This is a genomic window from Bacillus sp. 37MA (assembly GCF_000372765.1).
GTDB classification, from domain to species: domain Bacteria; phylum Bacillota; class Bacilli; order Bacillales; family Domibacillaceae; genus Domibacillus; species Domibacillus aminovorans.
In genome coordinates this window covers 9,942-67,612 of the sequence record NZ_KB889752.1, presented here as the reverse complement: position 1 = coordinate 67,612, position 57,671 = coordinate 9,942, and the positions used below count along the sequence as shown (strand labels likewise).

56 protein-coding genes, 5 tRNA genes and 1 riboswitch (1 of these 62 only partly in view) are annotated in these 57,671 nt (G+C 41.8%); of the genes, 18 read left to right on the top strand and 43 right to left on the bottom strand.

Features of this window, described 5'->3' with window-relative positions; genetic code table 11:
- The 4 genes from addA to A3M5_RS0100345 form a co-directional block, all read right to left on the bottom strand.
- Positions 1 to 1,709: the 5' end (the start) of a helicase-exonuclease AddAB subunit AddA gene (addA, locus tag A3M5_RS0100360; RefSeq protein WP_018391762.1), read on the bottom strand. 1,969 nt of this gene lie to the left of the window's left edge; 1,709 of the gene's 3,678 nt are visible here — the first part of the coding sequence; the start codon lies at positions 1,707 to 1,709; the stop codon falls past the left edge of the window.
- Positions 1,693 to 5,169, bottom strand: a complete 3,477-nt coding sequence (gene addB, locus A3M5_RS0100355) for a helicase-exonuclease AddAB subunit AddB (protein WP_018391761.1) — start codon at positions 5,167 to 5,169, stop codon at positions 1,693 to 1,695. The genes addA and addB overlap by 17 nt, the downstream gene beginning before the upstream one ends.
- Before the next feature lie 91 nt (positions 5,170 to 5,260).
- Positions 5,261 to 5,842, bottom strand: coding sequence for a TVP38/TMEM64 family protein (locus tag A3M5_RS0100350; RefSeq protein ID WP_018391760.1), 582 nt, complete (start codon positions 5,840 to 5,842; stop codon positions 5,261 to 5,263).
- 23 nt (positions 5,843 to 5,865) lie between these two features.
- Positions 5,866 to 6,462 carry a competence protein ComK gene (locus A3M5_RS0100345; protein WP_018391759.1) on the bottom strand — a complete coding sequence of 199 codons (597 nt, stop codon included), beginning with the start codon at positions 6,460 to 6,462 and terminating at the stop codon, positions 5,866 to 5,868.
- Positions 6,463 to 6,630: 168 nt separating this feature from the next.
- Between A3M5_RS0100345 and A3M5_RS0100340 the strand changes: the two genes are divergently transcribed.
- The gene (locus tag A3M5_RS0100340; protein WP_018391758.1) at positions 6,631 to 6,864 is read left to right on the top strand and encodes an IDEAL domain-containing protein; all 234 of its coding nucleotides are present in this window, start codon (positions 6,631 to 6,633) and stop codon (positions 6,862 to 6,864) included.
- Positions 6,865 to 6,959: 95 nt separating this feature from the next.
- Here A3M5_RS0100340 and A3M5_RS21850 read toward each other — a convergent pair whose 3' ends face one another.
- The 3 genes from A3M5_RS21850 to A3M5_RS0100325 all read right to left on the bottom strand — a co-directional run bounded on the left by A3M5_RS21850 (position 6,960) and on the right by A3M5_RS0100325 (position 8,074).
- A complete protein-coding gene (locus A3M5_RS21850; RefSeq protein ID WP_018391757.1) occupies positions 6,960 to 7,142 on the bottom strand; it encodes a hypothetical protein in 183 nt (60 codons plus the stop codon).
- Positions 7,126 to 7,257 (bottom strand): hypothetical protein, encoded by a 132-nt coding sequence (locus A3M5_RS26325; RefSeq protein ID WP_018391756.1) that lies wholly within the window; start codon positions 7,255 to 7,257, stop codon positions 7,126 to 7,128. The genes A3M5_RS21850 and A3M5_RS26325 overlap by 17 nt, the downstream gene beginning before the upstream one ends.
- 82 nt (positions 7,258 to 7,339) lie before the next feature.
- Entirely contained in the window at positions 7,340 to 8,074 is a 735-nt protein-coding gene (locus A3M5_RS0100325; RefSeq protein ID WP_026221525.1) for an MBL fold metallo-hydrolase, read from the bottom strand.
- 219 nt (positions 8,075 to 8,293) lie between these two features.
- Here A3M5_RS0100325 and yhfH point away from each other — a divergent pair, with 219 nt between their 5' ends.
- The gene (yhfH, locus tag A3M5_RS24145) at positions 8,294 to 8,428 is read left to right on the top strand and encodes a protein YhfH (protein ID WP_073712355.1); all 135 of its coding nucleotides are present in this window, start codon (positions 8,294 to 8,296) and stop codon (positions 8,426 to 8,428) included.
- 172 nt (positions 8,429 to 8,600) lie between these two features.
- Here yhfH and A3M5_RS0100320 read toward each other — a convergent pair whose 3' ends face one another.
- The 4 genes from A3M5_RS0100320 to hemE all read right to left on the bottom strand — a co-directional run bounded on the left by A3M5_RS0100320 (position 8,601) and on the right by hemE (position 13,886).
- Positions 8,601 to 10,883, bottom strand: coding sequence for a YhgE/Pip domain-containing protein (locus A3M5_RS0100320; protein ID WP_018391754.1), 2,283 nt, complete (start codon positions 10,881 to 10,883; stop codon positions 8,601 to 8,603).
- 75 nt (positions 10,884 to 10,958) lie between these two features.
- Positions 10,959 to 11,531 (bottom strand): TetR/AcrR family transcriptional regulator, encoded by a 573-nt coding sequence (locus A3M5_RS0100315; protein WP_018391753.1) that lies wholly within the window; start codon positions 11,529 to 11,531, stop codon positions 10,959 to 10,961.
- A gap of 273 nt (positions 11,532 to 11,804) precedes the next feature.
- Entirely contained in the window at positions 11,805 to 12,749 is a 945-nt protein-coding gene (hemH, locus tag A3M5_RS0100310; protein ID WP_018391752.1) for a ferrochelatase, read from the bottom strand.
- 72 nt (positions 12,750 to 12,821) lie between these two features.
- Positions 12,822 to 13,886: a uroporphyrinogen decarboxylase gene (gene hemE, locus A3M5_RS0100305; protein ID WP_502685406.1), complete on the bottom strand. Its 1,065-nt coding sequence runs from the start codon at positions 13,884 to 13,886 to the stop codon at positions 12,822 to 12,824.
- Between the two features lie 146 nt (positions 13,887 to 14,032).
- Here hemE and A3M5_RS0100300 point away from each other — a divergent pair, with 146 nt between their 5' ends.
- On the top strand, positions 14,033 to 14,542 hold the full coding sequence (locus A3M5_RS0100300) for an antibiotic biosynthesis monooxygenase family protein (RefSeq protein ID WP_018391750.1): 510 nt from the start codon (positions 14,033 to 14,035) through the stop codon (positions 14,540 to 14,542).
- Between the two features lie 21 nt (positions 14,543 to 14,563).
- Here the strand turns inward: A3M5_RS0100300 and A3M5_RS21845 are convergent, their stop codons facing one another.
- From A3M5_RS21845 to A3M5_RS0100285, 3 genes are read right to left on the bottom strand one after another with little or no spacing between them, the layout of a single operon-like run.
- The gene (locus A3M5_RS21845; RefSeq protein ID WP_018391749.1) at positions 14,564 to 15,142 is read right to left on the bottom strand and encodes a phosphatase PAP2 family protein; all 579 of its coding nucleotides are present in this window, start codon (positions 15,140 to 15,142) and stop codon (positions 14,564 to 14,566) included.
- Complete coding sequence (locus A3M5_RS0100290; RefSeq protein ID WP_018391748.1) at positions 15,139 to 16,353, bottom strand: ABC transporter permease; 1,215 nt, start codon at positions 16,351 to 16,353, stop codon at positions 15,139 to 15,141. Before A3M5_RS0100290 ends, A3M5_RS21845 begins: the two co-directional genes overlap by 4 nt.
- Entirely contained in the window at positions 16,350 to 17,087 is a 738-nt protein-coding gene (locus tag A3M5_RS0100285) for an ABC transporter ATP-binding protein (RefSeq protein WP_018391747.1), read from the bottom strand. The genes A3M5_RS0100290 and A3M5_RS0100285 overlap by 4 nt, the downstream gene beginning before the upstream one ends.
- Positions 17,088 to 17,213: 126 nt before the next feature.
- Here A3M5_RS0100285 and A3M5_RS0100280 point away from each other — a divergent pair, with 126 nt between their 5' ends.
- From A3M5_RS0100280 to A3M5_RS0100255, 6 genes are all read left to right on the top strand, one after another.
- Positions 17,214 to 17,624 (top strand): HIT family protein, encoded by a 411-nt coding sequence (locus A3M5_RS0100280; RefSeq protein WP_018391746.1) that lies wholly within the window; start codon positions 17,214 to 17,216, stop codon positions 17,622 to 17,624.
- A 99-nt stretch (positions 17,625 to 17,723) separates the two neighbouring features.
- Positions 17,724 to 18,092: a YtxH domain-containing protein gene (locus A3M5_RS21840; RefSeq protein WP_018391745.1), complete on the top strand. Its 369-nt coding sequence runs from the start codon at positions 17,724 to 17,726 to the stop codon at positions 18,090 to 18,092.
- 173 nt (positions 18,093 to 18,265) lie between these two features.
- Entirely contained in the window at positions 18,266 to 18,838 is a 573-nt protein-coding gene (locus tag A3M5_RS0100270) for an HTH-type transcriptional regulator Hpr (RefSeq protein WP_018391744.1), read from the top strand.
- A gap of 105 nt (positions 18,839 to 18,943) precedes the next feature.
- A complete protein-coding gene (locus A3M5_RS0100265) occupies positions 18,944 to 19,492 on the top strand; it encodes a DUF3267 domain-containing protein (protein ID WP_018391743.1) in 549 nt (182 codons plus the stop codon).
- A gap of 79 nt (positions 19,493 to 19,571) precedes the next feature.
- The gene (locus A3M5_RS0100260) at positions 19,572 to 19,760 is read left to right on the top strand and encodes a hypothetical protein (protein WP_018391742.1); all 189 of its coding nucleotides are present in this window, start codon (positions 19,572 to 19,574) and stop codon (positions 19,758 to 19,760) included.
- 110 nt (positions 19,761 to 19,870) lie between these two features.
- A complete protein-coding gene (locus A3M5_RS0100255) occupies positions 19,871 to 20,764 on the top strand; it encodes a peptidylprolyl isomerase (protein ID WP_018391741.1) in 894 nt (297 codons plus the stop codon).
- 24 nt (positions 20,765 to 20,788) lie between these two features.
- On the opposite strand, the gene yhaM is transcribed toward A3M5_RS0100255, so the two are convergent.
- Positions 20,789 to 21,733 carry a 3'-5' exoribonuclease YhaM gene (gene yhaM / locus A3M5_RS0100250; protein WP_018391740.1) on the bottom strand — a complete coding sequence of 315 codons (945 nt, stop codon included), beginning with the start codon at positions 21,731 to 21,733 and terminating at the stop codon, positions 20,789 to 20,791.
- 132 nt (positions 21,734 to 21,865) lie between these two features.
- Between yhaM and A3M5_RS0100245 the strand changes: the two genes are divergently transcribed.
- A complete protein-coding gene (locus tag A3M5_RS0100245; protein ID WP_018391739.1) occupies positions 21,866 to 22,045 on the top strand; it encodes a YhzD family protein in 180 nt (59 codons plus the stop codon).
- Between the two features lie 34 nt (positions 22,046 to 22,079).
- Here A3M5_RS0100245 and A3M5_RS0100240 read toward each other — a convergent pair whose 3' ends face one another.
- Positions 22,080 to 22,856, bottom strand: a complete 777-nt coding sequence (locus A3M5_RS0100240) for an enoyl-CoA hydratase (RefSeq protein ID WP_018391738.1) — start codon at positions 22,854 to 22,856, stop codon at positions 22,080 to 22,082.
- Between the two features lie 140 nt (positions 22,857 to 22,996).
- The gene (locus tag A3M5_RS0100235) at positions 22,997 to 24,220 is read right to left on the bottom strand and encodes a DUF445 family protein (protein WP_018391737.1); all 1,224 of its coding nucleotides are present in this window, start codon (positions 24,218 to 24,220) and stop codon (positions 22,997 to 22,999) included.
- Between the two features lie 279 nt (positions 24,221 to 24,499).
- Here A3M5_RS0100235 and A3M5_RS0100230 point away from each other — a divergent pair, with 279 nt between their 5' ends.
- Positions 24,500 to 24,709, top strand: a complete 210-nt coding sequence (locus A3M5_RS0100230) for an alpha/beta-type small acid-soluble spore protein (protein WP_018391736.1) — start codon at positions 24,500 to 24,502, stop codon at positions 24,707 to 24,709.
- A 52-nt stretch (positions 24,710 to 24,761) separates the two neighbouring features.
- Here the strand turns inward: A3M5_RS0100230 and fumC are convergent, their stop codons facing one another.
- From fumC to A3M5_RS0100175, 11 genes are all read right to left on the bottom strand, one after another.
- Positions 24,762 to 26,150: a class II fumarate hydratase gene (gene fumC, locus A3M5_RS0100225; protein WP_018391735.1), complete on the bottom strand. Its 1,389-nt coding sequence runs from the start codon at positions 26,148 to 26,150 to the stop codon at positions 24,762 to 24,764.
- 307 nt (positions 26,151 to 26,457) lie between these two features.
- A complete protein-coding gene (gene leuD, locus A3M5_RS0100220; RefSeq protein WP_018391734.1) occupies positions 26,458 to 27,057 on the bottom strand; it encodes a 3-isopropylmalate dehydratase small subunit in 600 nt (199 codons plus the stop codon).
- 23 nt (positions 27,058 to 27,080) lie between these two features.
- A complete protein-coding gene (gene leuC, locus A3M5_RS0100215; RefSeq protein ID WP_018391733.1) occupies positions 27,081 to 28,490 on the bottom strand; it encodes a 3-isopropylmalate dehydratase large subunit in 1,410 nt (469 codons plus the stop codon).
- 106 nt (positions 28,491 to 28,596) lie between these two features.
- Entirely contained in the window at positions 28,597 to 29,706 is a 1,110-nt protein-coding gene (leuB, locus tag A3M5_RS0100210) for a 3-isopropylmalate dehydrogenase (protein ID WP_018391732.1), read from the bottom strand.
- Between the two features lie 18 nt (positions 29,707 to 29,724).
- Positions 29,725 to 31,272: a 2-isopropylmalate synthase gene (locus tag A3M5_RS0100205; protein WP_018391731.1), complete on the bottom strand. Its 1,548-nt coding sequence runs from the start codon at positions 31,270 to 31,272 to the stop codon at positions 29,725 to 29,727.
- Positions 31,259 to 32,281 (bottom strand): ketol-acid reductoisomerase, encoded by a 1,023-nt coding sequence (gene ilvC / locus A3M5_RS0100200; protein ID WP_018391730.1) that lies wholly within the window; start codon positions 32,279 to 32,281, stop codon positions 31,259 to 31,261. The genes A3M5_RS0100205 and ilvC overlap by 14 nt, the downstream gene beginning before the upstream one ends.
- A 38-nt stretch (positions 32,282 to 32,319) precedes the next feature.
- Positions 32,320 to 32,841, bottom strand: a complete 522-nt coding sequence (ilvN, locus tag A3M5_RS0100195) for an acetolactate synthase small subunit (RefSeq protein WP_018391729.1) — start codon at positions 32,839 to 32,841, stop codon at positions 32,320 to 32,322.
- Complete coding sequence (ilvB, locus tag A3M5_RS0100190) at positions 32,838 to 34,574, bottom strand: acetolactate synthase large subunit (protein ID WP_018391728.1); 1,737 nt, start codon at positions 34,572 to 34,574, stop codon at positions 32,838 to 32,840. The genes ilvN and ilvB overlap by 4 nt, the downstream gene beginning before the upstream one ends.
- Before the next feature lie 482 nt (positions 34,575 to 35,056).
- Positions 35,057 to 36,724 carry a dihydroxy-acid dehydratase gene (gene ilvD / locus A3M5_RS0100185; protein WP_018391727.1) on the bottom strand — a complete coding sequence of 556 codons (1,668 nt, stop codon included), beginning with the start codon at positions 36,722 to 36,724 and terminating at the stop codon, positions 35,057 to 35,059.
- 249 nt (positions 36,725 to 36,973) lie between these two features.
- Positions 36,974 to 38,875: a transglycosylase domain-containing protein gene (locus tag A3M5_RS21835; RefSeq protein WP_231373209.1), complete on the bottom strand. Its 1,902-nt coding sequence runs from the start codon at positions 38,873 to 38,875 to the stop codon at positions 36,974 to 36,976.
- Between the two features lie 225 nt (positions 38,876 to 39,100).
- Positions 39,101 to 39,277 carry a twin-arginine translocase TatA/TatE family subunit gene (locus tag A3M5_RS0100175; protein ID WP_018391725.1) on the bottom strand — a complete coding sequence of 59 codons (177 nt, stop codon included), beginning with the start codon at positions 39,275 to 39,277 and terminating at the stop codon, positions 39,101 to 39,103.
- Positions 39,278 to 39,695: 418 nt separating this feature from the next.
- On the opposite strand from A3M5_RS0100175, the gene A3M5_RS0100170 reads away from it, so the two are divergent.
- Positions 39,696 to 40,133, top strand: a complete 438-nt coding sequence (locus A3M5_RS0100170; protein WP_018391724.1) for a low molecular weight phosphatase family protein — start codon at positions 39,696 to 39,698, stop codon at positions 40,131 to 40,133.
- A gap of 82 nt (positions 40,134 to 40,215) precedes the next feature.
- Positions 40,216 to 41,040, top strand: a complete 825-nt coding sequence (locus A3M5_RS0100165) for an EcsC family protein (protein WP_018391723.1) — start codon at positions 40,216 to 40,218, stop codon at positions 41,038 to 41,040.
- A 209-nt stretch (positions 41,041 to 41,249) separates the two neighbouring features.
- On the opposite strand, the gene A3M5_RS0100155 is transcribed toward A3M5_RS0100165, so the two are convergent.
- Complete coding sequence (locus A3M5_RS0100155; protein WP_018391721.1) at positions 41,250 to 42,575, bottom strand: SpoVR family protein; 1,326 nt, start codon at positions 42,573 to 42,575, stop codon at positions 41,250 to 41,252.
- Positions 42,576 to 42,658: 83 nt separating this feature from the next.
- Entirely contained in the window at positions 42,659 to 44,392 is a 1,734-nt protein-coding gene (locus A3M5_RS0100150; RefSeq protein ID WP_018391720.1) for a phospho-sugar mutase, read from the bottom strand.
- Between the two features lie 150 nt (positions 44,393 to 44,542).
- Between A3M5_RS0100150 and A3M5_RS0100145 the strand changes: the two genes are divergently transcribed.
- Positions 44,543 to 44,962, top strand: coding sequence for a disulfide oxidoreductase (locus tag A3M5_RS0100145; RefSeq protein ID WP_026221521.1), 420 nt, complete (start codon positions 44,543 to 44,545; stop codon positions 44,960 to 44,962).
- A 3-nt stretch (positions 44,963 to 44,965) separates the two neighbouring features.
- Positions 44,966 to 45,436, top strand: a complete 471-nt coding sequence (locus A3M5_RS0100140) for a thioredoxin family protein (protein WP_018391718.1) — start codon at positions 44,966 to 44,968, stop codon at positions 45,434 to 45,436.
- 49 nt (positions 45,437 to 45,485) lie between these two features.
- On the opposite strand, the gene A3M5_RS0100135 is transcribed toward A3M5_RS0100140, so the two are convergent.
- The gene (locus A3M5_RS0100135; protein ID WP_018391717.1) at positions 45,486 to 45,842 is read right to left on the bottom strand and encodes a DUF5365 family protein; all 357 of its coding nucleotides are present in this window, start codon (positions 45,840 to 45,842) and stop codon (positions 45,486 to 45,488) included.
- Positions 45,843 to 45,932: 90 nt separating this feature from the next.
- On the opposite strand from A3M5_RS0100135, the gene A3M5_RS0100130 reads away from it, so the two are divergent.
- Together A3M5_RS0100130 and A3M5_RS0100125 are read left to right on the top strand one after the other, a co-directional pair.
- The gene (locus A3M5_RS0100130) at positions 45,933 to 46,841 is read left to right on the top strand and encodes an RluA family pseudouridine synthase (RefSeq protein WP_018391716.1); all 909 of its coding nucleotides are present in this window, start codon (positions 45,933 to 45,935) and stop codon (positions 46,839 to 46,841) included.
- 163 nt (positions 46,842 to 47,004) lie between these two features.
- The gene (locus A3M5_RS0100125) at positions 47,005 to 48,306 is read left to right on the top strand and encodes an NCS2 family permease (protein ID WP_026221520.1); all 1,302 of its coding nucleotides are present in this window, start codon (positions 47,005 to 47,007) and stop codon (positions 48,304 to 48,306) included.
- 76 nt (positions 48,307 to 48,382) lie between these two features.
- On the opposite strand, the gene yhbH is transcribed toward A3M5_RS0100125, so the two are convergent.
- A complete protein-coding gene (yhbH, locus tag A3M5_RS0100120; RefSeq protein WP_018391714.1) occupies positions 48,383 to 49,513 on the bottom strand; it encodes a sporulation protein YhbH in 1,131 nt (376 codons plus the stop codon).
- 73 nt (positions 49,514 to 49,586) lie between these two features.
- On the opposite strand from yhbH, the gene A3M5_RS25650 reads away from it, so the two are divergent.
- Positions 49,587 to 49,760, top strand: coding sequence for a hypothetical protein (locus tag A3M5_RS25650; protein ID WP_018391713.1), 174 nt, complete (start codon positions 49,587 to 49,589; stop codon positions 49,758 to 49,760).
- A 29-nt stretch (positions 49,761 to 49,789) separates the two neighbouring features.
- Here A3M5_RS25650 and A3M5_RS0100110 read toward each other — a convergent pair whose 3' ends face one another.
- From A3M5_RS0100110 to A3M5_RS0100055, 11 genes are all read right to left on the bottom strand, one after another.
- Positions 49,790 to 51,673 carry a PrkA family serine protein kinase gene (locus A3M5_RS0100110; RefSeq protein ID WP_018391712.1) on the bottom strand — a complete coding sequence of 628 codons (1,884 nt, stop codon included), beginning with the start codon at positions 51,671 to 51,673 and terminating at the stop codon, positions 49,790 to 49,792.
- Between the two features lie 310 nt (positions 51,674 to 51,983).
- Positions 51,984 to 52,457, bottom strand: coding sequence for a tRNA (uridine(34)/cytosine(34)/5-carboxymethylaminomethyluridine(34)-2'-O)-methyltransferase TrmL (gene trmL / locus A3M5_RS0100100; RefSeq protein WP_018391710.1), 474 nt, complete (start codon positions 52,455 to 52,457; stop codon positions 51,984 to 51,986).
- 27 nt (positions 52,458 to 52,484) lie between these two features.
- On the bottom strand, positions 52,485 to 53,621 hold the full coding sequence (queG, locus tag A3M5_RS0100095) for a tRNA epoxyqueuosine(34) reductase QueG (protein WP_018391709.1): 1,137 nt from the start codon (positions 53,619 to 53,621) through the stop codon (positions 52,485 to 52,487).
- Positions 53,622 to 53,668: 47 nt separating this feature from the next.
- Positions 53,669 to 54,172: a DinB family protein gene (locus A3M5_RS0100090; RefSeq protein ID WP_018391708.1), complete on the bottom strand. Its 504-nt coding sequence runs from the start codon at positions 54,170 to 54,172 to the stop codon at positions 53,669 to 53,671.
- 88 nt (positions 54,173 to 54,260) lie between these two features.
- Positions 54,261 to 56,012, bottom strand: a complete 1,752-nt coding sequence (thiC, locus tag A3M5_RS0100085; RefSeq protein WP_018391707.1) for a phosphomethylpyrimidine synthase ThiC — start codon at positions 56,010 to 56,012, stop codon at positions 54,261 to 54,263.
- Positions 56,013 to 56,132: 120 nt separating this feature from the next.
- Positions 56,133 to 56,247, bottom strand: a riboswitch (TPP riboswitch).
- Between the two features lie 115 nt (positions 56,248 to 56,362).
- Complete coding sequence (locus tag A3M5_RS0100080) at positions 56,363 to 57,079, bottom strand: metallophosphoesterase family protein (RefSeq protein WP_018391706.1); 717 nt, start codon at positions 57,077 to 57,079, stop codon at positions 56,363 to 56,365.
- A gap of 135 nt (positions 57,080 to 57,214) precedes the next feature.
- Positions 57,215 to 57,298: transfer RNA gene (locus A3M5_RS0100075), tRNA-Leu, on the bottom strand.
- A gap of 9 nt (positions 57,299 to 57,307) precedes the next feature.
- Positions 57,308 to 57,381: transfer RNA gene (locus tag A3M5_RS0100070), tRNA-Cys, on the bottom strand.
- 13 nt (positions 57,382 to 57,394) lie between these two features.
- A tRNA-Gly gene (locus A3M5_RS0100065) sits at positions 57,395 to 57,469 on the bottom strand.
- A gap of 9 nt (positions 57,470 to 57,478) precedes the next feature.
- Positions 57,479 to 57,553: transfer RNA gene (locus tag A3M5_RS0100060), tRNA-Gln, on the bottom strand.
- Positions 57,554 to 57,569: 16 nt separating this feature from the next.
- Positions 57,570 to 57,645 (bottom strand) — tRNA-His (locus tag A3M5_RS0100055).
- Positions 57,646 to 57,671: the final 26 nt, after the last annotated feature.

The window sequence follows — 57,671 nt, the reverse complement described above, 5'->3', positions numbered from 1 at the left end:
TAAACAGGTTGTCCCGATTCAATTAACTCTTTTATTTTGGACGCAATATACCGCGATTCAATCTGTGACTGTTCCGCATCTTCACGATCGACGTCTTCTTCTGCTATTTCATCTGGTCCATCGCTGCTAATTAACGCGATTTCAACAGGATAAGAGCCGTCTGGGTAATCTGCACCCGGTACGAGCGCTTCTTCTGGGCCATATTCAATTTCGCCGACATCTGTCCCCATAATTTGCTGGAACAAATAATTTGTCCCGTCGAGCACTTCACTGCGGCTTCTATAATTGCGCGACAACCCTATTTTAAGTCCAGAAGCAAGGCCATCTGTGCTGAAACGCTTATATTTTCCGAGAAACAACCCCGGTTCCGCAAGTCGAAATCGATAGATGGATTGTTTCACATCACCCACCATAAACAAGTTGCCTTTTTGTTCATCATTCGCCGACACAAGGCTTACAATTTTCTCCTGAACCATATTAACATCCTGATATTCATCAACGAGCACTTCCTTGAAGCGGCGTTTATACGAATCGGCCGCTTTTGAAGGCTCTCCATCTGTCATTAAAATCGACAACGCGTAATGCTCCAGATCACTGAAATCAGTAATGGCACGTTCTCTTTTTACGGCTTCATACCGCTTTGAAAAAGCAAGAACGAGCTCAGCAAGCCGTTCTACAATGGGCTTCATTTCAGCTATATCACGCAGCCAATTTTCAGGCTTACGGGCAAAAAAAGTATCCTTTAACTCATTGATCAACTTTTTCGCATTGTCCCGAACTGTTTTCGACCGCTCCTTTAGCCCCTCATCATAGTCGTCCCCTTTACACATTTTTAGTGTCGGAAATCGAACCGTTTGAAACGCATTGTACATCTGTTCCCACGTTTCACATTCCAAAATGGCTTTTACCGCCCGGGTATCTACTAAAAAATTTTCTGCTCTCGGCACAGGTCCCCCTGGTAATTCCGTCATCATTAAGCCTTCATCCAAAAGCGCCAGCGCACTTTCAAGCTGGAAGCGGATATCTTTTTTTAACGGATGAATAAAAGAAAGATCATCAATAGATTCTGCTGTTTCATATACTGATGAGAGTTGATGAAGCCATTCGTCCGGATCCGGGTGTGACCTGGAAAAATCAAAAAGACGAATAACCGCTTTTTGCAGTTCGACATCGCTCCGATCACCAGAAAATGTATCGACCAATCGATAAAATGATTCATTGTTCTCTTTTCCATATTCTTCTTCAAGCAAATCTTCTAATACTTCATCACGGATTAATACCGCTTCTGTATCGTCCGCAATTCGAAAAGACGGATCAATATCGACCATATAATAATATTTCCGAATGACTTCCAAACAAAATGAATGCAATGTTGAAATGGATGCTTTATTTAAAAGACGGAGCTGACGGCGCAGCCGGATGGATGCCGGCTCACGCTCAATTTCCCGCTCAAGCGCTTCACCAATCCGATGTCTCATTTCTGCAGCGGCGGCGTTTGTAAAGGTCACAACGAGAAGCTCATCCACTTCAACAGGTGATTCTTTACGGATGATCTTTTGAATAATTCGTTCAACAAGCACGGCAGTTTTTCCAGAACCCGCTGCTGCCGCAACTAAAATATCGCTTCCATATGCGTAAATCGCTTTCCATTGATCATCGGTCCAGAGCACATCTGTCGGCTTCTCGGGGATATTATACAATTCCGTCATCACCATTCTCCTTCATCTTCTGAATGATTTCTTCATTTTTATGTGGTCGAATCAGTCTATAGCTGTTTTCATCCAATGTATCGTCGAACTGGCACACTTGCCGGTATGAACAAAATGTACACGGTGTTTTTTTGTTGTAACGATACGGTGTAATATCAACGGCTCCGGATACAATATCATTACCTGCATCTTCGTATAATTTCCGAACATGACGCCGCATCGTTCCAAATGAATCATCGTCCACTGTTTTCGAACGGGCGGTCAGCGTGCCATCCTTTTTAAAACCTGCCGGAATAATAAGCGAGTCTCCCGTTTCAAGCTGCTCATCCATTAAATGAATGGCTTCATCTTCACCGAGAACAAGCCCTTTCATACGGAAACTTTTCATAATTTCTTTTTCAATTTCTTCAATTGTCATAAATTTTTTCGTATTTAAATACGGGTTATGCACATGGAAATAAAGGACACCACCCGGACGTGCTTCTTTGCCAGTTAAAATGGATGAATTCGTCAACACAATATCAAGATATGTTAACATTTGCATCGCAAATCCATAATAGATTTCCGTCATATCAACATCTCTACTGCCCGACTTATAATCGATAACACGCAAATATGTATCGTTATTTCCTTCCGCTTTATCTACACGGTCAATTCGGCCGGCAAGCGACATACGTGCACCGTTTTTCAAATGAAAGACGAGCGGAGGCAATTCAGACCGTGGACCAAATGCAAGCTCAATACCAAGCGGCGAAAAACCGCTCACTTTTGCTTGGTCACTCAGTACCGTTGAGGCCCGGGCAATAATTTGCTCGAGTTTATGCTGAATGTATGAATACCGATTGGAACTCATTAAAATTCGATTTTGAAGCTTTGGTGCAAGCTCTTCCACTGCACTTTTTGCAAATGTGCGGCACTGTTCCAATGTAAGTTCCGGCCACTTCATTCCACGCTTTTCAACTTCTTCAGCTATCCATTTCAATGCACCATGAAACAGGTCGCCAATATCTGGTGCCTCAAGACGATACACAAGGCGGTCACGCAGCTTTAACCCATGCCTTGCAAAATGGCTGAACGGGCACGAATGGAACGTTTCCATTCGTGACACACTCGCAATCATATCCGTTCCGTATAAATCAATACCGGTCTGCGGCTTTAGCACGTTCGTTTTATTTTCGTAATATAAGCTATCCAGAACGAGCCCTGCTTTTCGTTTAAGCGGACTTTCCATATAAACATTGTACGTATCCCACCAGAACGAATGAAGCGGATATCCACGCTTCTTCAATTGAAGCTGCGAGGTTAAATAAGACAGTGTCGGCTCGGGATAGCCAATGTACTCGAGTTGCTCTTTTGGCTGCAAATCAGCTGGATCATTAGCTAAAAGCTGTTCATTTAAACCGCCAAAAAGTTCTCTTAGCCTTTTAATATACGGTGACGGCTGCAACGATTTCCCTTCTGAATCGGCAATCGGCCATGAAATATATAAGCGGCTCGCCGGTATAGTCACCGTACGGTATGCAACGAATTCTTCATCAAGCAGTCTCGTTTTGCTTCCCGGTGCAACATTCATCCCTGCCGCAATGAGCGCTGTCCGTTCCTCATCGTCCAAAATACCATCTTCCATTTGACGGGACGGAAAAACACCGTCATTCATGCCAACGACAAATGCAGCTTCAATGCCGGCCAAACGTGATCGTTCAGGGTTCGCTACAATGACTTGATCCGCAGCCGGCGGAACAATTGAAAACTCAAGCGCTTCAAGACCAGCATTCAAAACAGAAGCGAATTTTTTTGCATTCATCTGCTCATCTCCTGCCACTTCCGCAAACTCATCAAGCATACCAATGACCGCATCCCACGCCTGATTATGCTGAGCCGCGGCCGCTAACTCGCCCCGTTCTTCCGCTTCGATTGATAGTTGTTCGATCTTCTCAGGAATATTCAAGTCTTCAATAAATTGATATAAAGATCGACAACATTCAAGTGCATTTTTTGCGTGTTTTAACCGCCTTTCTAAACGATACAGCGGTGTCGAAACAACCTCTTTCATCTCATTTAGCTGAATCTCAAACGCACGCTCTTCATCCGTCTGAGCGACACTTGTAAATTCAAGACCCATATAACGGCGGTACGTCCATCTTTCACCGTTCGTCCAGCGATCGCCGTATATGCCATGAGCCAGCACATAATTTTCAAGTAAATCCATGCGGCGGCGCACGTTTTCACGTGGTTCATCAAATGGAAAAAGCAAATCGGTTTTAACAGCACGGAAAATAGCTTCATACCGCCACTTTCCACCGATCACTTCAAGAGATGAGCGAATCAATTCAATAAGCGGATGATTGAGCATGGGCCGCTTCTGATCAATAAAGAAGGGGATATTATAGTCATCAAATACCGTTTCAATAATGGACCGATATTCTTCTCCATTGCGGATAAGGAGCGCGATTTGTTTATAGCGATAGTTTTCTACACGCGCCAGACGACGAATTTCACGTGCCGCGCCTTCTATTTCTGCCCTTCTTCCTGCCGCCTGCATAATCGTTAAACCGGAACTGCTTTCATGTGTGTTTGCTGGTCGTTTGTCAAACTGTGTTTCGAGATGAATTAATGATTCATTTTTTTGCCGCTTATGTCCTTGAATGACGATATCGTCTTTAATATCGATACCTGCTTCAATCGCATTTTCATATAAATCATGATACGTCCGGCCTGTTAAACGGAATAATTCAGTATCATCCGGATCATCATGCCGGAACGATCGATCGGTCGTCAATGAAATCGTCACATGCTGTGCTATGTCCATCAAAACGCGAATTACATCATGTTCCTGTGGTGTAAAGCTGTGAAATCCGTCTATATAAATAGTTGATTCTCGTATGTAGTCTGATTTGACGATCATTTCTGCAAGAAGACGCATATAATCTTCGGAATCCGTATATTTGTCCACAAGTGCCTGATCAAACTCTGTATAAATTTTTTGCAAATCATTTAATTTATCCGCAAGTGCGGCCGGAACGCTTCTAAGATGTTCCACCATATCATCTGGGGTAATTAAATATTGTCGGAATTCAGTAAGCATTCCTTCCACCGTGCTGACAAAACCGGTTTTATCTGCAGCTTTTGAAAAAACCGATAACTCTTCCCTATTTTCTTCGATAATTTTTCGAATCAAAATATTTCGTCCCGCCGGGGTAATGTGCTGCCTGCTCATCCCGCCTTCTTCCTGCAAAACACGCCAAGCAAGACGAGTAAAGCTGTATACTTGCGCACGAATGGTACCGCCAAGATCGTCATCTGCAGCCAGCTCGTATTCAGATAAAAAAGACATTTGCTCCGGCACGAGATAAATAATCGGTTGTCCTTCCGGATCATCGAGTATACGTTTTTTTATTTCTGAAATCATCCAATCCGTTTTTCCAGAACCAGATCGGCCAATAACAAATTGCAGCCCCATTACAACCCCTCCATTTCATTACTATCTACTATAACAAAGATCATACGTTCGTTCAAAAGAAAAACGAAAAACCACATCTATGATATGGCTTTCATTTTTCAAGTCGCTTTTCCAATTGTTTGCCGCCAAACCAGAGGGCGATCATAATACTAGCGATAACAGCGGTTCTGCCAGGCTGATGAATGAGTGCGGCCACATCATATCCAACATAACTAATCGTGAAGATCATGACTGTTTTCCCAGCCATCACAGCAAGCAAATATTGAACGATGCTAATTCTCGACAAACCGGCCACGATGTTCACAATAGCAGATGGTGTAAAGGGAAAACAAAGCAACAAAAACACCGGTGCAAACCCGTGGCGGTCTACCCAATTCATCATTTTACTTATCTGCTTATTTTTTTGCAAAAAGGAGAAAAACTTTTCGCGTCCATACCGGCGGATTAATAGAAAAACAATAAATGAACCGGTTACAGCACCACCCCATGAAATGAAAAAGCCGAACCACAGCCCGAACGCGTTCACATTGGCAAGAACGAATGCGAACAGCGGCAAGAACGGTAAAAATGCTTCTAAAAGCGGCAGGAGAAAGCCAGGTAACGGTCCAAACGATTCATATTGATTAATCCAATCCATGATTCTTTCTGTTGATAACCATTCACTCAAGTTCATTCTTTAAATCCCTTTCAATTCAATCAACGTTTCAAATCTTTTCCCTGTTCCCTTTCTGTCCAATCCGAAAACGAAATAATCATTCTTTTTTTGCCCTGTACCCATTTTTTGCGTTCCACTTTCTCTATCTTACCGTTGAACGTAATTATTTTCGTTCTTTTTTGAAGTTCGTTTGCTAGTGCCAATTGACTGAATGCGACATGCATCGAAACATTCACGATTACTTTTTGTCCATCTTTAAACAGAACTTCTGTCTTTTTCTTGTCGATAATTTTTAATTCCTTTACGTGAAATAAAGATATCCATACACAATCAGGTTTTAAATGTGAAACAATCGGGAAGAGATAAATACCTTCGATGTGATCAATCACAATAGGAACTTTCGATTTAGTGCCAAGCAGCAGCTTTGATGCTTCCCTTCTCCCATCGTAAGTAGACAAGTGATGGAGACAGCTCTTCTGAATAATGGTTAATGCTTTCTCGTTCATTAAAACCGGCTTCTTGTTGCTTTCATACATCCATGTACACGCACTCTCACCAAATTGGACTGGTTTTAACATCAGTGTTTCCGACTGTACAAGAAGTAGTTTTTCAGCCTGTTTTAATGGATTTCTTGTCATCTTGCTCATCCTTTTCACCTGAATTGTTCTCACATTTTCATGTTACCATGCCGGTGTTATTTTTGTCCCTTTTGCCACAAGATTTAATTTTCAAAAAATTATAAACTTTCTGTTGATTAGTTGCTTAAAATTTCATATAATATAAAAAAGGTATCCGAGGTGATTAAAATGGAGAACAATAATTATTTTGCCGAAATGATGAAGTCCCCGATGCCCCGTGAAAAAGAAAAAACAGTGATGAGTGAATTTATCGATAACTTTCTTAAGGATATTTTATACAAAAAAGAAAAAGCACTTTTAATGGATAAAATTGATCATTCTCTTGATAACGACGATCGTTCAACATTTATGACACTTTCAGGTGAATTAAAGCAGTTAGAAAAGGGCCATCATACATCATAATTTCCTTCAAACAAAATGAATGCCTCAATAATTCAACAAAAAAAAGCCCCGTATCTATTTGATACGGGTGCTTTTAAACGCGTACATCCTCTTTTTTATAACATTGATAAAATCGTTAAATTCCCAATAGAACCGAGTACTGCAAAAATAATGTTAACACCCGTAAAGGCAATTAGAAATGCAGCCGCTGCTCCGGCGATGCCAAACCAACTATTTTCATGAAACGTTGGTATACCCGAAAAAAAATGAAAGCTCTGCGCTTTACGCCAGCAGACCATATGTGAGCGCTGCCGGGATGTATCCGATAGCAATGCTGTTGTATCCCATAGCAATGCCAATCCCTGCGTACAACCCTTCTTTAAATCCGCCGTATTTCGCAACTAGCGCTGCCATTTTTCTTCCTCCCAGCTTTCATTCCCAACAAATTATATCGCTTTGCTCCTACTTCGACAACAAAAAAGCCGCAACCGGCGACTTATAATCCAATCTCCAAATATTCATGTGCCAGTACGATCGTACCCTCAAACAGTTGAGCTGCTTCCTCTTTTAACTGTTTGATATCACCGAAATGTGGCAAGTGTGTTAAGACCAGTGTGCGAACTCCGGCTTTTTGGGCGATGATACCCGCTTCTTCTGACGTCATATGACCAGCGGAAGTACCGTCCATTCCTTTATATAAATTACTTTCTGCAAGCAATATGTCTGCTCCCTTTGCAAATTCGATCATTTCTTCTTTGTAAGCTGTATCTGCTGTGTACACAATCGTATGACCGTTTGCTTCAAATCGCATGGCGAAGCAGGGAACCGAATGATTTGTTTTCAATAATGTGACTACAAAAGGACCGATTTGAATCGCCTCATCAGGATGATAGGCTACGCCTGTGGTCATCTTTTTGTATGTAAGTGTGCTAAAGCCTTCACTCTCTTGATGACCATAAATAGGCAACGGTTCTTCACGTGTTTTCATTGTAAATGAATCAATAAGCAGTGCGTGCTGAAGTACACCAATGTCCGCAATGTGATCAGCGTGGTAATGTGACAAAATGACCGCGTCCAGTGCGGCAGGTTTTGTGTAGTTTTGCAGTTTGGATAAGACACCGCTTCCGCAGTCAAGCAATAATTGAAAGCCGTCTTCGTTAATTAAATAGCCGCTGCTCGCTTCGTTTACTTTTGGAAAACCGCCCCAGCAGCCAATAACCGTTATTTTCATGTTCATTTCTCCCCGCTTTTTATCCCACATTAATAGGTAGTAACTACCTCCACTTCAAGAATTCAAAAAGAATTGTATGTAGTTTCACTTTAACTTTATACTATTCCCTTTTACATAAAAATTAAAATAGATTTTCAAAAAATAGTTGACGAAACCTCATCTGTTATAATACAATTAAACCATCAAATAAAACAGTTATATAACAAGGGAGAGAGACACATGATCAAAAGCATCGTTGAATTTTTCAAAAACTTACCCGCAAAAGAATGCGCAAACTGCGGCTTATACATTGAAGAGCAGCATGACTGCTATAGCAATATATGTCCTACTTGCTCAAATATTAAAGACATTTAATAGACTTGCTAACATATTTCATATAAAACACCGGCCAAGGCGCAGCCGGTGTTTTTTGCTGTTTAATGATTCATATGGCTTGCCCTATCACAATCCATTTCCGCATAAATAATATGTGTGAAATAATTATGGAAATTATTTAGAAAGAAAAAAAGACGGCTATTTGCCATCTTTAAACTGTTTCAAATCGACCATACTGCCGCTTAAATTGACCGCGGAAATAAATCGCTGTCAACGTCATATTAAACAACGCAAACCCGATTAAGACCGCTGCGTTTTGCCACATAAAGGCGTAATCACCACTTGATATAACCGCCCGGAATGCATCAATCGAATACGCCATCGGCAGTAGTCTGTTTATATGCTGCAGAGCATTCGGAATAAGTTCAAGCGGGAATGTACCGCCGCTCGCTGTCAATTGGCTGATTAAAATTAAGACCGCAATAAAACGGCCCGGATTGCCAAGAATCGTGGCGAGCATTTGAATCAGCGTCATAAACGATACACTTACAATGACCGCCATAAGGAAAAAGCGTGGCACACTTTGCACATGAAGATCGAGTCCAATTAGCAAAAAGATCGTGGCCGCCATCGCCTGTACAAACCCTACAAGAACAAATACGCCTAGTTTTCCTGCAAACCAGGATCGTGCACTTTTCGGCTGCATCAGTGGTTCTTTCAATGAAAAAATAATCGTCAGCATAATCGCTCCAACAAATAAACCAAGTGATAGCATGTAAGGCGCCATGCCCGTTCCATAGTTCGGCACGTCATGAAAAGCTTTCTTGTCTACAGTGACCGGTTCCGCCATCATGTCGTACGTCTTGTCATCTGTCTGAACATCGCCTGCTTCTTCCGCTGCTTTTATCAGCTCATCTTGCAGTTCTTTCGTGCCTTTTTCAAGTTCAATAGATCCCGAAACAAGTTCTACGGATCCATTCGCCAGCTTGTCGGCTCCGTCTGCCCATTCATGCGAGCCACCTGCAAGTTCAGTCAAGCCATCGGATAAATCCTTGGCGCCTTTCGCAAGCGTATCAGAGCCTTTTTTTGCTTCATTTAACTTCTCCGCCATCGTATTTAATCCAGTCACAAGATCCTGCTCACCGATTTGAAGCTGTGCTGCACCTGTATTTATACGTCCTGCGCCTGCTGCCAGTTCTCCGATTCCCGATTGAAGCTGCATCTGTCCATCTTGTATATCGCCGAGACTATTTGACAACTGGTCCATATTTTCTGTTAAAGCACGGGATACAGATTGATTGATCTCGTTTGCACCGGATGCAAGTTGACCGCTGCCCGTTTGCAATTCATCAAATCCCGCTTCAATGCTAGCATTCATTTTCTCCTGATTCGCTTTCATGGATACTTCCATTGCTGCCATCTGTTCTCCCGTCATTACTTGTGCTAAAATCGGCTGCAACTGTTCCATCTGCTCCGTTTGAGCAGCGCTAATCTGATTTTTCAATTCTTCTTCAAACTGCGTCATGCCAGTAGTCAAATTAGCAGCACTGGCCGCGATCATGCCTGTACCTTCTGACAGAACAGGCAGTTTTTCACGAAGTTGATCCACACCTGTTTTTACAGACGACGTGCCTTCCTTTAATTCCGTCATTCTTCCATTTACCTTGTTAAGGCCTGTTTCAAGTTCAGCAACACCCGAAGTCAGCTTTTCTGTTCCCGTTTGCAGCTGTTTGCCACCATCGATAAGTTGTGATTGCCCTTCACTAAGTTGTACGAATCCATTGGATAACTGATCAGCTCCCATTGCGACATCTTTGGATCCTTCACTTGCTTTTTCAATACCTGATGAAAATGTTACTGAACTATTTGCCAATGTTTCTAGATTTTTTTTCAATTTATTCGTACCGTCTGTCATTTTCAACGCACCTTCATCAAGTTTACCTGCGCCGTCTCCTGCTTCTACGTAACCGTCACCCATTTTCTTTATGTTATCAAACATTGTTTCAGCATATGTTTTCGTTACGCTCTTCTGTAATGATGCGCGAATTTCTTTCATCGCGGACTGGCCAATTTGTGACGAAACGAAATTATAACTTTCATTCGGAATATACGTTAATTCAAGCTTTTCCGGCTTTTCGTCCATTAACGTTGTCGCATTTTCCGAGAAATTTTTTGGAATTTCAATGACCATATAATATTCCTGCTGTTCAAGTCCATCCTGCGCTTCTTCCAATGTCACGAAATGAAAATCAAAATTTCTGTTTTCGCGTAATTCCTTTTCCAGTTCGTCCCCGAGATCCAATTGTTCTCCTTCAAAGTCTGCGCCCGCGTCGCTATTGACAACCGCAACCGGCAGCCGGTCAAGATGTCCATAAGGATCCCAAAATGCCCATAAAAACACACCTGAATAAAGGAGTGGAATCATCATAACGGCAATCACGGAAATGAGCAGCATCCGGCTTTTCATAATCTCTTTTATTTCTTTTATAAACATATAAATACCCCCCAAATATAAAAATGACTATTTTGTTCATATGGTCACTTTTATTTAAAAATAAAAGGACAGGCATTAGATTGCCAACCCTTCAAAGACGTACAATTCAAACAAACGGGCAATTTCTTCTTTACTTAGCGCTCTGCCGCGCCGCTCCCAATCAACGACAAGCGTGACATAAAGCTTCAGCATAATAAACGCCGCAATTTCGGGGTCGCACTGCTTAATTTCATTCCTATCAACCGCCGCTGATACTCGATTCTTAATATAGCCGACAATGGCGTCTTCCATTTTTCTCACCGCGTCAATCACGGCCGGCGTGCCCATTTCTTTTTCCTCCTGGAACAACTTTACAGCCAGCTGATGTTTCGTGCGGAACTGAAGCATTTCAAATAAAGCACAATGTACATTTTCATGAAAAGAATGCGTCTCTTGAACGACCGATTCTGCCGCCTGTTTCATTTCTTGGATAAGTGTTGTCATAATGTCTTCAAACAGTTCTTCCTTATTTTTGAAAAACGTATAAATGGTTCCTTTGCCGACGCCCGCAAGTTTGGCGACTTGATCCATCGTCGTCGCTTTGTAGCCAAACAATGTAAATGATTTTGTTGCTGCTTCGATAATGAATCTTTTACGATCAACTGCCATTCATTCCACCTCATTTTGACCAAAATAACAAATTGGTCATTTCGTTCAAAATTTATTTTACGTCTTTTCTTATTTCTTGTCAATGTAAAAAAGGGCTATTCAAAAAGTCAGAGATTATCTAACCCGAACAGCCCTTTTTCACAACCCATTTTCTTTTTTTAGCGACGAATGGATACTTTTCTGCGACAAACATTTGGTTTAAGAAATAAGCTAATAATCCTGCCGCCGGTATTCACTACTTTTTTACAATTTTATTCTACAAAATTCGCCTTTTTAACGTTCGGCGTTTTCTTTCAAATGTTTCATGACAATATCACCGAGCGCTTCAATAAACTCTGGACGCGCATTCGGCATAGCTGGGCGATAATAGGCTGCACCCACTTCATCTGTGACGACTTTGCATTCGTAATCATTATCATATAGTACTTCAAGGTGATCCGCTATAAATCCCGCAGGCACATACATAAACGCTTTATATTTATTCGTTTTATACAAATCACGCGTTAAATCCTGCACATCTGGGCCGATCCATGGCTCCGGCGTATTACCGGCACTTTGCCAGCCAACTGCATAACGTTCGACGCCTGCAGCACCTGCCAAAAGATCTGCTGTCTCTTTTAACTGATCAGGATATGGGTCACCCGCTGCAATAATTTTTTCCGGCAAACTATGTGCTGAAACGATTAAGACGAAATGCTCTTTTTCTTCTTCTGTCATTGAATCGACCGTTTCTTTAATTTTGTCTGACCAGTATTGAATAAATTTCGGCTCATGATACCAGCTTTCAATCGATGTAATCGACGGTCCTCCAATTTTCGCTGACTCTTCCACAGCACGGTCATTGTATGACTTTACGCTGAACGTCGAGAAGTGCGGCGCAAGAACGATAGATACCGCTTCTTCAATGCCATCGTTTTTCATTTGCCCTACAGCATCTTCAATAAACGGTTCAATGTGCTTTAAGCCAATATACATTTTGAATTCAATTTCATCTTGCATCTTATTTAAAAACGCCTCAAGTTCTGTTGCTTGTTCTTCCGTAATTTTTGCAAGAGGAGAAATGCCACCTATCGCTTTGTAGCGGCTTTTCAAGTCATCTAGCATGTCATCTGACGGTTTGCGGCCGTGACGAATGTGCGTGTAGTAGCGTTCAATATCTTCTTCTTTATAAGGCGTGCCATACGCCATTACAAGTAGACCCATTTTTTTCTTTATCATATATATCCACCTCATTATTGATTAGTTCTCTTTATTTTGACACGAACGAACTTCTAGTTCAAAGAAGAATGCTTATTTTGCGCTATATTCATGAATAAATGATGTTAAACGCTTTAATGTATCCGGACTTACTTCAGGGAAAACACCGTGTCCAAGGTTAAAAATATGCCCTGGAGCAGCCAACCCTTGATCCAAAATTGCTTTCACACGCTCTTCAATCACTTCCCAAGGAGCCAACAAAAGGGATGGGTCAAGGTTACCCTGCAACGTTTTCGTCAAGCCCATCGCCCGTGCTTCCTTGATCTGCAGACGCCAGTCAAGGCCTACAACATCAACTGGGAGATCATGCCATTCCCTCGCGAGATGGCTCGCACCAACACCGAACGTAATAAGCGGTACATTTTCACTGCGCAGTTCGCTGAAAATACGCTCCATAATTGGTTTAATAAATGTACGGTAATCGGCAACGTTTAATGCGCCGACCCATGAGTCAAAAATTTGAATCGCTTTTGCGCCTGCCTTTACTTGCGCACGCACATATGTCACCGTCATGTCTGCAAGTTTATCCATAAGCGCAAACCAGGCTTTTGGCTCTGTATACATAAAAGCTTTCGTTTTATTGTAGTTTTTTGATGGGCCGCCTTCGATCATATAACTAGCAAGTGTAAATGGTGCACCAGCAAATCCGATAAGCGGCACATTTAGCTGCTCTTGCGTTAACAATTTAATCGTGTCAAGAACGTATGGAACATCACTTTCAGGATCGATTTGGCCAAGCTTTTCCACGTCTGCTACAGAGCGAACAGGATTCGAAATAACGGGGCCAATACCTGATTTAATATCGACATCCACACCAATGGCAGGCAGCGGTGACATAATGTCTTTGTATAAAATTGCTGCGTCCACATTGTACTCCTCAACCGGCAAACGTGTCACATACGCACAAATTTCCGGTTGATGGGTAATTTCAAATAATGAATATTTTTCTTTTAACTTTCGGTACTCCGGCTGCGAACGGCCTGCCTGTCGCATGTACCAAACCGGTGTATATTTCGTTTTTTCTCCCCGTGCCGCTTTTAAAAAAGTCTCATTAATTTGCCTCATCTTGATTAATTGCCACCTTTCACCGATTAACATAACTATTGCCTATTATAGCCCACCATCTCAATGTTTTCACTATAAGGATGCTTTGTTCGAAAATTTGCCAAATGAACCTGTCCACAAGTGTTAAAATTGGAAGAAAGGGTTTACATTGCGGTATAATACTTGTTGAGGTGATTAGGATGAATGTATACATTACAAACGGAACGTACGATTTCTTGAAAACGATTCAAACGAAGCATACAGCAGAAAAGATCGTGCTGATGGAAGGTACAGATGGAGCCGCTCTCGTTCATGAATCGAATGGGAAAAGCGTGTTTGAATCACCGCGCCGCTATGAAGTGGTCGATGGTGCCGGGAATATAGAGGATCGTGGCTATGTTGTGTTGAATAACATTCCTGTTACAGATGAAGGCCGTCCGTTATTTGAACATCGATTTAAAAACCGGGCTGGAGCCATTGAGAATGAACCCGGTTTCATCTCAATGCGCGTATTGCGTCCGCTTGACTCGGATACGTACGTCGTTTTCGCGCAATGGGAAGACGTAAAAGCATTTAATAATTGGAAAACATCAGATGCCTTCAATCACGCACATAAAAAACGTGGAACACAAGATGGTCCTGATAAACAGCCAAATATTTTCTCTGGTCCCTCTTATTTGAAGACCTATACGATTCCTAAAGAAGATTAATGACCAAAAAAGCTGCCTGCATTAGGCAGCTTTTTTGGGTAAACGACGGTTAAGGATCGAAGCGAGCAAAAAGTAGATGGCTGCACCGAGCAGCCAGCCTGCTGCTGCATCCGTTGCATAGTGCGCTTTTTCGGCGACCCGGCTTATGCCTGATAAAAAAGCTAAAAGCAATGCCGCACTGTACGCGATCCTTTTTTTGTTTGTATAAATCGATAGAAAATATGCGAGCAGCAAATAGAAAATGATACTGACCATTGCATGTCCACTGACAAAGCTAAATCCATCTTCACCATGTGGGAAAGCCGGACGCTCTCTCGCGACCCATTCTTTTAATGCTTTATTTAATATGTTACCGCCACCCACACCGATCAAAATTGCAATGGCACCGATAATATTGCGCTTCCAAGCAAGAAAGCAAATAAGCAGAACGGCTCCCCCGCCCAGTATCATTTCTGAGCCTAGAAATGAAAAGATTGGTAAGAAAGAGTTTTCGCCCAATATTTGAAATGTGTGATCATCTAATATCCCTGCCCACTCTGACTCCCACCCTGTTAATATAATGACAAATAATATGAGGCACACCAATCCACCCCAAATCATCGGACACTACTCATTTTTTCCAGCCTAGAAGGGGCATATATTTTCGTAAAAAAGATAGAAAAGACGAGTGAAGCAGCGAGTACGATCACTGCACCGGACAGCGTTCCATTTATGATGGAAAGCCCGCCGAAAAGAATAGACTGTATCAACATGACACACATCAGTAACTTTTGCACCGCTGCTTTTTTTTCAGTATTACCTGCCGGATAAAGACGCGGCCAGATGATATAATCGTGACGTACCGCAATCGGCATCAGCTGAAAGCCGGTTAAATAGAGGAACAAAAGTGCTGCAATGAGCTGTACAGCCATCGTGCCGCTAAACAAAATAATAAATACTGCAATAATCGTTAAGCGAATGTACAAGCCAAAATATTCATTCATCCGCACAAAAGTCCTGAATAGCAAATACGTGTGTGTCCCGTTTTGCGGACCTGGTAATAGTCCGTCGAGCCACGCCCGCCGGCTCACAGTCCCGCGTAAATGCGGCACATCGGTAAACATATTAGCAATTCGGTAAAAACTAGCCAGCCTTTTTTCTTCCAGCTCCGCAAGCAATTCCCACTTAAGCGGGCGATTGCCCTGACGACCCATATGGAAAAGCCAGAGCAGCATGAAAAAGACAGCTAGTCCGGCAATGGCCATATAGCCGGAAAACAAAGCATATAAAAGCGCAAAATTTTGCAAAAGTCGTACGACCAGATCAATCATCCGCTTTTCATTAGACGGTAAATTAAGTGCTTCCAGCCGGCAAAATAAATTCCAAAGCTTAGCAGCCAGAAGCACCACCAGAAAGACAAAAAAGCTTCCAAATCCAGTCTGTTTCACAGCGGCATACATCGGCATTGAAAACGCAAGTAATGCCACTAAAACATAAATTTGTGCGGCAAAGCTCGTCCATACAGCTTTTTGCAAATAGGGTTTCATTTCTTCTTCAAGTGGCAATAAATACACTGTATCCGGCCGCTTTATGTACGTATATACCGGACTCCACACAAGGACAATAGCTAACACAACCGCCATTAAAAGCGGGGCTGGAAACGTTTCATCAATTGTTTGCACCCAGCCGCTGTAATAATAAAGAATGGCACCGAGCGCGAAGACGAGGACGAATAATAAATGATCATTTAACATGTAGCGCGTATATTTGCGGACTTCAGCGTAATACGACGCGACTCGTTCTTTAAAAAGCGCATCTGCTGAAAACTTCATAGCGATTCTTCCTTCGTTAACTCTACATAAATATCATCAAGCGCGGCTCCTGGCATACTGAACTCACGGCGCAGCTCGTCCATCGTCCCTTTCGCCCGTACACGTCCTTCATGCAAAATAATAAATTTATCGCAATACTTTTCCGCCGTCGCAAGAATGTGTGTCGACATTAAAATGCCTGCACCGCCGTCTTTCATTTTGCCCATCCAGTCGAGCAGTGAGCGAATACCGAGCGGATCAAGTCCAACGAACGGTTCATCAATAATGTAAAGCGCCGGTTCAGTTAAAAACGCGCCCATAATCATGACTTTTTGCTTCATTCCTTTTGAAAAATGAGCGGGAAACCATTTCATTTTCGATTCTAATCTAAATTCTTTTAAAAGGGGTCCAATTCTTTTTTTATAATCTGACTCCGACAATCCGTATGCCATCGCCGTAAGCCTCATATGTTCTTCCAATGTTAATTCATCATATAAAACGGGCGTCTCCGGCACGAATGAAAATTGACGGCGGTATTCAGACGGATTTTTTTCAAGTGTCTGTCCTTTAATCGTCACCTGTCCTTTTACTGGTTCCATCAAACCAATAATATGTTTAATTGCTGTACTTTTGCCGGCACCGTTCAAACCAATGAGTCCGACAATTTCATTTTTACTGACGTCAAATGAAACATCATGCAGCACCGGTTTACGTGTGTAGCCACCGGTCAAATCCTTTACTGTTAATAAAGACATATCACGCGTCCTCTCCTTCTTATCCATTAACTGTATTGTATCAAAAAGAGAGACAGTACACACAGTTTCCCGTCCTGTCATTGTGTGCTAAAATTTTGATAATGAACCTTAAAGGAGTGTTTGATAATGAATGATTGTATTTTTTGCAAAATTGTAAACGGTGACATCCCCTCCGCAAAAGTGTATGAAGATGAGCACGTTTATGCATTTCTAGACATTAGCCAAGTGACAAAAGGCCATACACTCGTTATTCCAAAAGTACATAAAGAAAATATTTTTGAACTGATGCCTAATATGACTGCTCCTTTGTTTGAATCCGTCAAAAAAGTTGCAGACGCGATCCAAGCTACTTTTTCACCGAAAGGGCTTAATTTACTTAATAATAACGGTGAAACAGCCGGTCAAACAGTATTTCACTATCACATTCATTTAATCCCACGTTACGGATCCAATGATGGTTTTCATCCTGTTTTCAAAGAGAATGATGAATCATACGATTTAAAAGAAATCGCGGCATCCATAAGCACTCACCTGTAACGAAGCAATTTTACACGTTTGTAAAAGATGGGATTCGGGAAGAGCTATTCTATACATGTATGCAGTTTGGCTATAGAAATGATTAATGAGGTGAAAGTATTGAATAAAAAGTCTTTATGTATAGGATTATTAACAGGCCTCGCAGCAGGTGCAGCAACTGCTCTTTTAAATACACCTTCGAGCGGTCGTGAAACGCGCGGCAAGATGAAAGATGCACAAGTCTCAGCGAAATTAACTGCGCTGGAAGTAAAAGATAATGCCGGTCAAGTAAAGGAATCCATTAAGCGCCTCATTGATGCCGCAAAACAGGATGTACCGGAAGTGATCAGTAATGTTAAAGTGAACGCCGCACTTTGGAAAGAAAGTATAGCACCAAACAAACAGGCGCTGCAATCTGAAATTGTTCGCCTTCAAAAAACAGTAGAAGATTTACAAGAAAGTCTTCCACACCCTGCTCCAAAGAAGTAAAAAAGCGCGCAGAAGATGATGTAAATCCTCTGCGTGTTTTTTTTATTTTCATCTATTTCGAAAATTTCGTGAATTAAACTCTTTCTATTTTTTTATTTTATTGGCATAATATAAATCAATTAGTCTATTTGATTTGGAACGGGATAGGGAAAATAAAAAAAGAAGGTGCAAATATGTCAAATCATCAATATACGATGAAAGAAGCGTTTATGTTCAGTCAGCGTATGGCACAATTGTCTAAAGCACTATGGAAAGCCGTTGAAAAAGATTGGCAGCGCTGGATTAAACCGTACGATTTAAACATTAATGAACATCATATTCTTTGGATTGCGTATCATTTAAAAGGTGCCTCCATAACGGACGTTGCGAACTTCGGCGTGATGCACGTATCGACCGCTTTTAATTTTTCGAAAAAACTGGAAGAGCGCGGATTTTTAACTTTTTCTAAAAAAGAAGAAGATAAACGAAACACGTACATCGAAATTACAAAAGAAGGCGAGCAGCTGATTTTCGACTTAATGGAGCAATATGACCCCGAAACAAACCTTGTGTTTTCAGGCAGTGAACCGCTTCGTGAATTGTTCGGGAAATTCCCAGATCTCGCCGAACTGATGGCTATTATTAAAAATATTTACGGTGATGACTTCATGGACATTTTTGAAACATCTATCCATAATATTGAAAAAGACTTTAATGAGGAGAGCGGAAAATTAAAGCAGGCAACACAAACAAAAACATCCAGTTAAGCAACGAGCAGTCCTGATGTTTTTATTTTTATAAAAATTACACTTGCTTTTTAAGCTCTTCCGTCGTAAATTATGTATTATTATGTACGGCGGAGGTTATGTTTTATGAAGTGCTGGCGAATTTATAATTTCGAAAAAACATATGGTTTTAATAAACTGTTTTTCGTTTCATTTGTGACGACGATGATTGTTTTTTCACTCGCCTTTTCATCTATGCAGTCTTATTATTCAGAGCCACTACATGCAACAGGTTTTGCCTGGTTTGCTGCCGGCCTTCTCGCGGTTTATCCGCTTCATAAATTGATCCACCTCCTCTCAGTGGTCACACTTCGTCCAAAAATGACGTGGGAGCTAAAGTATTCTTTTTTGCCAGTTTTAACCGTGACTACTCGAAAACCGGTCTCTAAAAACCGATTTATTATTTGCTTAATATTGCCATTTCTCATTATGACGCCCTTTCTTTTAGGCAGTGCAGCACTATTGCCGCACTATTTACACTATTTCACAATAGCTGCGGCTTTTCATACCGGCATTTGTTCATTTGATTTTCTTTATTTAAAGACGATTGTCTCATGCCCTAAGGACTCGATCATCGAAGAAGATATGGATGGATTTGAGATTTTAATTCCCGATGAACCACCCGCCTGGCGTTGACGCCGGCGGGTTCTGTTTTCATTTTAGACAACAGTTTGATATAGTAATTGATACAGGAGAAAAAGGGGGAGGTTATACTGTGATTGCGCTTATGATTACATTTGTTATTTTTTCAATATTTATTTTGTTCCATATAAATCGAATGACGAACTTACTATGTATCCAAAAAGAAATTCCAGAAGAGCGCCATAAAAAAATTTTCCGGACAGTGAATATTTTAATCGTCATCTTGCTGTCCACTTCTTACATTGAAATACTATACGTCTAGATCCGCCTTTCCTTTTCCATGTTCTTGAATTATGTTATAGTTGTTTGTGATATCTAGACTAAAATTTCTGTCACGATACGACAGATGATAACTAGGGAGTTGTTATTTGGATGAAGAAATGGGCACTACCTCTTTCACTAGCAGCGGGTGTTCTCGCACTTTCTGGCTGCAATGGAGACGGCAACGTCATCGCAACATCAAAAGCAGGCGACGTTACCGACATGGAATTGTATGCAGAAATGAAGGAAAAATACGGTCCACAAATGGAGCAGGCACTGCAAGAATTAATGCAGAAAAAAGTCCTCTCTGAAAACTATGAGGTAACAGATGAAGAGCTGGAAAAAGAAATGAAAACAGCAAAAGAACAGCTCGGCGATCAGTATGAAATGTTTTTAGCACAATATAGCCTTGACGAAGAAGGCTTTAAAGAATTTTTGAAGCTTGAACTTCTCCGTGAAAAAGCAGCGCTCGCTGACGTAAAAATAACAGATGATGAAGTGAAAAAATATTACGATGCTTGGCAGCCTGATATTAATGTAAGCCACATTCTCGTTGAAGATGAAGCGAAAGCGAAAGAAGTACAGCAAAAGCTCGCTGATGGTGGGGACTTTGCCAAACTTGCTAAAGAATATTCAACCGATCCTGGTTCAGCTGAAAATGGTGGAAGCCTCGGCTGGATTGATAACGCAGGACGTGCACAGTTCGTTCCTGAGTTTACAAAAGCACTTGGCACATTAAAAGTAAATGAAGTGAGTAAACCTGTAAAGTCCGATTATGGTTATCACATCATTAAAATTACAAAACAAAAAGAAAAAGGCTCTTTCGAAGACATGAAAGATCAGATGACAAATGAATTGAAAAAATCCAAAATCGATTCTGATACTCTTCAAACAAAGCTCGATGAAGAAATGAAAGCAGCAGATGTGAAAGTCACAGATGAAGACTTAAAAGGCGCATTTGAAACAGAAGATGACGCAACATCAAAATCAAAAGAAGCAAAATAAAAAAGCACCTTCACGGGTGCTTTTTTATTTTATAAACAGTGGTTTATAAAAAGATCGGTTATCAAGTGGAAAAATACGCTCGGAAAACTCACCGGGCTTCGTTCGTTCCATCGCTCGGTCAAGCATATTCATTTTCGCATCGAGGTTATCAATATAATGGAGCATTTCTGCTTCCTTAATCATCGGCGGCTTCGGACTCCCCCATTCCGCTTTCCCATGGTGGGACAAGACCACATGTTGAAGGACCATCACTTCTTCTCCTTCAATGCCAAGCTCTTTCGCCATCTGGCCGATTTCATTTACCATAATGGAAATATGGCCAATCAAGTTCCCTTCCGCTGTATATGTCGTCGCGACTGGACCCGATAATTCTGTTACTTTGCCAAGATCATGTAAAATAACGCCAGCATAAAGTAAATCACGATCCAATGATGGATAAAGATCCGCGACGGATTTCGCTAGCTTTAGCATCGATACAACGTGATACGCAAGACCAGATACAAATTCATGATGATTTTTCGTAGCAGCTGGGTATTCAAGAAATGGTTGATAGTATTTTTTCAATAAAGAACGGGTAATGCGCTGTATATGCGGATTTTTCATTTCAAAAATAAACTGCGTAATCGTCTCGGCCATTTCTTCCTGGCTAAGCGGAGCTGTTTCGACAAAGTCTCCTGCATCCATTCCATCTTGCTGTGATGCCGGGCGAATTTGACGAAGTTTCAACTGCATCCGTCCGCGGTAATTTTGAATGTCACCCGCTACTTTTACAATGGTCTGCGGTGCATACATTTTTACGGTCTCATCTTTTGCATCCCACAATTTCGCTTCAATTTCTCCACTCGTATCTTGCAGCATAAGCGTTAAATATGGATTTCCATTCACGGCTGTACTTTTGACAGCCGATCTGATCATTAAAAAGCAATCCACGCTTTCGCCTGCTTCATACTGTGTAATTCCTTTATCCAAGACGTCACCCTCCTCTTTACACTCTTCTGCTAATTATAGCACAGATCATACGTTCTTTTAATAAAGATCATGCTTTTTTCTTCACTGAAAATCGTATACAATAATCGTATCACGTCTACAAGGGGATTGAAAATGTATAAACTAACTGTTTTTAAAAAAGACGGAAAAAAATTGCTTGATCAATCTTTTGAAGCCAAAACGGATGATGAAGCGAAAGATCGAGGTTCACAAATTTTACACGCGCATGCATATGAAAATTATACCTATCGTTGTACATCCCCCGAAGGAAAATTACTTCTTTTCCATGAATAGAAGGAAGCGCGTTCAAAAAATTGAATGCGTTTTTTTACTGGTTGTTAAAGATCGGCTTGCGTTTTTCTAAAAAGGCGCGAAGCCCTTCATGATGATCGTCACTTTCGCGCATTTTCAACTGTCCATGTTTTTCAAGCTCAAGTGTTTTTAAAAGCTGTGGCCTGTTTAAGTCGGCGATTATTTTTTTCGTTTTAATCATTGCCTGAAGCGGCTTTTGATGAAGTTCATTGATCAGATAAGCTACTTCTTCCTTTATCGTACCTGATGCAACAGCACGATCTGCAAGCCCCATTTCTGCGGCTTCTGTCCCACTCATTACTTTTCCATCCCAGATCACTTTTTTCGTTTTGATCGGCCCGATACGTTTCTCAAGCATAAAGTGAGCACCACCATGTGGAATTAAACCGATATCAATAAAATTCATTGCCAATTTCGAATCCGTTTCGCATAAGATAAAATCAGCTGCAAGAGCAATGCTAAGTCCAAGACCAGCAGCTGCACCGTGAATAGCTGCTATGGTCAGCTTTGGCATTGAATAAAACGCTAATGCAATGTCTGTTACTGTGTCCTTAATACCATTAAACTGTGGTTCATCTATCGTTGACATCATTTCTTTTATATCTCCCCCAGCTGAAAAAACGGGGCCCGCACCGGATAAAACGACGATTTTCACATCACTATTTCCACTTATCTCTTTTAAATATTCACACAGTTCTTTCATCAATGCAGTATTCAACGCGTTCATCGACTCCGGCCGGTTTAATTGAATGTATGCTGTTTCCCCTTCAATTAAACAAAGTAGATTTTCCATCTTTTCGCCCCCCGTCATTCTATTTTAAGCATATAAAAAAATAAAATGAAACTTTCTTCAATAAGTGTTTACCATCCATCCCTCTTCAGTAAACGATTTTTTGTCATTTTTCACGCATACGGGGAAAAGACGCTCCCCGATCATGTAGGGAACGCCGTCACAATCAGTGCTTGTGCAATACCGATCAAGCCACCAAGCAAAGCGCCGAGCAGTGTTATCATTTTTAATTCACGATATGTGATATCAAGAACAATCCTTTCTAACCGGGCTATCGAGAACGTTTCAATTTGCTTGCGGACAATATCGGCGATTTTCAGTTTTTTCATAAACTCCGGAATGTATACCATCATTTTCATAATACCTTTATCCATTATTTCCGGAATGAGTACGCCAATGATTTTTTCTTCAAATGGAAGCGCATAGGCTGATACTGGCTTATTTAAAATCATTTGAATATCTAGTTGTCCGATAACAAATTTCTTCGCTTTATTCATAACTTTCTCATCAGAAAATTGATCAAATACGTCCGCCCATTTCCATTCATTTATTTTATCCCATTCATTTTTCAAAATAACATTCAATAAGTCTTTCGTGCCCGGGCTCGTTAAAAACTTAATCATTTCCGAACGAATTTTATCTTCAATCGGCGTGTTGCCTAGCACCATTTGGATCATCCCTCCAAACTTTCCTCTTTCTCGGAGAAAATTATTGGTCATTTTTTTCACACGATAACGGCCGGCTTCACCAGAAAAATATTCAACACCTTTTTGTAAAATATAAGAAGACACTTCTGGAATTTTGCTTTCCATTTTATCAAGCCATTCGACTGGCAGCGATTCTTTTACAGTTTGATCGATGTAAAAATCTTTAATGGAATTGTATTTTTGATCAATCCATTCATTTATTTTTACTTCTACTTTTAAGCCTGCTTCCGGAATGTGTACTTTTTCGAAAAATTCTGTTACCGTTATGTCAGATTGAATCCACTTTTTCACTTTTGCCTGCAAAAATGATTCCATTTCACTGCGAAATTCAGATTCGTTTAATTTTTGTTCAATCGTTTCCGGTGTCAATAACTGTTCATCAACAATTTTGCCCACCTGCTTTGCCAGTTCTGTACGTCGTTTTGGGATTAATCCTGGTGTGAAGGGAATACGCCATTTGCCAATATAGCGGACCTTATGGGGTCTGAAGAGCATTTGAATCGCTACTGCATTCGTGACACCGCCAATCACCGCACCAATGACACCCATAAAACAAATAAGCCAGAAATCATTCAACATTTTTCCACCTTCCATGTATGTAAAAACGATACCGATTCCCAGACGGAACGGCATCCCTTCAGCTTTCTGCTTTTTAGCCACTATATGACGCTTCTTAAATCGCATTGCCTGCTTTTTATTCCATTAATAGGTAATTATATATGGATATTATAGCATATCATCCAAAAAAATACTTGTGAGGTCTGCTCCCCATTAATAGGAAACAACTACCTGCTTATACTTTGTATAAATGATTGCGTACAATCCATACTACTAGCATAATCAACAACGGGTCGCACCGGCAGCTCCGGGCGATCAATCACACGCGGCGGTGCAACTCCGTCAGACCCGGCCAAAACAAGAAAAGGGAGATGAACAGTAATGGCAAACAACAACAACAGCAGTTCAAATCAATTGGTCGCTCCAGGTGCACAACAAGCTATTGATCAAATGAAGTATGAAATCGCGTCTGAATTTGGTGTTCAGTTAGGTGCTGACTCAACATCCCGTGCAAATGGTTCTGTTGGTGGCGAAATTACAAAACGTCTCGTTCAAATGGCCGAACAGCAATTAAGCGGCTTCCAAAAGTAAATATTTAAAAGGGGAGCCATCTCAAAAGCTAGACTTTTGAGATGGCTCTTTATTATTTTTTCTTTTCAGACAGATTCACCATTTGCAGTGGATCAATCCAGCGGTCATATTCTTCTTCGTTCAAATAGCCTGATGCAAGTGCTGCTTTTTTTAGTGTTGTCCCCTCTTTATGTGCCGTCTTAGCGATTTTCGCTGCTTTTTCATAACCGATATGCGGATTCAGTGCTGTCACGAGCATAAGCGACTGTTCCATTAATCCACGGATAACGTCGAGATTCGCTTCAATTCCTGATGCACAGCGTTCATCAAATGAGCGAATTCCATCTGCTAGCAGGCGAATTGATTGGAGCGTGTTATATACGATAACCGGCTTGAACACATTTAATTCAAAATTCCCCTGACTTGCAGCAAATCCGACGGCTGCATCATTGCCGAATACTTGAACAGCTACCATCGTAAGTGCTTCACTTTGCGTCGGATTCACTTTCCCTGGCATAATGGAACTACCCGGTTCATTTGCTGGAATCGATAATTCCCCAAGCCCGCTTCTCGGACCGCTTGCAAGCCAGCGAACGTCATTGGCTATTTTCATTGAATCAGCTGCCAATGCTTTTAAGGCACCATGTACAAAGACCATTTCATCATGACTCGTTAACGCATGAAACTTATTTTTCGATGAAACAAACGAATAACCAGTCTGCTTTTTTAACTGTTTCGCTGTTTGTTCACCAAATGTTGAATCCGCATTAATACCGGTTCCGACCGCTGTACCTCCGATGGCCAGATTTAGCAGCCCTTCTTTAGCCTGGTCAATCATTTCTTCACTGCGGACAATCATATGACGCCATCCGGAAATTTCTTGACCGAGCGTTAACGGCGTCGCATCCTGCAAATGAGTACGGCCGATTTTAATAACATCCATATATTTTTTTTCTTTCTTTTTCAACGTCTTCTTAAATTGCTTCAATGCCACTTTTAAACGTTTTTCAATCTCATCGTACACTGCAATATGCATAGCCGTTGGAAATGTATCATTCGAGCTTTGTGACATGTTGACATCATCATTTGGATGAATAAATCCCTCTTTTCCCGCAAGCTCTGAAGCACGTCTCGCCACCACTTCATTCACATTCATATTGGATTGCGTGCCGCTTCCTGTCTGCCAGACGACGAGTGGAAAATGTTGATCCCATTTGCCCGCTAAAATTTCATCACACGCTTCAATAATCACGTTCATTTTGTCTTCAGGCAGCTTGCCAAGTTCACCATTTGCGGCAGCCGCTGCTTTTTTTAAATGAGCAAAAGCATAAATCATTTCAATCGGCATTTTTTCCGTTCCAATTGGGAAGTTTTCCACACTGCGCTGTGTCTGTGCCCCCCAATATTTATCTGCTGGTACTTTCATTTCACCGAGAGTATCATGTTCAATTCGAAACTCCATTATTCATTCCTCCTTCAAAATTCATCTATTTACACGTTTCCCTTTTTCCGTCACATCATGCCTTCAAAATAGAATAACGGTATAAAAATTCCAAACAGTTCATAAATCTTTCTTCTTTTTATTACTTTTTCATAAAAGGTTTATGTAGTAGAAATGACGGGAACATGATTCAAAACAGGTGCTTATGAGGTGACGTAGATATGTTAAAAACAATTTTAATGATTATTGGTGCCATTGTTGTTATTTCATGGATTATTTCGATGTTTTAACATACAAAAGAAGGATTCCTTGGCGGAATCCTTCTTTTTTAGCTGTATTGTTGGCCATACACTTTTTCTTCGTATTGACGAATGTAATCTTCCTCTGTAAGAGTAACAGAAATCTCATCCCATCCGTTTAAAAGCATTTTTTTCCAGTATGGATCGATGTCGAAGTGAGCTACAAACCCATTTTCATCTTTTACCGATTGCTCTTCAAGGTCAACGTGTAAACGGTAGCCTTCTTCTTTTGAACGCTCCATAATCACCGCTACTTCTTCTTCCGTTAACTTAAGAGCAAGAATACCGTTTTTCACACTATTGTTATAAAAAATATCAGCATAGCTTGGCGCAATGATAATCCGGAATCCATAATCAAGTAATGCCCATGGCGCATGCTCACGTGATGAACCACATCCGAAATTTTCACCTGCAACAAGTATTTCGGCGCCTTCATATTGTGGCTGGTTCATGATGAAATCTTCTCGTTTATTGCCATCGTCATCAAAGCGCCAGTTATAAAAGACAAACTGACCAAAACCTTGACGCTCAATTCGTTTTAAAAATTGTTTTGGAATAATTTGATCCGTATCAATATTTGTACGGTTAAGTGGACAAACGACACCGGTAAATTGATTAATTGGCTGCATAATAGACCGCTCCTTTATTATGATTAATTGACGCTTGATAATTGGCGAACATCCGTAAAGTGACCTGTCACAGCTGCTGCTGCTGCCATTGTTGGGCTGACAAGATGTGTTCTAGCACCATTACCTTGACGTCCTTCAAAGTTACGGTTTGATGTTGATGCACAACGTTTGCCTGCCGGAACAATATCATCGTTCATCGCAAGACACATAGAGCATCCTGATTCACGCCACTCGAACCCTGCTTCCATAAAGACTTTATCAATTCCTTCTGCCTCTGCTTGCTGCTTCACTGTTTGCGAACCCGGTACAACAATGGCTGTTACATTGTCTTTTACTTTACGACCTTTCGCTACTTCAGCTGCTGCACGTAAATCGCTAAGACGAGAGTTTGTACATGAGCCAATAAAAACGAAATCAACAGGGATATCGGTTAACTTTGTACCTGCTTCAAGGCCCATGTAGTCAAGTGCAAGGCGAACCGATTCTTTATCTGCTTCACGTTCAAATTGGTCAGGTGATGGGACAGTACCTGAAATACCGCTGCCCATTGACGGATTTGTTCCCCATGTCATTTGCGGCTCGATTTCTGTTGCATCAATTTCAAGTGTTTTGTCGTATTCTGCTCCTTCATCTGTTGCCAAAGCTAGCCACTTTGCTGCTGCGGCTTCAAATTCTTCACCTTGGGGAGCATAGCGGCGTCCACGTAAGTATTCAACAGTTGTTTCATCAGGGCTTACGAGACCTGCACGTGCGCCTGCTTCAATAGACATATTGCAAATCGTCATGCGCTGTTCCATTGTTAAACTGCGGATTGCTTCACCTGTATATTCCATTACATAACCTGATCCAGCATTTACGCCAAATTTCGCAATAATCGCAAGGATGATGTCTTTTGACTGAACACCAAATCCAAGTTTTCCATTCACTTTAATTTGTAACGTTTTCGGACGTTGCTGCCAGATTGTCTGCGTAGCAAGAACATGTTCTACTTCACTTGTACCAATACCGAATGCAAGTGCACCGAACGCACCGTGTGTCGACGTATGACTGTCTCCACATACAATCGTTTTCCCTGGTTGTGTTAATCCAAGTTGTGGACCGATAACGTGGACAATCCCTTGATCTGGATGATCAATATCTGCAAGCTCAATCCCAAATTCACGGCAGTTTTGCTCAAGTGTTTCAATTTGTTTTTTAGAAACTTGGTCATTAATGATGTGACGGTCAATCGTTGGTACGTTATGATCCATTGTCGCGTACGTTAAATCAGGCCGTCTGACGCGGCGTTCACTAATCCGCAATCCTTCAAATGCCTGTGGAGATGTTACTTCATGAACAAGATGTAAATCAATATAGAGAAGATCCGGTTTCCCTTCTGCTCTGTTTACAACATGATTTTCCCAAATTTTTTCGATAACGGTTTTCTTCGTCATGCCCAGTCCCTCCTCTTACATATGTGTATTTTTGATAAAAAACGGGGACCCCTTCCTTTCCTGCAATATTTGCAAGTAAGAATAGAATCCACCGTGGCTTTTCCCTTTACATATAAACGATCGTATCAGTTAAAACATCTGATCCGTTTGCTACACGTTGTGTCACGAGTTCAATCATTTTATCCGTTCCGACCACTGTACTGCCTTCCATTTGTAAATCCGGTGTGCAATATCCGTCGTTTAAGACAGACTGTACAGCACGCTCAATCGCTTCTCCTTCTTCACGCATGTTGAATGAATATTTCAACATAAGCGCAGCCGATAGAATCATCGCAAGCGGATTTGCTTTATTTTGTCCGGCAATATCCGGGGCAGAACCGTGGACCGGTTCGTATAGACCGAAGCCGCTTTCTGACAAACTTGCAGATGGCAGCATACCGAGTGAACCAGTAATCATGGATGCTTCATCACTCAAAATGTCGCCGAATAAGTTTTCTGTCACGATGACATCAAATTGTCCAGGGCTTGAGATAAGTTTCATCGCCGCAGCATCGACATACATATGATCAACTGTCACACTCGGATAATCTGATGCTTTTTCATTGACGATTTCACGCCACATACGGCTTGATTCAAGAACGTTCGCTTTATCAACAGACGTTAATTTGCCTCCGCGTCCGGCGGCAAATTCAAACGCTTTGACAACGATCCTTTCAATTTCAGCTCGTGTATACTGAAGAGTATCCACAACGACTTCATTGTTCTCACCGCGTCGTTCACTCGGTTTCCCAAAGTAAAGGCCACCTGTTAACTCACGGACGATCAGCATATTTACATTTTCGGCAATTTCAGGCTTAAGCGGAGAAGATTGCACGAGTTTCTGAAATGATGGAATCGGACGTAAATTTGCAAACAGTCCAAGTTCTTTACGAATCGCGAGCAAACCGCGCTCTGGACGTTCTGCTGACGGCAAGTTATCCCACTTTGGACCACCTACTGCACCGAGCAGCACAGCGTCACTATTCCGGGCAAGCCCCAGTGTTGATTCCGGAAGCGGCGTGTTATGTGCATCAATCGCTGCACCACCGATATCGGCATACTCAATTTCAAATTCGTGACCGAAACGCTTACCTGCTGCCTGCAAAACAGCAGCAGCTCCTGATGCGATTTCCCGGCCAATTCCATCACCTGGCAATACGGCAATTTTCTTCTTCACATAAACCCCTCCGTTGCATTAAATATGTGCTTTTTCAACTCCAGATTGTCGTGCTTGTAATGTGACCGCACGATTAACTGCGTTTAAATACGCAAGCGCGGATGATTCAAGAACATCCTGTGCGGTGCCGCGGCCACTTGATTCCATTCCGTTCAATTGAACGCGGACATGTACTTCAGCGAGTGCATCTCGTCCGCCGCCAACCGAGTTGATTTTGTAATCAAGCAATTTCACTTCTTCGTCTACTATTCTTTCAAGCGTGTTATAAATAGCTTCAACGCTTCCTGAACCGGTACTCGCTTCAGTTACAGTTGTCCCATCAGGCAAGACAGCTGAAATCGTTGCTGTCGGAATATGCTCTGTTCCATACTGAACTTGTATGCTTGACAATTCATAGCCTTTTACATCCGTTGCTTGCGTTTGCTTGTCTGCAAGAATGGAGAATAAATCTTCATCTGTAATTTCTTTTTTACGATCAGCAAGTTCTTTAAACGTTTTGAACGCATCATTAAGTTTTTCTTCTGTTAATTCAAAACCAAGTTCTGCTGCTTTACTTTTAAACGCATGGCGGCCGGAATGTTTCCCCATTACGAGCTTATTGGCATTTAGTCCAATCAATTCTGGCGTAATGATTTCGTATGTTGTCTTTTCTTTCAACACACCATCCTGGTGAATTCCTGATTCATGAGCAAATGCGTTGTCGCCAACGACTGCTTTATTTGCTGGGACAATCATGCCTGTCAACTTGCTGATCAAGTTGCTTGTGCGCTTAATTTCATTTAGCTTCAAACCAGTTGTCGCTTTGTAAAAATCGTTACGTGTGTAAAGAGCTACTGCCACTTCTTCAAGCGCCACATTACCCGCTCGTTCACCAATTCCATTAATTGTTCCTTCGACTTGACCCGCGCCGCCTTCAATCGCCGCAAGCGAGTTTGCAGTTGCCATGCCAAGATCATCATGACAATGAGTGGATAAAATCGCTTTGTCGATATTACGAACATTTTGCGTCAAATATTGGAAAATCTCTTTGATTTCCCGCGGCGTAATATAACCGACCGTATCAGGGATATTAATAACCGTTGCACCAGCATCGATTGCTGCTTCTGCCACCCGTGCAAGGAAATCGAGTTCTGTTCGGCACGCATCTTCTGCAGAAAACTGTACTTTTGCAAAATTTCGTTTCGCATATTTAACAGATTCCACTGCACGTTCAACCACTTCTTCTTTACTCATCTTCAATTTATACTCTCGATGAATGGGGGAAGTCGCGATAAAGACATGAATGCGTGGTTCTTCTGATCCTTTTAACGCTTCCCATGCTGCATCAATATCTTTTTTGTTTGAGCGGGCAAGACCAGTTACAGAGCTGTTTTTAACGGTATTCGCAATTTGCTTAACAGCGTCGAGGTCACCGGGAGAAGCGGCTGGAAAGCCCGCTTCGATGACATCTACACCTAATCGTTCTAGTTGCTTTGCAATTTCGAGTTTTTCGATTGTATTTAAGTTTACACCTGCGGATTGTTCTCCATCGCGCAAAGTTGTGTCAAAAATCTCAATTTTTTGCACCAGAACCCACTTCCTTTTTGCCTTGTTTAATAAATGGCATTAACGCACGTAGCTCTTTCCCAACAACTTCAAGTTGATGTTCACTTTCACGACGAGTGATTGCTGTAAACTCAGGACGGTTTAATTGGTTTTCCTGCAACCAGCCTTTTGCAAATTTACCTGTTTGGATATCAGTCAATACATCTTTCATGCGTGCTTTCGTTTCAGATGTAATTACGCGTGGTCCCGAAACGTAGTCACCCCATTGTGCTGTATCTGAGATTGAATAGCGCATGCCTTCAAGGCCGCCTTCATACATTAAGTCAACGATCAATTTTAATTCATGCAGGCACTCGAAATAAGCAATTTCCGGTTGGTATCCAGCTTCAACAAGTGTTTCGAAACCAGCTTTAACTAGTTCTGCTGTACCTCCGCAAAGAACGGCTTGCTCACCGAATAAATCTGTTTCTGTTTCTTCACGGAAAGTTGTTTCAAGAATACCTGCACGCCCTGCACCTACACCTTTTGCATAAGCAAGTGCGATATCTTTCGCTTGTCCTGTTACATCTTGATAAATAGCGAATAATGCAGGTACGCCTGCGCCTTGCTCATACGTGCGGCGAACAAGATGGCCCGGACCCTTTGGTGCAGCAAGGAATACATCGACATCAGCCGGAGGTACGATTTGGTTAAAATGTACGTTAAAACCATGAGCAAATGCAAGAGCTTTTCCTGCAGTTAATTCAGGCTCGATTTCTGCTTTGTAAACAGCAGTTTGATATTCATCTGGAAGAAGGATCATGATAAGATCTCCTGCCGCACTTGCCTCACGTACTGTTTTCACATCAAATCCGTCTGCAGTTGCTTGATCAAATGATTTACCCGGGCGAAGTCCTACCACTACATTTACGCCGCTTTCACGAAGGTTCAAGGCATGTGCATGGCCTTGAGAACCGTAACCGATGATTGCAACCGTTTTGTTAGAAAGAACTGCTTCGTTAATGTCACCATTGTAATATACTTTTGTCATTTTCTTCATCCTCCAAAAATTGTTTGATTTTTTTTATTTTAATTTAAAATAGAAAACGGTTTTGATTCCGACACAAGGCGCTGTGAACCGCGTTTAATCGCTGTTTGTCCTGTGCGGGCTACTTCTTTAATTCCATAAGGACGAAGAAGTTCAATCATCGCTTCGATCTTCTCGAAGTTTCCGACAACTTGAATAGTAACACTATCTTTCGCCACGTCAATAATCGTTGCACGGAACGGCTCGATAATGACGTTAATTTCAGCACGCGTCTGCGGCGTCGTCATTACTTTGAGAAGCGCAAGTTCACGCGTCACAATGGCCTGATCCGTAATATCATTTACTTTTAATACATCAATTTGCTTGTTGAGCTGTTTTAGAACTTGCTCAACCATGCGGGCATCTTCCACATGAACGACGAATGTCATTTTTGACACGCCTTCCGTTTCCGTTGCACCGACTGTAATACTTTCAATATTAAACTGGCGGCGTGTAAATAACCCGGTAATCCGGTTTAAAACACCGCTCTGATTAAACACAGTTGCTGTTACAATTCGTTTCATTGCGGTTTCACTCCGATCATTTCATGAAGTCCTTTTCCTGGCGCGATCATCGGATAAACCATTTCTTTCGGCTTAATGCGGCAGTCAATTAAGACTGGCTCGTTGTCCGTCAATGTTTCGCGCAATACTTTCGCCGCTTCTTCCTCAGTCGAAACTTTGTAGCCTCTAATTCCGTATGAATCAGCTAATTTTACGAAGTCTGGCTGTACCGGGATAAGCGACTGTGAATAGCGCTCTTCGTAAAATGTTTCCTGCCATTGACGAACCATGCCGAGCGCCATGTTATTATATACAATAATTTTAACTGGCAGCTTTAATTCAGCAACAAGACCTAGTTCTTGCAGCGTCATCTGGAATCCTGCATCACCAGCAATCGCTACAACGGTTTTATCTGGTTTTGCAATTTGTGCACCGATCGCTGAAGGGAAACCGAAGCCCATTGTACCTAAACCGCCTGATGTTACCCATTGATCTGGTTTGTTGAAACCATAATATTGCGCTGTCCACATCTGATGCTGTCCAACGTCTGTCGTCACAATGGCATCGCCTTCTGTAATTTCGTGAATCATCTTCATTAGGAGTTGTGGTGAAATCCCTTCGCCATCTTCTGTATTCCAGAGTGGATTTTCCACTTTGTCCTGCTGCAGTTTTGCACGCCATTCATCTGCTTTTGGCGCTTCAAGATCAAGGCTCATAATCTTTTTCAATGCCGCACGGGCATCCGCAACGATCGGAATGTGTGTTTCAACATTTTTACCGATTTCAGCAGGATCAATATCAATATGAGCAACCGTTGCACTAGGTGCAAAATGAGCTAAATTTCCTGTCAAACGGTCATCGAATCGTGCACCGATATTAATAAGCAAGTCTGTTTCATAAAGGGCCTTATTCGCTGTATTTGTGCCATGCATGCCGCCCATGCCGAGGAACAATGGATGATTCGCCGGGAATCCACCAAGGCCAAGCAATGTGTTAACGACCGGAATTTGCATTTTTTCAACAAATTGAAGCAACTCTTCAGATGCTTTTGCATGCAACACTCCTGCTCCGGCCAGAATAACCGGTTTTTTCGCCTGTACAAGCGCCCCCCGAAGCTTTTTCACTTGCAGACTATTCGGTTTAAAGTTCGGCTGATAGCCTGGAAGATCGACTTCCGTTACAAATTCAGGCTCACCGATCATGCCCGCAATATCTTTCGGAATATCGATTAATACTGGCCCCGGACGTCCTGTTGTGGCAATATGAAACGCTTCATGAACGATTCTTGGCAAATCATTCATATCACGAACTTGATAATTATGTTTTGTGATCGGCATTGTAATCCCAATAACATCTGCTTCCTGAAATGCATCTGTCCCGATAACGCCTGTCGCAACCTGGCCTGTAAAAACAACAAGTGGAAGGGAATCCATCATTGCGTCCGTAATACCCGTTACAAGATTTGTCGCACCTGGACCGGACGTGGCAAGAACAACACCTGGCTTGCCGGATACACGTGCGTATCCTTCAGCTGCATGAATCGCTCCCTGCTCGTGTCGAGCTAAAATGTGACGAATTGGATTTTTATATAATGCATCATAAAGCGGAAGAACGGCTCCGCCTGGATATCCAAACATTACTTCTACATTTTCTTTTTTTAATGATTCAATGAATAAATCGGCACCGTTTATCGGACCTGCTGACGCTGCTGTTGTGTCTACTTTCAATTCTTTTACCTTTGCATTTTGGCTCATTATTATTCTCCCTCCAAATATTGGTTTTTTCCGTATTGGCAAGAGGTGACTTCTTCAGGCCCTCAGAATAGGGGCACAAAAGCGTTACGACGGCTGGATTGGTCGTCGGGCGAGTACCGATACACAGGACGCAGCAGCTCGCGAGCGTTGTCCTTACTTAAACAAAAAGAAAAGTCTCTTCACGCCTGCGCCTGCCTAAACAGTATACGCAGGGGTGAAAAGACCTCATCACTTTTCACGGTACCACCCTGATTCACGGCACTTTTCTCAAATGCCGCCTTATGGACCATCGACCAACCGACCGGTCCTTTTGATAACGGGTGACTTGCACCCGGCTCTCCCTACTGGATGACGTTCAAGAAAGCACTCAGAGGGGATGTCGCGGTAGGATACATTCCCGGCTCTCAGCAATAACCGGTTCTCTGTGAAATGTAAGTTCCTACAACTTTTTCCTCGTCAACGTGTTGTATGTTCTGAATTCATTAAATTTTCATGACGCCGCCTGTATTAGCGGATGTAACAAGTTTCGCATAGCGTGCTAGCCAGCCTTTTTTAATTTTTGGTTCAGGCTGTACAAAGTCGGCTTTACGTGCTGCCAATTCTTCATCTGTTAAATCAACATTCATTGTACGATTTGTTAAGTCAATAATAATTTTATCACCATTTTTGATGAATGCAATAGGTCCACCTTCCGCTGCTTCCGGAGATATGTGTCCAATTGAAATACCGCGTGATGCACCGGAGAATCGTCCGTCTGTCATCAATGCAACTTGTTTACCTAGACCTCGTCCGGCAATAGCAGATGTTGGTGTTAACATTTCCGGCATACCCGGACCACCTTTTGGTCCTTCATAGCGAATGACAACAACATGTCCTTCTTTTACTGTACCATTGTTAATATTTTCAACCGCCTCATCTTGCGATTCAAAAACAATCGCTTCTCCTTCAAATACTTTAATAGAAGGATCGACGGCTCCAACTTTAATTACTCCGCCATCAGGCGCTATGTTCCCATACAGGATAGACAAGCCGCCAACTGGGCTGTAAGGATTTTCTTTCGGACGAATTACGTTTTCGTTTTTAATCTTTGCCTCTTTTACGTTTTCATAAACAGATTTACCTGTGATCGTAATCCGATCGTTATCGAGCGCACCTTCGATTGAACAAAGCTCGTTAATAATCGCACTAATTCCGCCAGCACTATGAACATCGGCCATTGTGTAATCCGATGCCGGGCTGATTTTCGCTAAATACGGAATTCGTTTTGCAACTTCGTTGATCTCATTTAAATCATAATCAATTCCTGCTTCATTTGCAATCGCCAATGTGTGAAGTACCGTATTCGTTGAACCACCCATTGCCATGTCGAGCGCAAATGCATCGTCAATCGCTCTTTTCGTCACAATATCGCACGGTTTTAAGTCGTTTTCAATTGCATTCATTAAGTATTGTACCGCCTCTTTAATAAGACGATGACGCTCATTTGATGTTGCTAAAATTGTTGCGTTCCCCGGCGGTGTTAAACCGAGCATTTCCATCAATGAATTCATTGAGTTTGCAGTAAACATACCCGAACACGAACCACAGGTTGGACAGGCATTTGTTTCAATATCATTAAGCTCTTCTGCTGTAATTTTACCTGATAGATGAGCGCCGACGCCTTCAAATACAGATGTCAGTGTAAGTGGCTGGCCTGTTGATGAAGTTCCGCCTTCCATCGGTCCTCCGGAAACGAAGACAGATGGGACGTTCGTTCTTACAGCCGCCATCAACATACCCGGTGTAATTTTATCACAATTTGGAATATAGAATACACCATCAAACCAGTGTGCATTAATAACGGTTTCTGCTGAATCCGCGATTAGTTCACGACTCGGAAGTGAATAGCGCATTCCGATGTGGCCCATTGCGATCCCGTCGTCGACACCAATTGTGTTGAATTCAAACGGGACACCGCCCGCTTCACGAATTTCTTTCTTTACGACTTCGGCAAATTTATTTAAGTGGACGTGACCCGGAATAATGTCTATATACGAGTTACACACCCCAATAAATGGTTTGTGTAAGTCTTGCGTCTTAACACCGGCTGCATAAAGCAAACTCCGATGCGGGGCGCGTTCGATCCCTTTTTTGATCATATCGCTGCGCATTGTATCTCCTCCAAGATGACTGGCCATGCATGTATTCATTCATGCTTTTGACATAGTGTTAAAATAATTTTTAATCTGAAAATTAAATTTATATTGTGTTCAATGATAACGTGCTTTTCCACTTTGGTCAACACCTTTCAACCATTTTTCCGCCATAATTAGACTTATTTTTCAACCTTTTATGTCGAAAGCGGTTTCGTTTAAAACATCAATAAATGCAGCCGAATGGAATTCCATTCGGCCGCATGATTAAAACCATTCATTTAACTTATCAACAAATCGATCATACCAATTTTCTTCTTCTATTTTTGCGTCTTGATCTATTGTATCGACATCAAATGACGTTTCTCCTATATCGGCCATTATTTCTTCGACAATTTCTGCAAACAATGGAACAGCACCATCTGAACTGTTGCCAGATAAGTAATTCGTTTCACTTACTTCTTCCACGCCTACCCAAACAGCCCCAACTAAATTTGGTGTATACCCGACAAACCATTGATCTTCCGTTCCGGTAATCCCTTCAATTGGCACTTGCGTTGAACCTGTTTTACCAGCAATATCAATACCGTCCACTTGCGCTTTTCGTCCCGATCCCCGCTCAACGACCCCAAGAAGCATCGATGTCATCGTATCTGATACTTCTTTTGTTGTAACTTTCACTTCTTTCGGTTCCCATTTGGGTTTAATATCGCCCTCTGGTCCAACAATTTTTTGAATAAAGAAGCTTTCTTTTCGAATCCCTCTATTCGAAAACGTCGTATATGCTTCAGCCATTTGAAGCGGTGACACTCTCGGTTTTATATCTCCGAGTGCGATACCCAATGTTTCATCTTCCGTTTTAAAACCGAACCGGTGTAAGGCATTGAGTCCATTTGTTAAACCTATTTGATCGAGCAGCCAGACAGTCGGGATATTGAGTGACTTTTCAACAGCTCGGTACATTGGTACTTCCCCTTCGTATGTGCCGCCGAAATTAGATGGAGAATACCCGCCACCAAATGTCATCGGTTCATCTTTCAGCATATCTGTCGGCTTGTACCCAGCTTCAAGAGCTGGCGTGTAGACAACAAGCGGTTTAATTGTAGAGCCCGGTGACTTTTTCATCTGCGTCGCAAAACTGAAACCACGGAATACATGTTCACCCCGCCGGCCAACAACAGCCAGTACACCACCTGTTTTCGGATCCATTAAAACGGTGGCACTTTGTGCATCTTCCCCACTTACCGTTTGAGGAAAAACGGAGCTGTTTTCGTATACATCTTCAAGTCCCGACTGTATATTCTGATCAAGTGTTGTATAAATATTGTAGCCTTGTGTAAGCAAATCATCTTGTGTTAAACCAAAACGCGAAATCGCTTCATTGATCACAGCATCTGCAAAATGCGCATATTTTCCTTTTAGCGGATCACCGCTCGTATCTTTAAGAACGACACTTGTATCCGCTGTTTCATCTGCCTGCTGCTGCGTTATATATCCGTATTTGACCATTTGATTTAAAACTACCTTCCGCCGGTCGAGCGCATTTTCCATATTGTCAATTGGATTGTAGCGTGACGGTGCTTTCACCATCCCCGCAAGCATCGATGATTCTGCTCTCGTTAAATCTGACACATCTTTTCCAAAATATTTTTTCGCTGCATTTTGAACGCCCCATGCACCATTTCCAAAATAGCTCGTATTTAAATACATCTCTAAAATTTCTTCTTTTTTATATACTTTTTCAATTTCAATCGCGAGAAATAGTTCCTCTATTTTTCGTCGATATGTTTTTTCTGGCGACAACAGCGCATTTTTCGTCAACTGCTGTGTAATTGTACTCGCTCCCTGCACGCGTGATCCTGCCATGACATTTGTAAAAGCGGCTCGGAATATGCCTTTCACATCAAATCCGCCATGTTCATAAAAGCGACTATCCTCAACAGCGACGATCGCTTCCTGTAAATGCTCGGGTATCTTGTCAATGGATACACTATCTGTTCGGTTCGCAGAAAGTTTGCTTGCTTTGTCTCCGTCACGATCATAAATGATTGTCGACTGCGACAACCCTTGCTTTAATGTCTCCACATCCGCGGATTTCATAAAATAAAAACCAATTCCAAGTCCCACAAGTAAGACAATGGATGCGAGCAAAATTGTAATCTGCGTCATATGAAACTTGTGCCAAATATGTTTTATAAACCTTTTTATTACTTTCATTTCTGTCTTTTTCCCTTCTAAAAAATGCGGTACGGACTGTTCTCATTTTAAGCACACTCTGTCAAATTGCAACAAAAATGACTAAAAACAAGGCCTATCCCTATACGAATCGGGTACGTAATAAGTTCCACTCTATCAAAATAAAAAGATAAAAAAATAAGCGTGGCAGCTGCCCGCTTATTTTATTTCTGGTTTCTTTTTATCGTCATCGTCTTCCATAACATTTTTCATGCCACGTTTAAACTCGTGTAATGTTTGACCTGCTGCACGGCCAAGCTGAGGAAGTTTCGACGGTCCAAATAATAAAAGCGCCACAATTAAAATGATGGCTACTTCGCCAAATCCAAGATTCATTATGCATCAGGCTCCTTTGCGATGATTGTGCATATCCAGTATAATCGAAAAACATTTTTTTGAAAACAAAAAGGAAAATAATCGATATGCCCATTTTCTTTTTACCACTATTCATTTCATCCCTTTTTTCTGTTACTCGTATAACATGTATTTGAATGAAATATGTATACAATCACAAATATTATATATATTTCATTGCTGCTACTCCTGTTCAAAATTCAATCAAAAAATTTTTTCGAGTATGCTAAGATGAAAAACGTGTTAATTTTGCATACTACGTTTAACCTTCCACAAAGTTGGTAATATAGTACTGTTACGTTCGCATTATTGTCTAGCGAGTATTTTAGTTACTGATGCTTAATTTCTATAGGGACTGGGTATAAAAAGTATAACCATCATACCAAAGGGGTCAGCAGTCATGAAAAATAAAACAATCTTATTTCTGTCACCTGTTAATCATCTGAGCATGATGGCAGAAGGATGGGCAACCCGCTTAAATAAGCCATCCTGGAATGTGATCAGTACTTCTTGTATGAATGCTGATTACGATGTCTTACCTGTTGAAGCGATGAAAGAAGTTAATATTAACATTGAGAGTCAGACACCACATTCGCTTAAACCTCACCTTGTTCATGAGGCTGATGTCGTTGTTGCTATTTATGATTTTCAGCGTGACAGTTTACCGGCGCTTCCTGATGAAGCAGGACGGAAAGTATTACGCTGGAATATACCCAATCCAGTATATTATGAAAAAATGCCCGAGCGATGGGCGGCCTATCAGATCGTCTGTGATGAACTTGCCGTCAAAATAAAAGAGCTCGAAAAAGAGTTAATTATGGCCCCTTCTTCGAAATAACATTTGCCGAAGCAGGGGATTTTTTTGAAACTTCTTACGATTTTTGTACGTACATATTGTTGAAAGGCAGGGATTATATAGGATGGAAACGAAAGAACAATTATTAGAAGAACTTGAATCGATTAAACGCTGGGAAAACGATCAAAAAGGATTATGGATCTGGGATAAACTTGCTCGTCTTCCATTTGCTTTTCTCGATCGAATGACTCCCTCATTTATTCAAAAACGAATCGGTGCCCTTCTGGATGAAATAGGTTACTACATTCAAAGCGGTGGCAAATATTTAACACAGCAGCGCGGTACTTTAAAAAAACTGGAACGTAATGCAGGAATGCCTGTTCATGCTATTGAAGATGTTACAAGTATTCCACTGAGAGCAATGGATGAAACAGCCCTTTCTATTCAGAAAACTCACGCAAGTGCTGCAACTGTACAAGGTGCCACAACCGGTGTCGGTGGGTTTTTAACACTTGCTGTAGATATTCCAGCAACGCTTGCTATTTCATTGAAAACATTGCAGGAAATCGCGGTTTCATATGGATATGATCCAAACGAACGTGAAGAGCGCATCTTTATTATTAAATGTTTGCAGTTTACGTCATCGGATGTAGTGGGCAAAAAAGCCATTTTACAGGAACTATCTGATTATACGAACCGCAGTAATAACAAACAAATCATTTCCCATTTGCAAGGCTGGCGTGAAGTCGTTCTTGGTTATCGAGAGCAATATGGCCTAAAAAAATTATTCCGTCTCGTACCGATTGTCGGCATTGTGTTCGGAGCCTTATCAAACCGTTCCATGATTGAAGATATCGCCGATGCTGGCATGATGCTGTACCGGAAACGCCGTATTTTAGAACGGATGATATCTCTAGATGCAAAAAATGAATCTGAAAATCGCCTTTAACGCGGTTTCTCAGATTCGTTTTTTTTTCATTAATTTGCCTATTTCATTTTTATCCCCGTATAAATAAAGCTTATCACCTGCCTGTATCGTTTCTTCGCGGAGGTCTTTGCGCACATTCATTTCACCTCACTGAATAAATAACAAATTCACATCTTGTCCTTGATCAAATACATCACCGTTGTGTATCTTTTTCGTTCCCGTGTATTTATTTACGTAAACGCTTTTCCATATTTCCGCTTAATCCCGTCTTTTCCATGTGTAAAGACTGTCGTCCGTCCATCTACAACCGTTTCGATATGAACTGGTCTTCCCCACAGTGTATATATGTGTGGCATCGTATGCTCTAAATAACTAAGATCAAGCTCTGTACCTTCATACGAATGAACGATATATAACTCACCTGCATTTATATAATTGCTGTCTGTCACACTTAAATATGGGAAGCCGCTATTCACTTTGGATGCGGTCAAATGATCCCGAACATTCTCCCAGCTTTTTTCTGTAATCGTCCAATGACTCCCCTTTTTTTCGTACAAATACATCTCTTCTTTTTCTACAAATTCTTTCGTCATGTAATTTCGTAAAAACGATAGATCCGATTCCATCGCACGTACCTCAAACAGTTTGTCACGGCTTCCGTACTGTTCTTCAATGTGCTCGTACAGCTTCACACCGACATAATATGGATTTAACCCCATTTTTGATGGCTGGACAACTTCTGCGTTTAAACGAGCATAGTCAATGGCTTCTGCCTCAGGCAAATCAAGCTCACGCATAATTCGCATATGCCAGTAAGATGCCCATCCTTCATTCATAATCTTCGTTTCCATCTGCGGCCAAAAATAAAGCATTTCTTGACGCACGATCATAATAATTTCTCGCTGCCAATCTTTCAAAATAGGGCTGTTTTCCGCAATAAATTTAAGTAGGTCTTTTTCACGTATAGGTACATCAACTATCGGTTCTCTTTCTACTAAAGGGTCCCATAAGTCATCATACAAATGCTTTCTTGGAGCCGTTATTAATTGATCACCGCCGCCAATTTCTCCATGCGGATCCACATGCTCTTCAATTGACAGCACTGCATCTAAAAATGTTTCCACTTGCTCAATACCAAACTCATCTGTCAACGCTTGAATACGGGCAGCAGCCGACTCCATCGACGTCACCATTTTCCGATTTGTTTTTTTGAAGTGTGCATTGTTTTTAAAAAAGTCGGCGTGAGCGAGTACGTGTGCCACAATTAATTTGTTTTGAACAAGTGAATTCGTATTTAACAAAAACGCACTGCACGGATCCGTATTAATAACCAGTTCATATATTTTACTGAGCCCCATTTCATACTGGAGCTTCATTTTGTAAAACCGTTTTCCGAACCGCCAGTGCGAAAAACGGGCGGGCATCCCGTATGCACCGAACGTATATATAATATCAGCCGGACAAATTTCATAGCGCATCGAATAAAAATCGAGACCAAAATCGGCGGCAATATCCGTTATTTCATCAATTGCATATTGAAGGTCGTTCTGTTTCATCCACCATCCCCCCTGACTCATTTTATGCAGAAGGATCATAAACATGAAAAAAGAGAGACAGAAATAACCTGTCTCCCTTTTCCCTATCCTAGCAAATTTTGAATTTTTTCCATAAACTGTGCTTGGATACGTTCAAGTTTTCTAGATACACCTTCAAATGATTGATCTCTCACACCGAAATAAAATTTCACTTTTGGTTCGGTTCCAGATGGACGTGCACATACCCAGGTACCGTCTTCAAGGAAATATTTCAATACATTTGATGACGGCAGGTCAATTGTTTCTTTCGCCTTTGTCATGATGACCGACCGTTCACCCGTCTGGTAATCTTCAATCGATGCGATAGGAATGCCTGCAATGTCAGCTGGCGGATTCTCACGGAATGACGTGAGAAGCGCATCAATTTGTTCAGCACCGTCTTTTCCTTTCAATGTCAGCGATTGTAGTCCTTCTTTGTAATAGCCTACACGCGTATATAAATCCATTAGTGCATCGTGAAGTGTTTTGCCTTGCTTTTTATAATATGCACATGCCTCAACAGCCATAAGCGCTGCTTGTACTGCATCTTTATCGCGGGCAAAATCACCGATTAAATAACCATAGCTTTCTTCATATCCAAATAAAAATGTATACTCGCCTGTTTCATTATATTTTTCAATTTTTTCCCCGATAAATTTAAAACCGGTTAATACGTCTTCACATGAGACACCGTATTGTTCCGCCGTAACGCGTCCGAGTTCAGAGGTCACAATCGTTTTAAAAATACGGCCATTTTCAGGGATAGTCCCTTTTTCTTTTTTCTGGGAAAGAATATAGTCAACCAGTACAGCACCCGTTTCATTCCCTGTTAAAAGTACGTATCCGCCTTTGCCATCTTTCACCGCAACGCCAAGCCGATCAGCATCCGGATCGGTTGCGATTAAAATATCTGCATCGACTTTCTGTCCATCGCGGATCGCCAGTTCAAAGGCTGCTTTTTCTTCTGGATTCGGTGATTTCACCGTTGAAAAATTCGCATCCGGCTTCTCCTGTTCCGCAACGACTGTTACGTTTTTATAGCCGAGTGCGTCGAGTGCCTGGCGAACCGGCTTATTGCCTGTCCCATGTAATGGAGTAAATACAATATGAATATCTGTTTCTTCTGCTGCCTGAGGCCATTCAGAAATCGTAACGAGCTTATCTACATAGGCGGCATCCATATCCGCGCCAATCATTTTAATCAGCCCATTTTCTTTCAATACCGCCTCATCTTCTACTTGAATATCAAGCTCGTCGCCTGCTGCATATACTTGTTCAATCACACGGTCGGCCGCAGCCGGCGCCAATTGTGCTCCGTCCGGGCCATATACTTTATAGCCATTATATTCAGGTGGATTGTGACTCGCTGTAATAACGATCCCTGCATATGCGTTTAGTTGACGTACCGCAAATGACAATTCAGGTGTTGGCCGGAGTTCATCGAATACGTATGTTTGAATGCCAGCAGAAGCGAGTGTTTTGGCACTTTCGATTGCGAATTCAGGTGATTTATGACGCGAATCATACGCAATGACGACACCGCGTTTTTTTGCTTCAATTCCCTGCTCTACTATGTATGCAGCAAGACCTGCCGATGCTTTGCGGATCGTATATACATTCATGCGATTTATACCGGCACCAATTTCGCCGCGCATTCCGCCTGTACCAAATTCAAGATTTTTGTAAAAAGCGTCTTCTAAACTTTTTTCATCCGTTTCAATCTTCACAAGTAATCCATTTATTTCTTGATCAAGCGCCGGATGATTTTTCCACCGGCTATACTCTTCTTTCCAGGCCACAGGCAATCCCTCCAAACTCGTATTTCCACTATCATACCACCAGTTTACGGAATTTTACAGTATGAATTTGGCACACATTGTTTTACTTTTTATCGTAATTCAGACTATAATGCTATTGTTCACAAATTAAATTCATAACAGGCAGGGATAATGATGCTAAAAAAAGACAATTTACTTTTCATCGCATGGGCTACATCTTTTACAGCGATGCTCGGCAGTCTTTATTTCTCGGAAATTGTCGAATATGAGCCGTGCGAACTTTGCTGGTATCAGCGTATTTTGATGTATCCGCTCGTTCTTCTACTAGGACTTGCTGTCGTAAAAAAAGATATAAAAGCAGCGATGTATTCTTTATTGATGTCTGGAATTGGCGGACTCATCTCGCTTTACCATTACGGCATTCAAAAAGTGACCTTTTTAACAGATACTGCCCCGGCATGCGGACGTGTTCCATGTACGGGTATGTATATTAACTGGCTCGGGTTCATTACGATTCCGTTTTTAGCCTTTACAGCATTTACAATTATTTTCATTGCTAGTTTATTGATTTTAAGAGGAAAAGGAGAATAAACGTTGAAAAAAGTAATAATTTTTGCAGCGGTGCTCGTACTGATTTTCGGTGGGATTGCCTTTATTACACAGTACCAGAAAGAAAAAGCTTCAGAAGGAAATCCGTACGGCAAAGATGATCTTCATACTGAAACGGTGAAACAGCTTGATGATCCAAACTACCAAAATATCGTACAGCCTGACGATCTGGCAGAAAAACTTGAAAATGGTGAAGATGCCGTTGTGTATTTCTTCAGCCCTACTTGCCCACATTGTCAAGAAACGACACCTGTGTTAATGCCTATTGCAGATGATGAAAATGTAGACGTTCTTCAATACAACTTGCTTGAATTTGAGCAGGGATGGGAGGATTATGAAATTGAGTACACGCCAACGCTTATTTACTTCGAAGGCGGGGCCGAAAAAGACCGTCTTGTCGGCAGTCAGCCGGATAGTGAATGGCAGTCATTCCTCGGAAAAGCGAAAGAGCAATAATAAAAAAAGCTGTCTTCTGCAGTCAAAATGCAGAAGACAGCTTTTTTTATTAAAGAAATTCAGCATGTTTTCGTTCATGAAAAAACGATAATGGGAACGGGAAATCAATCTGATAACTCCGCAGCGTGTTCACACTTTCAGTGAATAGTTCCTCATATGAAGAAGAAATATGTGTTGTTTCCAGGATAGAAACAATCGTGTTTAACGCTGTAATCACACGGGAAGCATCTTTTAATGACTCCACATAAGCAAGCGTCTCGTCTTCAATATGAAAAAACTTTTCTACTTTTATCACATCAGCCATTGTCGAATCGATATAACGAGGAAAGACATGATGCGACAAATAAGTACTTAAACTTTTTATTTTTTCTTCCTGTTCAATTGTAGAAGACATGATCATCGTCATGGGACAGCCACCTTTACTTGCAGTCTCCTATAAGAATACCATACAATCTTATTACAATGCATCGTTATTTTTCAGAAAAGGATGAATGTAATGAACACAATTCGACAAGGTTCGATATTAACCGTGAGTATCCCAAACGAATGGGCCAATATAACAGTAGAAGAACTGTTTTTAACGATTTGGAAGCTGCCAAAAAAATTGCTGCATCGCTGGCGAATGGATCACCTGGTCAAATTGGATGGGAAGCTGATCGATTGGCGTGTCCCGATGTCGTCTGGTTCCCGCCTGTCCGTTCCTTTTTTTCAGCCTGGTCCATTTGGGGCTGATCCCGTTTATCCAGCTCCCTCTATATTATATGAAGACGATCACATGATCATCGCCAATAAGCCGGCTGGCATGAAAACACACCCAAATTCAGATAATGAAACAAATACGCTGCTAAATGGTGTCTGTTATCATGCTTCACTCTCAGGTGACACACTGCCTGTCCGTCACGTTCATCGCCTTGACGAAGGGACAAGTGGTGCTGTATTATTTGCGAAGCATGAAGCGGCCTATGCCGTTTTTTCACGTCTTCTTGAAGAAAAAACGATTTATCGGACGTATTTTGCCGTGGTAGATGGAGCGATTAAAAGAAATTCTGGAATCATCAATCAGCCGATCGGCAAAGATCGTCATCACCCGACACGGCGGCGCGTTTCACCGACCGGTCAAAATGCCGTGACACATTATAAACGAATCGCTGTACAAGATGGGCGTTCACTGCTTGAATGCCGTCTTGAAACAGGGCGAACCCACCAAATACGCGTTCATCTTGCATCACTCGGTCATCCGATTGTAGGTGACACCCTTTATGGCGGATCCAACTCATTTGATCATCCGTTGCTTCACGCGGTGAAATTGACAGTGCCTAACCCTTTTACGAATGATTGCATTGCCACTGAAGCTCCTGTACCTATTATATTGAAAAAGCTTTTTCCTCAGAACTACTTCAATTAAAATAAATCTTTTGCTCAAAAAAAATTTTATTTTTCTTAAATCTGTTCTGATAAAATTGGAAGGATCTGTTTAACATTTCCTGATTCATCACTTGCATCGACTGTTTAAAAAGAATAGTATTAACATGGATTTTTAAAAGTTCTTATTTTGGAGGTGTTTGATCCTGTTTAAATTAACTGAACATGGAACAACAGTTAAAACGGAATTATTAGCCGGTTTGACAACGTTTTTAACGATGGTATACATCGTAGTCGTCAATCCGCTCATTTTGCAGGATGCCGGTGTTCCGTTTGAGCAAGTATTTATGGCAACCATTATCGCTGCCGTTGTCGGGACGCTCTGGATGGGGTTGTTTGCTAATTACCCAATCGCCATTGCCCCTGGGATGGGAATGAATGCTTATTTCGCCTACTCGGTTGTCGGTTCGCACGGCGGGATTACGTATGAAACGGCTTTTTCAGCTGTCTTTATTTCTGGATTATTGTTTGTCATTTTGTCTCTAACACCACTCCGGCAAAAACTAATTGAAGCGATTCCAGAAAATTTAAAGCACGGTATTTCAGCCGGAATTGGTCTTTTCATTGCCTTTATCGGATTGCGGTTAACCGGTATTATTGCTAGTGATGCGAACAATCTAGTCAAGCTCGGTGATCTGCACAGTCCGTCGGCGCTTCTTGCGCTGTTTGGATTAGCCATAACGCTTGTCTTACTCGTACGCCGCGTCAACGGTGCTTTATTTATCGGCATGATCGTGACTGGCCTCGTTGCTTTTTTCACCGGACAGCTTTCGTTCGAAAATGGCTTTATCGAAGCGCCGTCTTTGCCGGAAGGACTTCTCGCTGCGAATCCGATTACAGCGTTTGGCGATGTTATTCAGTACAGTTTGTATGCTGTTGTCTTCTCTTTTTTGATGGTGACTATTTTTGACACGACCGGTACAATGATTGGCGTTGCCCAGCAAGCGGGATTAATGAAAGGCAATACAATGCCACGTGCACGACAAGCACTCTTAGCCGATTCAGTTGCGACGTCTGTAGGCGCAATGGTCGGTACTAGTCCAACAAGTGCGTATATTGAATCATCTACCGGTGTCGCAGCCGGTGGACGAACCGGTTTAACGTCTGTCACTGTCGCTGTTTTATTTATTCTAGCCGCTTTTTTCGGACCGCTCGTCGCGTCCGTATCCGGTATCTCAGCGATTACCGCACCGTCACTCATTATCGTTGGCTGCCTCATGATGGGAAACGTTGCGAAAATTAACTGGAATGAACTCGATGAAGCATTCCCAGCCTTTCTCATCATTTTAAGCATGCCGCTCACCTCAAGTATCGCAACCGGTATTGCACTCGGATTCGTATCATACCCACTCGTGAAAATAGCGTGCGGGCGCTATAAGGACGTTCACCCTCTCCTTTATATTTTTGCTGTATTGTTCTTTTATCAACTTGCCTTTTTGCCCCATTAAAAGACCTCTTCAAAGCCGAGATATTGGTTTTGAAGAGATCTTTTTTTGTCTGCTCTGGAATGGATTAAAACGTTCTTTACTTTTCAGGTGTGAAAAAATACGTTAATGCTGGGTATACTTCCTCACGCTTTTTGATCACATATGAACGAAACAGCGGATTCTGTACTTTTCGAAAAGCTGACATGAGCGGTGTCGTCCGGTTGTATTGATTCACTTCACCGTAACCAAATAAGCGACAATGCGGCAATAATGTCTCCAGAAGCTTCACGCACTGTGAATTATCCGATGCTAAGTTATCACCATCAGAAAAATGAAATGGGTAAATGTTGTAGCGATCCGGTGAGTACGTTTTCTCTATTAGATCGAGCACAAGTGAATAAGCAGATGAACAGATCGTACCTCCACTTTCTCCTTTTGAAAAAAAATCATTCTCTTCTACAATCTTAGCTTCTGTATGATGCGCAATAAACACAATATCAACGGCCATATATTTTTTTCTCAAAAACCGTGTCATCCAAAAGAAAAAACTACGGGCAATGTATTTTTCAAATGGCCCCATACTGCCGCTCGTATCCATCATCGCAAAAATAACAGCTTTTGACTGCGGTGTTTTTTCTTCCGTAAACGAGCGAAATCGCCTGTCTTCTGGCAGCACCGGAAAAAAAGATTGTGTGCCCGATAATGAATTGCGCTTAAAGGAGGCCATCAATGTTTTTTTCTTATCAATACGTGCGGTCACGCCTGTTTTGCGGATATCATTTATTTTCCAGTCCGTAATGAATGACGTCGATTTTTCTTTTTCAATTAAACGCGGCAGTTCCATTTCTGAAAACAACGCTTCTTCAATTTCAGCAAGGCTAACGTCTGCTTCGTAATAGTCTTCACCACGCATATTTCCTGCTTTTTTCCCTTGTCCGGGTGCCGGCTCTCCCCCAGCTCGGGCAATCTGATCCCCAACATCTCCTTTTCCCTGTCCTGCATGACTGCTTTTTTCTTCCGCATACCGAATTCTATATTCTTGAAGTGAACGGATCGGCAGTTTCACAACTCGCTTGCCATCCGACATAATAATTTGCTCTTCTGTTACCATATCGGCCATATTTTTTTGAATAGCTTCTTTCACTTTTTGACGATGCCGTTCTTGATCGTCAAACCCTTTACGATGAAGCGACCAGTCTTCTTCAGTTAGATGATAAAATTTCTCCAATTACTTAGCCTCCCGGTTTAATTTTTCAAACGACGGGTAAACTTACAGAAAATGAAATATGAGGTGACTTATCATGAATTTTAAAGAGCGTGAAGTCGAGCCTGTCAATTCTATGGTCACGAATTTTGAAGATATGGAACAACTTGGACGTCAAATGGAACGCCAGCGCACAAATGATGAATTAAAACAGCATGATCGCCAGCCCGATCCTGTTCAGTATGATAAACAAACAGATGGAAAACAATAACCCGGTTAGCAGTTAACCGGGGTTTTTTATTATCGATTCAACAAACCACCAACGTAACGAAGCAGTTCATTTGCTGAAACGGAATTATAGCCACATTCATCAATAAGCCGCGCGGTTACGTCATTCATCTTTTTCATATGCTGTTCATCTGGTGCAACCGATGATGTCGTAATCTTTACAACATCTTTCAAATCAGAAAACAGCTTTTTCTGGATCGCTTCACGAAGTCTGTCATGCTCGCGGTAATCAAATTTTTTCCCTTTTCGAGCGTAAGCTGAAATCCGAATGAGCATTTCTTCACGGAATGATTTTTTCGCGTTTTCCGAAATACCGATTTGTTCTTCAATCGAACGCATTAACCGTTCATCTGGGGTCATTTCCTCTCCAGTCAACGGATCATCGAGCTTTGTTTTGTTGCAATACGCTTCCACATTATCAAGATAATTATCCATCATGGCCCGCGCAGATTCTTCATACGAATATACGAACGCTTTTTGCACTTCTTTTTTTGCTGTTTCATCATACTGCTTACGCGCTTCTGAAATGAACTGCAAATATTTATCCCTTACGTCTTTTGAAATAGACGGATGACTATCAAGTCCATCTTTCAATGAGCGCAGTACATCAAGCGCATTGATCGAATTTGTTTCTTTTTTAATAATCGCCGCGGAAATCCGATTCATAACGTAGCGTGGATCAATGCCGTCCATTCCTTCATCAGAATGCTCTTTTTTTAACTCTGCCGCATCTAAACCAGTCAATCCTTCCACAGCAGCTCCATCATACAGCTTCATTTTCATCACTAAATCAATATTCGAACGGCTTGATTCTTTTAAACGCGTTAAAATAGTAAACATCGCAGCTGTTCTAAACGTATGTGGAGCAAAATGAACGTCTGTCGCTTCGCTTTCATGCACCATTTTCTCATAAATTTTCTCTTCTTCCGTCACCTTTAAATTGTATGGAACTGGCATAACAATCATCCTTGAATGGAGTGCTTCATTCTTTTTATCGGCAATGAATGACCGGTATTCCGTTTCATTCGTATGCGCAATAATCATTTCATCGGCTGAAATAAGTGCAAATCGGCCTGCTTTAAAATTCCCTTCCTGTGTGAGCGACAGCAAGTGCCATAAAAACTTCTCGTCGCACTTCAGCATTTCCTGAAACTCCATCAATCCTCTATTTGCAATATTTAATTCTCCATCAAACCGGTAAGCACGCGGATCTGACTCTGATCCAAATTCAGCAATCGTCGAAAAATCAATGCTGCCGGTTAAATCGGCAATATCCTGTGATTTCGGATCAGACGGACTGAATGTTCCGATCCCTCGGCGTTTGTCTTCCGAGAAAAAAATACGTTCTACAGGCACATCTTCAATACGTCCGCCAAATTCATGCTCAAGCCGATAAGCATTTAGCGGTGACAGTGATCCTTCAATACGTATTCCATACTCCTCAAAAAAGTCATCACGCAGCTCTCGTGGAATTAAATGAAGCGGGTCTTCTGCCATCTGGCACTGTTTAATCGCATATACAGCGCCTGCATCCGTTCTCGTAAATTGTTCCATTCCTCTTTTAATCTTCGACACAATCGTTGACTTCCCGCCTCCAACCGGTCCCATTAACAATAAAATCCTTTTCCGTACATCGAGCTTCTTCGCTGCTGGATGAAAATATTCTTCTACAAGCCGTTTAATTGCTTCATCCAGTCCAAACAGTTCATCGCTAAAAAAGGAATATTGACCACCTTCAACGCCGGCAGACCGAATCATTTCATATATACGTGCATGGGCCGGCATGGCAATATGCGGATGCTTTTTGACTAAATCCAAATACTCTCGAAACGTCCCTTCCCAGCGTAGCTTTTCTTCTTCAGCACGACATAATTGAATTTTTCCTAGTATTGACATTAATAGCTCCCTCCGCTCCGCTCATAATGGGCGTATTTAACGGATTTTATGCAATCGTATCTTCATTTATGAAAAAACAAACGTCACGATTTTGAAAAAAAGAAGCGTTCACAATGCCGCCCATATCCGCTATAATGAAAACAGATCTGTACTTTCACGTTGAAGGAAGGAGTATGAATCCATGAGACTATTAGGTGTTCTTGTCGTTTGTGTGGCATTTTTATGGGCCATTTTCACATCAGGTTATGATGACAAACCAGGTACTAAATAATAATAAAAAGGCTGTACCGAATGAATCGGTGCAGCCTTTTTAATGTAAGCCTGGGAACTTTTGCTGGCGGAGTGCCTCATACACAAGAATCGCTGCCGTATTCGACAAATTGAGTGAACGCACATGATCGTTCATCGGAATGCGCAGGCAACGATCAATATTGGTTTGAATCAGATCTTTCGGCAGGCCAGTCGTCTCTTTTCCAAACATAAAATAATAGTCCTGCTCCGGATCACTATAATCAAAACTCGCATGATCCTGCGTGCCGAACTTCGATAAATAAAACATATTGCCATCCTTATTTTTTCCAAAAAAATCATCGAGCGAATCATAATAGGTAATATGAACATACTCCCAGTAATCAAGACCAGCCCGCTTTAACATTTTATCATCCGTCGAAAAGCCAAGCGGTCGAATTAAATGAAGCTGTGTACCGGTCGCAGCACACGTTCGTGCAATATTTCCCGTATTTGCCGGAATTTCTGGCTGATACAGCACAACATGAACAGTCATTAATCATCACCTCTTTTCAAACACTCATTATAGCATGGAACGCAGCTTTTGAAGTGCTTTTTCCATTTCAAAAAGGACCTCTTCGTCCTTTTCCCGGCTAAGCGCCTCCTTCAAAGCCCGTTCTGCTTCCGTACCGCCAATTTGCCCGATTGCATATGCCGCTGTTCCCCGCAAAACAGGGCGTGGATCTGTTTCAAGCACATGAATAAGCGCTCCCAGTGATGATTCTTCTTTAAAGTGGGCAAGTGCAATGATCGCATTACGCTGAATCGGCTTTTTCCCTCGCCACGAACCGGACATCTGACCGAATCGCTCTTTAAATTCTTTGTTGCTAATAGATAATATCGGCTCTAGAAGCGGTTTTACCTGTTCCAGCTTAGGTGTCATTTCCTCATGAATCAGTACATGCTTTCCCTTGTTTTCCGGGCAGACCGTCTGACACGTATCACAGCCGTATAAACGGTTACCTAGATGTTTGCGGAACTGCTCCGGCAGGGAGTCTTTCGTTTGTGTTAAATAGGCAATACAGCGCTGTGAATTCAACTGGCCGCCTTGTACGAGTGCACTTGTTGGGCATGCATCAATGCATTTCGTACAGCTTCCACACTGACTCTCCATCGGCGTATCAGGCTCAAATGGCACGTTCGTCAACATTTCACCAAGATATACGTACGAACCAAACTCTGGCGTAATGATCGCACAATTTTTTGCACTCCAGCCAATACCTGCACGCGCTGCTACCGCCCGATCCGATAATTCACCCGTATCGACCATTGAGCGAAATTGGACATCTGGCAGACGCTCTAATAAAAACGATTCAAGCATGGCGAGTTTTCGCCGAAGTATCGAATGATAGTCTTCGCCCCACGACGCCCGGCAAAATAAACCACGCCGCTCGCCTTTTTTTCCTTTCGGCGCATTCTCAAGCTTCGATGGATAAGCAAGTGCAATAGCGATAATGGATCGCGGCTGATCAATCAAAAGCGCTGGATTCACACGCTTTTCAATGTCTTTTTCTTCAAAACCAGAAGCGTAGCCAAGCTCTTGCTGATTGATCAATTTTTGCTTCAACTCCAGAAATGGATCGGCCGCCGCAAATCCGATTTTATCAATGCCGATTTCTTTGCTGTAGTTGATCAGTTCCTTTTTTAATTGCCGATACATTTCTTCACCTCTTCACAGAAAAAACAAGCAAACGGAACGCAGTCCGCTTACTTGTTTAAACGTTCTTTTATTTCCTCAATTTGCTGTAGGTGACGCTTTTCATGAAGGCCGATAAATGGCACCCACTGACTGAGCCGCATTGGTCCAAATGACGGATGCGGATATGATTTTTGTTCAAGTTGGTCTTCATCAGTCTGATCAAGAAGCCGTATGAGCTGATCGCGTGAAATATATAGACGATCTTTCATTTGCTGAAGCGTCCGATACTCATACATGGGGGTCGCAAAATTAGGTGCGACTTTTTTATTGGAGCGATCGGTTGTTTTTTCAATTGGCTGTGGATCAACTTTTTCGCTGTCCGGATTTTTCAGCTCCGATGCAATCGCTTTTGTAATCCCCTGCTCCATTAAATATAAATGATCCAGCACTTGCATAATCGTCCAGCTATCACTGTCAGGACGTTTATTTAACTTATCGTCTGTTAGCCCGTCCACTGCTTCTAGTACTTCATTTCGGTACTGTTCATTTTGCTTTATATCTTTAGAAAGCATATTGTCTTCCCTCCAGAATCAGTGAAAATCCCTCATAGGGGTACATAAAATTATTTCACAATTCGAAAGAAAAGTCGACTAATGTGTGTCAGCTGTAAATTTTACTTCCTGTCTCGATAAATTCTTCTGATTTTTGTTTCATGCCGATTTCCATAAAATCTTCGTCTTCTGCCGCTTGTTTGCGAAGATCATGTGAAATGCGCATCGAGCAAAATTTCGGTCCGCACATGGAGCAAAAATGAGCTGTTTTTGCGCCTTCTGCCGGTAGTGTTTCATCGTGGTATTCACGCGCCCGGTCTGGATCGAGCGATAAATTAAACTGGTCATGCCATCTAAATTCAAAGCGTGCTTTGGACAATGCATCATCGCGTTTTTGCGCACCCGGGTGACCTTTAGCAAGATCAGCCGCATGAGCCGCAATTTTATAAGCAATAACGCCTTCTCGGACGTCCTCTTTATCGGGCAGTCCAAGATGCTCTTTTGGCGTCACATAGCAAAGCATCGCCGTCCCATGCATCGCAATCATCGCCGCACCGATCGCCGATGTAATGTGATCGTAACCCGGTGCAATATCTGTTGTCAATGGACCGAGTGTGTAAAACGGAGCACCTTGACAAATCTCGATTTCTTTATCAATATTTTCTTTGATTTTATGGAGCGGCACATGACCAGGTCCTTCAATCATAACCTGGACATCATGTTTCCAGGCAATTTTTGTTAATTCACCAAGTGTTTCAAGCTCCGCAAATTGTGCTTCATCGTTCGCATCAGCAATCGATCCCGGACGAAGACCATCGCCGAGCGAAACCGAAATATCGTACGCTTTTAAAATCTCACAAATCTCTTCAAAATGCGTGTAAAGAAAATTTTCTGTATGATGGGCAAGACACCACTGTGCTAAAATAGAACCTCCGCGCGAAACAATACCCGTTGTTCGTTTAATCGTCAATGGAATGTAACGAAGCAGTACACCGGCGTGAATGGTAAAGTAGTCAACACCTTGCTCAGCCTGTTCAATTAATGTATCACGGTACACGTCCCACGTTAAATTTTCAGCTACTCCGTTTACTTTTTCAAGTGCCTGATAAATCGGTACTGTTCCAACTGGCACCGGCGAGTTGCGAATAATAAACTCGCGCGTCGCATGAATATTTTTCCCGGTTGATAAATCCATGATGGTGTCCGCTCCCCAATGCGTCGCCCACGTCATTTTTTCTACCTCTTCTTCAATCGATGAGCTGACAGCTGAGTTCCCGATATTCGCATTCACTTTCACATGAAAATGGCTGCCGATGATCATCGGCTCATTTTCTGGATGATTTATATTCGCTGGAATAATAGCCCGTCCTGATGCCACTTCTTCTCGAACGACTTCCGGGTCCATATTTTCACGAATCGCAATGTATTCCATTTCCGGTGTGATCACACCATTTTTCGCATAATGCATTTGTGTTACATTTTTACCAGGCAACGCACGTCGCGGAATGTGGTCAAAGTCCGGTTGAAACATCGACGCTGCCTCTTTCGCTCCGTTATCTTCCGGTTTTACCGTGCGGCCTATATACGTTTCTGTATCATTCCGTTCTTCCACCCAACGTTCTCTCTTACGTGGCAAACCTTTGTGTACATCCACAACAAATCCCTTTTCTGTATACGGCCCGCTTGTATCATATACAGTAATCGGTTCATTTTTAAATGTACCGGCATCTGTCGCAGTATCACTTAGCTCAATTTTCCGAAACGGCACACGCACATCTGAACGCGTACCTTCCACATATACTTTTTCACTTGCCGGGAACTGCGATTGAAGCTCAATTTTTTCACTTTCCAGTCGATTCATTTCTATTTCCCCCTCATTATTGCTGAACCGGATCTGGAAGACACACCATGCAAACAAAATAAAAACGGGTTCTTTTAATAGATAAAAGAACCCGTGAAATAGTGTTGTAAGCGACGTATAAGCCGTCTCTCCCTACTTCCCTACGCTGGTATCAACCAGATCAGGTTCGAAGGGTCAAAGAGCCTTATTCGCGCTCTTCTCTCAGTCCGGCTAACGGACACCCCCAGCAGATATCAATATGAAACTGTATACAACCTTACCATAGACAAAATAGTCTGTAAAGTTATATTTTTCTTTTAATGATCTTTAATGACTTATTTTTCAAGTAAATAAATGCTAACACCTTCATATTATATATGGGCATTGCGAATAACATTTGCCATATTTTGATTTGGATAGTCTAACTCTTCATACTGTCTTATTACTTTTTCTAAATCAAATTCTACCCGTTCAATCGATGTGCTCACGCACTTATCTTCAATGTCAACAATTGCGTAAGTAGATTTTTTCACACCATCAAATGGCAGCCCAACACTTCCAATATTAATGATGACTTTCCCATTAATATAACGTATATACGGCTTGTGAATGTGGGCATACACATAAATATCCGATTCTGTCGATGTCATTAACTTTGTTTTGATCGTATCATCCGATTCAGCTGGAAGAACAACGTCAAACAAACTATCCGGTGTCGCATGAAAAGCATTAATCGTAAGTCCTGCTTCTTCAAAATGAAGTTCTGTTGGAAGTTCATTTAAATAATCAATATCTTCTTTATTTAATTTCGATACAATCCACTCTCTCTCTTTATTCATCATCTCCAATGACTGATCCGGCACTTCACCCTTTTTTACACCTCGCACAACCCACTCGTCTGCGTTTCCTTTAATCACATTCACATTTAATGACTGCACTAGCTGCAAAGATCGTTTCGGTTCTGGGCCACGATAACAAATGTCTCCGAGAACATAAATCGTATCTACCTGTTTTTTTTCAATATCTTTCAAAACAGCTTCAAGTGCAACAGCATTGCCATGAATATCAGAAATAAAGGCCATCTTCATTTATAAAACACCCTTTCATGCCATGTAGTTCTTCCATGTTAACATGTTTTTTATCAGTTAGTGAAACCGCATAAAGAAAAGAGCTCCTACATAAAGTAGAAACTCTCTTCTTTGACGTCTTAAAACGTTCTTTTATACCGGTGGCCGGGGTCGAACCGGCACGATCTTGCGATCACAGGATTTTGAGTCCAGCGCGTCTGCCAATTCCGCCACACCGGCAATACTTTATGGAGGCGGCAACCGGAATCGAACCGGTGATAAAGGTTTTGCAGACCTTGGCCTTACCGCTTGGCTATGCCGCCTTAAAATAATATATGGAGCGGAAGACGAGGTTCGAACTCGCGACCCCCACCTTGGCAAGGTGATGTTCTACCACTGAACTACTTCCGCATAATAAAATGGCTGGGCTAGCTGGATTCGAACCAGCGCGTGACGGAGTCAAAGTCCGTTGCCTTACCGCTTGGCTATAGCCCAATAAAAAATAAAAACATGGGGCGATCGAGGGGAATCGAACCCCCGAGTGTCGGAGCCACAATCCGATGCGTTCACCACTTCGCCACGACCGCCATTATATTGTTCAATTAATTGGCAG

Bases quoted from the DNA above. Each gene is read 5' to 3' on its own strand.
- A3M5_RS0100175 (WP_018391725.1), bottom strand. From the start codon at position 39,277: ATGAATCTTGGATTTGGCGAAGTAGCCATCATTTTAATTGTGGCGCTT.
- A3M5_RS0100315 (WP_018391753.1), bottom strand. From the start codon at position 11,531: ATGGCAGTTGATCGTAAAAGATTCATTATCGAAGCAGCAACAAAATCA.
- A3M5_RS0100285 (WP_018391747.1), bottom strand. From the start codon at position 17,087: ATGTCTTTATTAACAGTAAAGGATTTGACCGGTGGCTACACACGTAAA.
- thiC (WP_018391707.1), bottom strand. From the start codon at position 56,012: ATGAATCGACTGGAAAGTGAAAAAATTGAGCTTCAATCGCAGTTCCCG.
- ilvB (WP_018391728.1), bottom strand. From the start codon at position 34,574: ATGAGCCAAAATGCAAAGGTAAAAGAATTGAAAGTAGACACAACAGCA.
- A3M5_RS0100230 (WP_018391736.1), top strand. From the start codon at position 24,500: ATGGCAAACAACAACAACAGCAGTTCAAATCAATTGGTCGCTCCAGGT.
- A3M5_RS0100345 (WP_018391759.1), bottom strand. From the start codon at position 6,462: ATGACAAGAAATCCATTAAAACAGGCTGAAAAACTACTTCTTGTACAG.
- trmL (WP_018391710.1), bottom strand. From the start codon at position 52,457: ATGACTGTTCATGTTGTGCTGTATCAGCCAGAAATTCCGGCAAATACG.
- A3M5_RS0100130 (WP_018391716.1), top strand. From the start codon at position 45,933: ATGAACACAATTCGACAAGGTTCGATATTAACCGTGAGTATCCCAAAC.
- A3M5_RS26325 (WP_018391756.1), bottom strand. From the start codon at position 7,257: ATGGCAGCGCTAGTTGCGAAATACGGCGGATTTAAAGAAGGGTTGTAC.
- A3M5_RS25650 (WP_018391713.1), top strand. From the start codon at position 49,587: ATGAATTTTAAAGAGCGTGAAGTCGAGCCTGTCAATTCTATGGTCACG.
- A3M5_RS0100155 (WP_018391721.1), bottom strand. From the start codon at position 42,575: ATGAAACAGAACGACCTTCAATATGCAATTGATGAAATAACGGATATT.
- leuD (WP_018391734.1), bottom strand. From the start codon at position 27,057: ATGCAGCCAATTAATCAATTTACCGGTGTCGTTTGTCCACTTAACCGT.
- A3M5_RS0100320 (WP_018391754.1), bottom strand. From the start codon at position 10,883: ATGTTTATAAAAGAAATAAAAGAGATTATGAAAAGCCGGATGCTGCTC.
- hemH (WP_018391752.1), bottom strand. From the start codon at position 12,749: ATGATAAAGAAAAAAATGGGTCTACTTGTAATGGCGTATGGCACGCCT.
- A3M5_RS0100325 (WP_026221525.1), bottom strand. From the start codon at position 8,074: ATGAAAATAACGGTTATTGGCTGCTGGGGCGGTTTTCCAAAAGTAAAC.
- yhfH (WP_073712355.1), top strand. From the start codon at position 8,294: ATGATCAAAAGCATCGTTGAATTTTTCAAAAACTTACCCGCAAAAGAA.
- A3M5_RS0100110 (WP_018391712.1), bottom strand. From the start codon at position 51,673: ATGTCAATACTAGGAAAAATTCAATTATGTCGTGCTGAAGAAGAAAAG.
- addB (WP_018391761.1), bottom strand. From the start codon at position 5,169: ATGGGGCTGCAATTTGTTATTGGCCGATCTGGTTCTGGAAAAACGGAT.
- A3M5_RS0100135 (WP_018391717.1), bottom strand. From the start codon at position 45,842: ATGACGATGATCATGTCTTCTACAATTGAACAGGAAGAAAAAATAAAA.
- A3M5_RS0100240 (WP_018391738.1), bottom strand. From the start codon at position 22,856: ATGGAAAATCTACTTTGTTTAATTGAAGGGGAAACAGCATACATTCAA.
- hemE (WP_502685406.1), bottom strand. From the start codon at position 13,886: ATGTTAATCGGTGAAAGGTGGCAATTAATCAAGATGAGGCAAATTAAT.
- A3M5_RS0100165 (WP_018391723.1), top strand. From the start codon at position 40,216: ATGGAAACGAAAGAACAATTATTAGAAGAACTTGAATCGATTAAACGC.
- A3M5_RS0100245 (WP_018391739.1), top strand. From the start codon at position 21,866: ATGTATAAACTAACTGTTTTTAAAAAAGACGGAAAAAAATTGCTTGAT.
- leuC (WP_018391733.1), bottom strand. From the start codon at position 28,490: ATGACGAAGAAAACCGTTATCGAAAAAATTTGGGAAAATCATGTTGTA.
- A3M5_RS0100270 (WP_018391744.1), top strand. From the start codon at position 18,266: ATGTCAAATCATCAATATACGATGAAAGAAGCGTTTATGTTCAGTCAG.
- ilvN (WP_018391729.1), bottom strand. From the start codon at position 32,841: ATGAAACGAATTGTAACAGCAACTGTGTTTAATCAGAGCGGTGTTTTA.
- A3M5_RS0100350 (WP_018391760.1), bottom strand. From the start codon at position 5,842: ATGAACTTGAGTGAATGGTTATCAACAGAAAGAATCATGGATTGGATT.
- A3M5_RS0100265 (WP_018391743.1), top strand. From the start codon at position 18,944: ATGAAGTGCTGGCGAATTTATAATTTCGAAAAAACATATGGTTTTAAT.
- A3M5_RS0100340 (WP_018391758.1), top strand. From the start codon at position 6,631: ATGGAGAACAATAATTATTTTGCCGAAATGATGAAGTCCCCGATGCCC.
- A3M5_RS0100145 (WP_026221521.1), top strand. From the start codon at position 44,543: ATGATGCTAAAAAAAGACAATTTACTTTTCATCGCATGGGCTACATCT.
- A3M5_RS21850 (WP_018391757.1), bottom strand. From the start codon at position 7,142: ATGGTCTGCTGGCGTAAAGCGCAGAGCTTTCATTTTTTTTCGGGTATA.
- ilvD (WP_018391727.1), bottom strand. From the start codon at position 36,724: ATGCGCAGCGATATGATCAAAAAAGGGATCGAACGCGCCCCGCATCGG.
- queG (WP_018391709.1), bottom strand. From the start codon at position 53,621: ATGTATCGGCAATTAAAAAAGGAACTGATCAACTACAGCAAAGAAATC.
- A3M5_RS0100300 (WP_018391750.1), top strand. From the start codon at position 14,033: ATGAATGTATACATTACAAACGGAACGTACGATTTCTTGAAAACGATT.
- A3M5_RS0100255 (WP_018391741.1), top strand. From the start codon at position 19,871: ATGAAGAAATGGGCACTACCTCTTTCACTAGCAGCGGGTGTTCTCGCA.
- fumC (WP_018391735.1), bottom strand. From the start codon at position 26,150: ATGGAGTTTCGAATTGAACATGATACTCTCGGTGAAATGAAAGTACCA.
- A3M5_RS21845 (WP_018391749.1), bottom strand. From the start codon at position 15,142: ATGATTTGGGGTGGATTGGTGTGCCTCATATTATTTGTCATTATATTA.
- A3M5_RS0100290 (WP_018391748.1), bottom strand. From the start codon at position 16,353: ATGAAGTTTTCAGCAGATGCGCTTTTTAAAGAACGAGTCGCGTCGTAT.
- A3M5_RS0100080 (WP_018391706.1), bottom strand. From the start codon at position 57,079: ATGAAGATGGCCTTTATTTCTGATATTCATGGCAATGCTGTTGCACTT.
- A3M5_RS0100170 (WP_018391724.1), top strand. From the start codon at position 39,696: ATGAAAAATAAAACAATCTTATTTCTGTCACCTGTTAATCATCTGAGC.
- A3M5_RS0100280 (WP_018391746.1), top strand. From the start codon at position 17,214: ATGAATGATTGTATTTTTTGCAAAATTGTAAACGGTGACATCCCCTCC.
- A3M5_RS21835 (WP_231373209.1), bottom strand. From the start codon at position 38,875: ATGACGCAGATTACAATTTTGCTCGCATCCATTGTCTTACTTGTGGGA.
- A3M5_RS0100090 (WP_018391708.1), bottom strand. From the start codon at position 54,172: ATGCTTTCTAAAGATATAAAGCAAAATGAACAGTACCGAAATGAAGTA.
- ilvC (WP_018391730.1), bottom strand. From the start codon at position 32,281: ATGACAAAAGTATATTACAATGGTGACATTAACGAAGCAGTTCTTTCT.